The 57,671-nt window shown below is 38.2% G+C and carries 58 protein-coding genes, 10 tRNA genes and 1 riboswitch; of the genes, 51 read left to right on the top strand and 17 right to left on the bottom strand.

Annotated elements, in window-relative coordinates; translation table 11 throughout:
* The first annotated feature begins 109 nt into the window (after positions 1 to 109).
* The 10 genes from OWO01_RS05865 to OWO01_RS05820 all read left to right on the top strand — a co-directional run bounded on the left by OWO01_RS05865 (position 110) and on the right by OWO01_RS05820 (position 9,297).
* Positions 110 to 553, top strand: a complete 444-nt coding sequence (locus OWO01_RS05865) for a hypothetical protein (protein WP_268779499.1) — start codon at positions 110 to 112, stop codon at positions 551 to 553.
* Between the two features lie 78 nt (positions 554 to 631).
* Entirely contained in the window at positions 632 to 1,513 is an 882-nt protein-coding gene (locus OWO01_RS05860) for an ATP-binding cassette domain-containing protein (protein WP_268779498.1), read from the top strand.
* A complete protein-coding gene (locus OWO01_RS05855) occupies positions 1,513 to 2,433 on the top strand; it encodes a hypothetical protein (protein ID WP_268779497.1) in 921 nt (306 codons plus the stop codon). The genes OWO01_RS05860 and OWO01_RS05855 overlap by 1 nt, the downstream gene beginning before the upstream one ends.
* Positions 2,434 to 2,448: 15 nt before the next feature.
* Complete coding sequence (locus OWO01_RS05850) at positions 2,449 to 3,135, top strand: hypothetical protein (RefSeq protein WP_268779496.1); 687 nt, start codon at positions 2,449 to 2,451, stop codon at positions 3,133 to 3,135.
* Between the two features lie 501 nt (positions 3,136 to 3,636).
* Entirely contained in the window at positions 3,637 to 4,560 is a 924-nt protein-coding gene (gene murB, locus OWO01_RS05845; protein WP_268779495.1) for a UDP-N-acetylmuramate dehydrogenase, read from the top strand.
* 271 nt (positions 4,561 to 4,831) lie between these two features.
* Positions 4,832 to 4,979, top strand: a riboswitch (FMN riboswitch).
* Between the two features lie 152 nt (positions 4,980 to 5,131).
* Positions 5,132 to 6,217, top strand: coding sequence for a bifunctional diaminohydroxyphosphoribosylaminopyrimidine deaminase/5-amino-6-(5-phosphoribosylamino)uracil reductase RibD (ribD, locus tag OWO01_RS05840; RefSeq protein WP_268779494.1), 1,086 nt, complete (start codon positions 5,132 to 5,134; stop codon positions 6,215 to 6,217).
* A gap of 2 nt (positions 6,218 to 6,219) precedes the next feature.
* A complete protein-coding gene (ribE, locus tag OWO01_RS05835) occupies positions 6,220 to 6,873 on the top strand; it encodes a riboflavin synthase (RefSeq protein ID WP_268779493.1) in 654 nt (217 codons plus the stop codon).
* An 11-nt stretch (positions 6,874 to 6,884) separates the two neighbouring features.
* Positions 6,885 to 8,078: a bifunctional 3,4-dihydroxy-2-butanone-4-phosphate synthase/GTP cyclohydrolase II gene (locus OWO01_RS05830; protein ID WP_268779492.1), complete on the top strand. Its 1,194-nt coding sequence runs from the start codon at positions 6,885 to 6,887 to the stop codon at positions 8,076 to 8,078.
* A gap of 15 nt (positions 8,079 to 8,093) precedes the next feature.
* Entirely contained in the window at positions 8,094 to 8,561 is a 468-nt protein-coding gene (gene ribH / locus OWO01_RS05825; protein WP_268779491.1) for a 6,7-dimethyl-8-ribityllumazine synthase, read from the top strand.
* Positions 8,562 to 9,174: 613 nt separating this feature from the next.
* Entirely contained in the window at positions 9,175 to 9,297 is a 123-nt protein-coding gene (locus tag OWO01_RS05820) for a hypothetical protein (protein ID WP_268779490.1), read from the top strand.
* Positions 9,298 to 9,352: 55 nt separating this feature from the next.
* On the opposite strand, the gene OWO01_RS05815 is transcribed toward OWO01_RS05820, so the two are convergent.
* The 5 genes from OWO01_RS05815 to trhO form a co-directional block, all read right to left on the bottom strand.
* Positions 9,353 to 10,552 (bottom strand): Ger(x)C family spore germination protein, encoded by a 1,200-nt coding sequence (locus tag OWO01_RS05815; protein ID WP_268779489.1) that lies wholly within the window; start codon positions 10,550 to 10,552, stop codon positions 9,353 to 9,355.
* Between the two features lie 22 nt (positions 10,553 to 10,574).
* On the bottom strand, positions 10,575 to 11,669 hold the full coding sequence (locus tag OWO01_RS05810) for a GerAB/ArcD/ProY family transporter (protein ID WP_268779488.1): 1,095 nt from the start codon (positions 11,667 to 11,669) through the stop codon (positions 10,575 to 10,577).
* Positions 11,670 to 11,690: 21 nt separating this feature from the next.
* A complete protein-coding gene (locus OWO01_RS05805) occupies positions 11,691 to 13,235 on the bottom strand; it encodes a spore germination protein (protein WP_268779487.1) in 1,545 nt (514 codons plus the stop codon).
* A 370-nt stretch (positions 13,236 to 13,605) separates the two neighbouring features.
* Positions 13,606 to 14,085, bottom strand: coding sequence for a glutathione peroxidase (locus OWO01_RS05800; protein ID WP_268779486.1), 480 nt, complete (start codon positions 14,083 to 14,085; stop codon positions 13,606 to 13,608).
* A 145-nt stretch (positions 14,086 to 14,230) separates the two neighbouring features.
* Positions 14,231 to 15,196 carry an oxygen-dependent tRNA uridine(34) hydroxylase TrhO gene (trhO, locus tag OWO01_RS05795; RefSeq protein ID WP_268779485.1) on the bottom strand — a complete coding sequence of 322 codons (966 nt, stop codon included), beginning with the start codon at positions 15,194 to 15,196 and terminating at the stop codon, positions 14,231 to 14,233.
* A 197-nt stretch (positions 15,197 to 15,393) separates the two neighbouring features.
* On the opposite strand from trhO, the gene OWO01_RS05790 reads away from it, so the two are divergent.
* Positions 15,394 to 15,687, top strand: a complete 294-nt coding sequence (locus OWO01_RS05790; RefSeq protein ID WP_268779484.1) for a hypothetical protein — start codon at positions 15,394 to 15,396, stop codon at positions 15,685 to 15,687.
* A gap of 53 nt (positions 15,688 to 15,740) precedes the next feature.
* On the opposite strand, the gene OWO01_RS05785 is transcribed toward OWO01_RS05790, so the two are convergent.
* The gene (locus tag OWO01_RS05785; RefSeq protein ID WP_268779483.1) at positions 15,741 to 16,601 is read right to left on the bottom strand and encodes an NAD(P)-dependent oxidoreductase; all 861 of its coding nucleotides are present in this window, start codon (positions 16,599 to 16,601) and stop codon (positions 15,741 to 15,743) included.
* 95 nt (positions 16,602 to 16,696) lie between these two features.
* Here OWO01_RS05785 and OWO01_RS05780 point away from each other — a divergent pair, with 95 nt between their 5' ends.
* Both OWO01_RS05780 and OWO01_RS05775 read left to right on the top strand, forming a co-directional pair.
* Positions 16,697 to 17,146 (top strand): GNAT family N-acetyltransferase, encoded by a 450-nt coding sequence (locus OWO01_RS05780; RefSeq protein WP_268779482.1) that lies wholly within the window; start codon positions 16,697 to 16,699, stop codon positions 17,144 to 17,146.
* A 15-nt stretch (positions 17,147 to 17,161) separates the two neighbouring features.
* Entirely contained in the window at positions 17,162 to 17,611 is a 450-nt protein-coding gene (locus OWO01_RS05775; RefSeq protein WP_268779481.1) for a GNAT family N-acetyltransferase, read from the top strand.
* A 376-nt stretch (positions 17,612 to 17,987) separates the two neighbouring features.
* Here OWO01_RS05775 and OWO01_RS05770 read toward each other — a convergent pair whose 3' ends face one another.
* Positions 17,988 to 19,295: a S1C family serine protease gene (locus OWO01_RS05770; protein ID WP_268779480.1), complete on the bottom strand. Its 1,308-nt coding sequence runs from the start codon at positions 19,293 to 19,295 to the stop codon at positions 17,988 to 17,990.
* A 155-nt stretch (positions 19,296 to 19,450) separates the two neighbouring features.
* Here OWO01_RS05770 and OWO01_RS05765 point away from each other — a divergent pair, with 155 nt between their 5' ends.
* The 3 genes from OWO01_RS05765 to typA all read left to right on the top strand — a co-directional run bounded on the left by OWO01_RS05765 (position 19,451) and on the right by typA (position 23,374).
* Positions 19,451 to 20,143: a response regulator transcription factor gene (locus OWO01_RS05765; RefSeq protein ID WP_268779479.1), complete on the top strand. Its 693-nt coding sequence runs from the start codon at positions 19,451 to 19,453 to the stop codon at positions 20,141 to 20,143.
* The gene (locus tag OWO01_RS05760) at positions 20,140 to 21,459 is read left to right on the top strand and encodes a sensor histidine kinase (RefSeq protein WP_268779478.1); all 1,320 of its coding nucleotides are present in this window, start codon (positions 20,140 to 20,142) and stop codon (positions 21,457 to 21,459) included. The genes OWO01_RS05765 and OWO01_RS05760 overlap by 4 nt, the downstream gene beginning before the upstream one ends.
* A 94-nt stretch (positions 21,460 to 21,553) precedes the next feature.
* Entirely contained in the window at positions 21,554 to 23,374 is a 1,821-nt protein-coding gene (typA, locus tag OWO01_RS05755) for a translational GTPase TypA (protein ID WP_268779477.1), read from the top strand.
* 378 nt (positions 23,375 to 23,752) lie between these two features.
* On the opposite strand, the gene OWO01_RS05750 is transcribed toward typA, so the two are convergent.
* From OWO01_RS05750 to OWO01_RS05720, 7 genes are all read right to left on the bottom strand, one after another.
* Positions 23,753 to 25,096, bottom strand: coding sequence for an ABC transporter permease (locus OWO01_RS05750; RefSeq protein ID WP_268779476.1), 1,344 nt, complete (start codon positions 25,094 to 25,096; stop codon positions 23,753 to 23,755).
* Positions 25,093 to 25,785: an ABC transporter ATP-binding protein gene (locus OWO01_RS05745; protein WP_268779475.1), complete on the bottom strand. Its 693-nt coding sequence runs from the start codon at positions 25,783 to 25,785 to the stop codon at positions 25,093 to 25,095. Before OWO01_RS05745 ends, OWO01_RS05750 begins: the two co-directional genes overlap by 4 nt.
* Positions 25,786 to 26,017: 232 nt before the next feature.
* Positions 26,018 to 26,788 (bottom strand): ectoine/hydroxyectoine ABC transporter ATP-binding protein EhuA, encoded by a 771-nt coding sequence (gene ehuA, locus OWO01_RS05740; RefSeq protein WP_268779474.1) that lies wholly within the window; start codon positions 26,786 to 26,788, stop codon positions 26,018 to 26,020.
* The gene (gene ehuD / locus OWO01_RS05735) at positions 26,788 to 27,516 is read right to left on the bottom strand and encodes an ectoine/hydroxyectoine ABC transporter permease subunit EhuD (protein ID WP_268779473.1); all 729 of its coding nucleotides are present in this window, start codon (positions 27,514 to 27,516) and stop codon (positions 26,788 to 26,790) included. The genes ehuA and ehuD overlap by 1 nt, the downstream gene beginning before the upstream one ends.
* Complete coding sequence (locus OWO01_RS05730; protein ID WP_268779472.1) at positions 27,516 to 28,175, bottom strand: amino acid ABC transporter permease; 660 nt, start codon at positions 28,173 to 28,175, stop codon at positions 27,516 to 27,518. Before OWO01_RS05730 ends, ehuD begins: the two co-directional genes overlap by 1 nt.
* 173 nt (positions 28,176 to 28,348) lie before the next feature.
* On the bottom strand, positions 28,349 to 29,320 hold the full coding sequence (gene ehuB / locus OWO01_RS05725) for an ectoine/hydroxyectoine ABC transporter substrate-binding protein EhuB (protein WP_268779471.1): 972 nt from the start codon (positions 29,318 to 29,320) through the stop codon (positions 28,349 to 28,351).
* Positions 29,321 to 29,960: 640 nt separating this feature from the next.
* The gene (locus OWO01_RS05720) at positions 29,961 to 30,524 is read right to left on the bottom strand and encodes an HD domain-containing protein (RefSeq protein ID WP_268779470.1); all 564 of its coding nucleotides are present in this window, start codon (positions 30,522 to 30,524) and stop codon (positions 29,961 to 29,963) included.
* A 1,148-nt stretch (positions 30,525 to 31,672) separates the two neighbouring features.
* Here OWO01_RS05720 and OWO01_RS05715 point away from each other — a divergent pair.
* The 8 genes from OWO01_RS05715 to OWO01_RS05680 all read left to right on the top strand — a co-directional run bounded on the left by OWO01_RS05715 (position 31,673) and on the right by OWO01_RS05680 (position 37,782).
* Positions 31,673 to 32,494: a DUF368 domain-containing protein gene (locus tag OWO01_RS05715; RefSeq protein ID WP_268779469.1), complete on the top strand. Its 822-nt coding sequence runs from the start codon at positions 31,673 to 31,675 to the stop codon at positions 32,492 to 32,494.
* Between the two features lie 144 nt (positions 32,495 to 32,638).
* The gene (locus tag OWO01_RS05710; RefSeq protein WP_418936204.1) at positions 32,639 to 33,136 is read left to right on the top strand and encodes a GNAT family N-acetyltransferase; all 498 of its coding nucleotides are present in this window, start codon (positions 32,639 to 32,641) and stop codon (positions 33,134 to 33,136) included.
* 314 nt (positions 33,137 to 33,450) lie between these two features.
* On the top strand, positions 33,451 to 34,140 hold the full coding sequence (locus OWO01_RS05705; RefSeq protein WP_268779467.1) for an ABC transporter ATP-binding protein: 690 nt from the start codon (positions 33,451 to 33,453) through the stop codon (positions 34,138 to 34,140).
* On the top strand, positions 34,140 to 35,579 hold the full coding sequence (locus OWO01_RS05700) for a hypothetical protein (RefSeq protein ID WP_268779466.1): 1,440 nt from the start codon (positions 34,140 to 34,142) through the stop codon (positions 35,577 to 35,579). Before OWO01_RS05705 ends, OWO01_RS05700 begins: the two co-directional genes overlap by 1 nt.
* The gene (locus OWO01_RS05695) at positions 35,572 to 36,036 is read left to right on the top strand and encodes a MarR family winged helix-turn-helix transcriptional regulator (RefSeq protein WP_268779465.1); all 465 of its coding nucleotides are present in this window, start codon (positions 35,572 to 35,574) and stop codon (positions 36,034 to 36,036) included. Before OWO01_RS05700 ends, OWO01_RS05695 begins: the two co-directional genes overlap by 8 nt.
* Positions 36,037 to 36,264: 228 nt before the next feature.
* Entirely contained in the window at positions 36,265 to 36,528 is a 264-nt protein-coding gene (locus tag OWO01_RS05690; protein WP_268779464.1) for a glutaredoxin family protein, read from the top strand.
* 47 nt (positions 36,529 to 36,575) lie between these two features.
* Positions 36,576 to 36,989: a YppG family protein gene (locus OWO01_RS05685; protein WP_268779463.1), complete on the top strand. Its 414-nt coding sequence runs from the start codon at positions 36,576 to 36,578 to the stop codon at positions 36,987 to 36,989.
* A gap of 73 nt (positions 36,990 to 37,062) precedes the next feature.
* Positions 37,063 to 37,782 carry an alpha/beta hydrolase gene (locus OWO01_RS05680; RefSeq protein WP_268779462.1) on the top strand — a complete coding sequence of 240 codons (720 nt, stop codon included), beginning with the start codon at positions 37,063 to 37,065 and terminating at the stop codon, positions 37,780 to 37,782.
* A gap of 327 nt (positions 37,783 to 38,109) precedes the next feature.
* Here the strand turns inward: OWO01_RS05680 and OWO01_RS05675 are convergent, their stop codons facing one another.
* Positions 38,110 to 38,961, bottom strand: a complete 852-nt coding sequence (locus OWO01_RS05675) for a DegV family protein (protein ID WP_268779461.1) — start codon at positions 38,959 to 38,961, stop codon at positions 38,110 to 38,112.
* Positions 38,962 to 39,477: 516 nt separating this feature from the next.
* Between OWO01_RS05675 and cshA the strand changes: the two genes are divergently transcribed.
* A complete protein-coding gene (cshA, locus tag OWO01_RS05670) occupies positions 39,478 to 40,938 on the top strand; it encodes a degradosome RNA helicase CshA (protein ID WP_272506009.1) in 1,461 nt (486 codons plus the stop codon).
* Between the two features lie 248 nt (positions 40,939 to 41,186).
* Here cshA and OWO01_RS05665 read toward each other — a convergent pair whose 3' ends face one another.
* Positions 41,187 to 41,957, bottom strand: coding sequence for a rhomboid family intramembrane serine protease (locus tag OWO01_RS05665; RefSeq protein ID WP_268779460.1), 771 nt, complete (start codon positions 41,955 to 41,957; stop codon positions 41,187 to 41,189).
* A gap of 278 nt (positions 41,958 to 42,235) precedes the next feature.
* Between OWO01_RS05665 and acpS the strand changes: the two genes are divergently transcribed.
* The 15 genes from acpS (at position 42,236) to OWO01_RS05590 (ending at position 55,223) form a co-directional block, all read left to right on the top strand.
* Positions 42,236 to 42,613 carry a holo-ACP synthase gene (gene acpS / locus OWO01_RS05660; protein WP_268779459.1) on the top strand — a complete coding sequence of 126 codons (378 nt, stop codon included), beginning with the start codon at positions 42,236 to 42,238 and terminating at the stop codon, positions 42,611 to 42,613.
* Positions 42,614 to 42,660: 47 nt separating this feature from the next.
* Positions 42,661 to 44,181, top strand: a complete 1,521-nt coding sequence (locus OWO01_RS05655; RefSeq protein ID WP_268779458.1) for an NAD(P)H-hydrate dehydratase — start codon at positions 42,661 to 42,663, stop codon at positions 44,179 to 44,181.
* A gap of 211 nt (positions 44,182 to 44,392) precedes the next feature.
* Entirely contained in the window at positions 44,393 to 45,415 is a 1,023-nt protein-coding gene (locus OWO01_RS05650) for a LolA family protein (RefSeq protein WP_268779457.1), read from the top strand.
* Between the two features lie 327 nt (positions 45,416 to 45,742).
* A complete protein-coding gene (gene alr, locus OWO01_RS05645) occupies positions 45,743 to 46,858 on the top strand; it encodes an alanine racemase (RefSeq protein WP_268779456.1) in 1,116 nt (371 codons plus the stop codon).
* Positions 46,859 to 47,083: 225 nt separating this feature from the next.
* Complete coding sequence (locus OWO01_RS05640; RefSeq protein WP_268779551.1) at positions 47,084 to 47,290, top strand: antitoxin; 207 nt, start codon at positions 47,084 to 47,086, stop codon at positions 47,288 to 47,290.
* 5 nt (positions 47,291 to 47,295) lie between these two features.
* Complete coding sequence (locus tag OWO01_RS05635; protein ID WP_268779455.1) at positions 47,296 to 47,646, top strand: type II toxin-antitoxin system PemK/MazF family toxin; 351 nt, start codon at positions 47,296 to 47,298, stop codon at positions 47,644 to 47,646.
* Between the two features lie 407 nt (positions 47,647 to 48,053).
* Positions 48,054 to 48,923 (top strand): RsbT co-antagonist protein RsbRA, encoded by an 870-nt coding sequence (locus OWO01_RS05630; RefSeq protein ID WP_268779550.1) that lies wholly within the window; start codon positions 48,054 to 48,056, stop codon positions 48,921 to 48,923.
* 4 nt (positions 48,924 to 48,927) lie between these two features.
* The gene (locus tag OWO01_RS05625; RefSeq protein ID WP_268779454.1) at positions 48,928 to 49,284 is read left to right on the top strand and encodes an STAS domain-containing protein; all 357 of its coding nucleotides are present in this window, start codon (positions 48,928 to 48,930) and stop codon (positions 49,282 to 49,284) included.
* 2 nt (positions 49,285 to 49,286) lie between these two features.
* Complete coding sequence (locus OWO01_RS05620) at positions 49,287 to 49,688, top strand: anti-sigma regulatory factor (protein WP_268779453.1); 402 nt, start codon at positions 49,287 to 49,289, stop codon at positions 49,686 to 49,688.
* Between the two features lie 16 nt (positions 49,689 to 49,704).
* A complete protein-coding gene (locus OWO01_RS05615; RefSeq protein WP_268779452.1) occupies positions 49,705 to 50,712 on the top strand; it encodes a PP2C family protein-serine/threonine phosphatase in 1,008 nt (335 codons plus the stop codon).
* A gap of 54 nt (positions 50,713 to 50,766) precedes the next feature.
* Positions 50,767 to 51,102, top strand: a complete 336-nt coding sequence (locus tag OWO01_RS05610) for an STAS domain-containing protein (protein WP_268779451.1) — start codon at positions 50,767 to 50,769, stop codon at positions 51,100 to 51,102.
* Positions 51,102 to 51,578, top strand: coding sequence for an anti-sigma B factor RsbW (gene rsbW, locus OWO01_RS05605; protein WP_268779450.1), 477 nt, complete (start codon positions 51,102 to 51,104; stop codon positions 51,576 to 51,578). Before OWO01_RS05610 ends, rsbW begins: the two co-directional genes overlap by 1 nt.
* A complete protein-coding gene (sigB, locus tag OWO01_RS05600) occupies positions 51,550 to 52,341 on the top strand; it encodes an RNA polymerase sigma factor SigB (RefSeq protein ID WP_268779449.1) in 792 nt (263 codons plus the stop codon). Before rsbW ends, sigB begins: the two co-directional genes overlap by 29 nt.
* Entirely contained in the window at positions 52,341 to 52,937 is a 597-nt protein-coding gene (locus OWO01_RS05595; protein ID WP_268779448.1) for a PP2C family serine/threonine-protein phosphatase, read from the top strand. The genes sigB and OWO01_RS05595 overlap by 1 nt, the downstream gene beginning before the upstream one ends.
* 117 nt (positions 52,938 to 53,054) lie before the next feature.
* Positions 53,055 to 55,223, top strand: a complete 2,169-nt coding sequence (locus OWO01_RS05590; protein WP_268779447.1) for a Tex family protein — start codon at positions 53,055 to 53,057, stop codon at positions 55,221 to 55,223.
* A gap of 24 nt (positions 55,224 to 55,247) precedes the next feature.
* Here OWO01_RS05590 and cmpA read toward each other — a convergent pair whose 3' ends face one another.
* Complete coding sequence (gene cmpA / locus OWO01_RS05585; protein ID WP_268779446.1) at positions 55,248 to 55,367, bottom strand: cortex morphogenetic protein CmpA; 120 nt, start codon at positions 55,365 to 55,367, stop codon at positions 55,248 to 55,250.
* 116 nt (positions 55,368 to 55,483) lie between these two features.
* Here cmpA and OWO01_RS05580 point away from each other — a divergent pair, with 116 nt between their 5' ends.
* From OWO01_RS05580 to OWO01_RS05530, 11 genes are all read left to right on the top strand, one after another.
* Positions 55,484 to 55,942, top strand: coding sequence for a SprT family protein (locus OWO01_RS05580; protein WP_268779445.1), 459 nt, complete (start codon positions 55,484 to 55,486; stop codon positions 55,940 to 55,942).
* A 249-nt stretch (positions 55,943 to 56,191) separates the two neighbouring features.
* Positions 56,192 to 56,266: transfer RNA gene (locus OWO01_RS05575), tRNA-Asn, on the top strand.
* Between the two features lie 2 nt (positions 56,267 to 56,268).
* Positions 56,269 to 56,359: transfer RNA gene (locus tag OWO01_RS05570), tRNA-Ser, on the top strand.
* 29 nt (positions 56,360 to 56,388) lie between these two features.
* Positions 56,389 to 56,460: transfer RNA gene (locus OWO01_RS05565), tRNA-Glu, on the top strand.
* A 21-nt stretch (positions 56,461 to 56,481) separates the two neighbouring features.
* A tRNA-Asp gene (locus OWO01_RS05560) sits at positions 56,482 to 56,558 on the top strand.
* Between the two features lie 16 nt (positions 56,559 to 56,574).
* Positions 56,575 to 56,649: transfer RNA gene (locus tag OWO01_RS05555), tRNA-Gln, on the top strand.
* A 106-nt stretch (positions 56,650 to 56,755) separates the two neighbouring features.
* Positions 56,756 to 56,828: transfer RNA gene (locus tag OWO01_RS05550), tRNA-Lys, on the top strand.
* A 124-nt stretch (positions 56,829 to 56,952) separates the two neighbouring features.
* A tRNA-Leu gene (locus OWO01_RS05545) sits at positions 56,953 to 57,039 on the top strand.
* Between the two features lie 68 nt (positions 57,040 to 57,107).
* Positions 57,108 to 57,184 (top strand) — tRNA-Arg (locus OWO01_RS05540).
* Positions 57,185 to 57,402: 218 nt separating this feature from the next.
* Positions 57,403 to 57,476: transfer RNA gene (locus OWO01_RS05535), tRNA-Gly, on the top strand.
* Between the two features lie 9 nt (positions 57,477 to 57,485).
* A tRNA-Ile gene (locus OWO01_RS05530) sits at positions 57,486 to 57,562 on the top strand.
* Positions 57,563 to 57,671 lie beyond the last annotated feature (109 nt).

The raw sequence follows: 57,671 nt of genomic DNA, 5'->3' as shown, positions 1-57,671 counted from the left end.
ACTAGAGATTTTAAGGAAAGGTATTTACAATTATAAATTAAAATGGTATTATTTACATAATAACTAGACACGGCACCTTAGTTATAAAATAACAAGGAGGTGAATGTCTATGAGGAAAAAAACTATTTTATCTGTTATTCTAGTATTCTTCTTTATTTCAATCCCGAGTATTGCATTGGCTACTGAAAATAATAATACTGCTCCAATGATTGAACAGTCTGAAGATGAAGTAGGAGTACTAGGAACGGTTACAGGTAATGCTGGAAGTTCCTGGGTTAACTTGAATAGAACCACGTCAAAAAAGTCGCAAGCTTCATTTGGTTCTAGTTCAAAAAGTCATAGGATGGTTAGTGTAGCCTGGACTTTAACTTATTCTGATGGTAAGTCAAAGACTGGGATGAATTTTCCATTCAGCAAAAGTTGGAGCAATGAACATGTTCAAAGTCATAATAGTGCAGGAACAAAAACAGTAGTTTTATCTGGAGCAGCAGTAACACCTACAGGAAGAACTTTAGTTTTACTAAATCCTAGTTCGTCAGCATACATTTATTAAGAGTAAGGACACACTTTCTTTTTTTGGAAAGTGTGTTCTATTCATAATTAATATAATTACAAAAAGGAGCAGGTGTAAATGATTTCACTAGAAAAAATAAAAAAAGTTTATAAACACCGTCCTATACTTGTTCAACAAGAACCAATCACCATACAAAAAGGGGTGAATTGCGTCATTGGATTGAATGGAATGGGAAAAACGACATTACTGAAAATATTATTGGGTATTATTGAACCAGAGGAAGGTAATATTCGATATGAGAACCGTTCCATAGCTGAAAGTTTGAAGAAAATAGGTGTTATGTTTGATCAAGCTTTTTTTTATCCTGATTTAACTGGACTAGAAAATTTGCAATATTATAATGCATTTCAGGAGGAACCGATCGCTCATGAAAATTTAATTGAACTAGCAAAAGAATGGGGAGTGCCACTTGATAAGATCAAAGTAAAAGATTACTCGTTAGGAATGAAAAAAAGACTGACGGTGGCGTTTTCTCAACTTTCTAATCCGGATTTTTGGTTTCTAGATGAACCGTTTAATGGGATAGATTCAGAAGGAAAGCAACAATTGATTAATAAAATAAAAACCGAGAAAGCGGAAAATAAGACCATTCTGTTAATATCCCATGATTTTAATGTGAATATTAAGTTGGCAGACCATCTTTTCATTGTTCATAATCGTTCCATGTACTATCTAAAAGATTTCCCAATGCATGCTAATAATTTAGTTTATTCGTCCGCTTACATTTCCTTGGAAAACAATAAGGGTTTACCAGATACATTTGTTTCCAAACTATTAAGTTATGATGAAACGGATAGTGGTTTGGAAATAACCTATCTAAAAAGAAATGAGTCTGAAATAATTGAGTGGTTTTTAAAAGAAAAAATTATGGTCAAAAATGCGGAAGATAATATGTTGGCAATCGATCAACTTGTAAAATATATGGAGGAGCTGAGCTGATGCTAAAGGCAGAATGGTTACGTATATATCGAAAAAAATCTATCTATATACTATCTATAATTCCTTTTATTGGTGTGTGCTTTTGGATATTTGAGCGTTATCAAAATGCATCCGAGTTAAGTCAGTTAAGCCTAGACTCCGATATCGCAGGTGCAGGAGAAACGATTGAGAATTTGTTGCTAGCTTTACGTCCTGAATGGATATTTTCTCAAGCGATGGGTGAGGTTTTTTCTACTATTTATCTCTTTCCTTTTGTTATTATAGGGGTGATTTGGGTATATGATGATCTTAATCATGGTATCTTAACCCATGTTGCTACCGTTCATCAAAATAGATTTCGCTACTTTATGATCAAGATTTTTTCGCTATCATTATTCTTTTTGATGACTGTTTTTCTTTACTTCTTTGTTCTCGCTACTACTAGTTTCTTTTTGCCAGATACATTGAAAAGTGAGTGGCCCCAGATATTTTCTTTATGGAATCTTAGAGCTTTTTGTATCTTCACCTTCGTTTTACTATTTTGGAGCATAGTAGGTATGACCATAACCTATTTATCACAATCTGCAGTTGTTGGTTCTGGGATCTTAATGTTTTATTTATTATTTGAACGCGTCTTCACCACCGTTACTGCGTATAGCTTCCAGTCTGAATTGTTGATGAAAATGAATGAGTATCTTCCGTGGGCCAATATGAATAGCTTGATCATGTATGCTTCGCAAATTAAAACGGAAACCTCGCAAGGATTTTTTTCTAGTGTTGATCCTATTATGTTTGAGATGACTACATATATGGAGGGGATGTTAATACCTATGCCGATAGTGAAGCCTCTATATGTGCTTATGATCTTTTCTGTTTTATATAGTTTTGTTTTCGGAAGTGTTTTTTGGATGACTTTTCAATATAGAATCAAACATTCATAGAATGGTGGAATGTTCATGTCTAAGAAAAAATTTTTATTTTTTGGTTGTGTTATCTTGCTCATCGTTTTCCTTTTTGCTCGGAATGCGATACAGAATAGAAAACTTGCTAAACAGGTGGATGAATATCAAGAATGGTTTATGCTTTTTGTTGAAGAAAAGAATACTGAACCCGAAAAAGATGTGGTTATTGCCCGCGTAGGTGATGAGGAAATTACTAATTTTGATTTATGGTTTTTTAGTGCGATCAATCATATTTATATGGTGACAAATGGTTCTACTTCTTTAGCAGATTTTGAAGTAAACAATGAAGCTATTATTTCAGGATTTCATGATTTATTGTTGGATACCATTTATTACGAATACGCCATGATCCATGATATAGAGGTAGGTGTCGAGGATGCGTTTGAGGTTCAGAAGTCAATTGCAGAGGTTGAGCTTACATCTAAAGATCCGGCTATTCAAACGGTTTCTGGGCTAAAGTTAGATTATCCTAAATGGTTTAGTAGAAAAGCAAAAGGTTATTATGCGTTAAGAATGTTAGAAAATGAAATGATGGAAACGTCTGATTTAACGTCCGAGCAGATAGTCAAACAAGCGGAAGCCATATTATATCAAGCCTTTGAAGAAGTGAATGTATCAATAACCGAGGAGGCTCCAAGCATAGTAAAAGAAGCCCCGCTGATAGCTTTAATAAACAGTTAATAAGCACTCGTAAAATAAGCTAGCGTGTCGAATTTCTATTTGATTTGATACGCTTATTTGTACATCGGGTTTAATCTAGTGGGACGGTATTTATTAATGAAACAAAAATGCCGTTTCTAGAAATGCAAGAATGGAAGAAGTATTAACACAAGTAGATCTACTGGATCATAAAAAATAAAACGGTAGAAAATTTCTCGAGTGGTATGAAAAGAAGGTTATTTAGCGATTGCTTTGTTGCATGAGTCTACAGCAAGTGTTGATCCTGTGCTTCGAAAGGATATATGTAATCAGTTTAAAAAAAATGAAGGAAAGTCGAGTCACGAAACTTAGCATTCCTCATAAAAAAGCAATAAGCAATTTTGTATGGTTACGGCAAGTAACAATCGGCGACAAGACAAGACAAAATTTCTGTGAAACTGCATTGGCTTATCGATTGAACTCCTGCTATAATTTAGGTTGTGCGAGTTTATTTTTGCAACAACATAATAAAGGATGATGAAAATGACTACAGATCATTCTATTGTTCAATCGTTATCTGAAATTGTAGGTAAGGAAAATGTTTTAATAGATGAACAGATTAGAAATCATACGTATACACAGTTAGGCGGAACGGCTGATTATTTTGTGATGCCAGGTACGATTGAAGAAGTGCAGGCAACGGTAAAGTTTGCAAATGTAGAAAGCATTCCATTCACATTACTTGGGAACGGTTCGAATTTGATTGTTCGCGATGGTGGCATTCGTGGTATTGTGATGAACCTTAAACGCCTTTCAGCGATCAAGCGGGAATCGAATACTTTGATTGCGGAAAGTGGTGCGCGCATTATTGATGTTTCTTATCGAGCGCTAGCTGAATCACTTTCTGGTTTGGAATTTGCTTGTGGCATTCCTGGAACTGTTGGCGGTGCGCTTTACATGAATGCAGGTGCTTACGGTGGTGAGATTAAAGATTGTTTAGAAAAAGCAGTTGTTGTTGATATCCATGGTGATGTTCAAACACTACTTGCTTCGGAATTAGCATTAGATTATCGAACAAGTAATATCCCAGACAAAGGATATATTGTATTAGAGGCTTATTTCACCCTAAAGCCTGCTGCTGAAGTGGAGATCAAAATGGTGATGGATGATTTAACGGAAAAACGCGAATCTAAGCAACCGTTAGAATACCCATCTTGTGGTAGTGTGTTCAAACGTCCACCGGGTTATTTTGCTGGAAAATTGATTCAAGACAGCAATCTACAAGGGAAGGGAATTGGTGGAGCAGAAGTCTCGACTAAACATGCTGGTTTTATTGTGAACAAAAATAATGCCACGGCTTCCGATTATCTTGCTGTTATTGAAATGGTACAAAATAAGGTGAAAGAAAACTTCGGCGTGGAGTTAGAACGTGAAGTAAGAGTAATTGGTGAGGACGCAACGGAATAAATGAGATCTTTAAAACTGGTCAGATGTTGATCGGTTTTTCTTTTTGAAAATATCGGTGTAATGGACGTTTGCGCCCGTAGTGGTTTAAGCACCATTCTTTACCAAGTTAGCTGAGTCCGCGCCGTGCGGATAGCGACCATCTGTAATTAGATTTCCATATACACACGATAAATCGGTTCAAAGTACCAGATGAACTTCCTAGGTTTATCTGAAAAATGTTTACACGTGCATTTTTTCGCGGATTATGTTAGACTATGAGCAATTGAATAGGTAATTCCTTTGGGGCAGGGTGTAATTCCCGACCGACGGTGATAGGTAACCGCTTTACCTAAAGTCCGTGACCCGGAGCATGAGAATGCGAAGGTGGATTTGGTGCAATTCCAAAGCCGACAGTAAAGTCTGGATGAGAAAAGGAAGAAGAAACGTATATGTATTGTACGTTTTTTTAAGAATGAATAAGCATAGCTATGCTTGTTTTCTTTTGGATATCACAAAGCCCTAGGTTTCTTTAATCTAGGGCTTTTTTTCGTCGATTAGAAAAGGAAGATAGGGAACTGGAGGAGGTTGGAAGATGTCGAAAGAAAAGTATATGGAGCTAGCCATCACTTTAGCGAGGAGCACGATTGGCCAAACAAGTCCGAATCCATCAGTAGGTGCGGTTGTTGTAAAGGAAGGCCAAATCATTGGTATGGGAAGTCACTTGAAGGCCGGTAAGGAACATGCAGAAGTCTATGCACTCGACCAAGCTGGTGATCAGTCAGTAGGTGCTGATATTTACGTGACGTTAGAACCTTGTGCACACCACGGCAAAACCCCTCCATGTGCCAATTTATTGGTGGAACGAAAAGTAAAAAAAGCTTACATTGCTACAGTTGATCCTAATCCCAAGGTTGCAGGAAAAGGAATCGAAATACTACGGAACGCAGGGATTGAAGTGGAAGTTGGCTTGATGGAAGAAGAAGCAAGAAAGATAAACGAAATGTTTTTTTACTATATGAATCATAAACAACCCTTTGTCACGATGAAAGCGGCAATGACATTGGATGGGAAGATTGCAACAGCATCAGGTGACAGTAAGTGGATTACTTCCGAGCAGGCGCGGGCAGATGTACATCAAGAACGCGCGCGACATGATGCGATTTTAGTTGGAGCAAATACGGTCAAGCATGATAACCCACAATTAACAGTACGCTTGCCCCAAGGCGGGAAAAATCCGATTCGAGTTATTTTATCAACAAAATTGTCGATTCAGGCAGATCGTCATGTATTAAATCATGAAGCTCCAACTTGGATTGTCTGTGGACAACAAGCAGATGCAGAAGCTTTCCAAAAAAAATATCCACATATCAAAGTAATTCAGATGGATACAGATGAAATGGAGCTAGAAGAAGTTTTGAAAGCATTAGGCGAACATGGCATTCAATCTTTATACGTAGAAGGTGGTAGTCGTGTTCATCACAGTTTTCTAGAAAAGCAACTGTTTCAAGAATGTCATTGGTATATTGCACCCAAACTATTAGGAGGAGCGGACGCGATTCCTGTCATCGGTGGAAAGAGTCCAAGTAAAATGGCTGATGCGCTTGATGTAACGATTGATTCAATGGAACAAGTCGGTACAGACATAAAAATTATCGCTCGTCCAAAAGGAGGTAACTAGATATGTTTACAGGAATTGTTGAAGAAAAAGGAACCTTAAGAAAACTTGTGACCCAAGGATCAAGTATGCAAGTAACGATCGCTGCTGAAACGGTACTAACCGATGTTTCTATCGGTGATAGCATTTCAGTAAATGGGGTATGTTTAACGGTAACGAGTTTTAATCAAGAACAATTTACGGTCGATGTGATGCCGGAAACTTTTCGCACCTCTTCCTTGGCACAACTTTCCGTTGGCTCACAGGTCAATTTAGAACGTGCGATGGCGGCTAATGGGCGATTCGGTGGACACTTTGTTTCTGGCCATGTCGATACAGTAGGAAAAATTGCAAGCATATGGACTGAAGCAAACGCGCGTTATTTATCTATTTCGGTGGAGAATGAAGGGCATGCTTATTTGATGCCTAAGGGATCGATTACGGTTGATGGAACTTCTTTAACGATTTTCGATGTAACAAACGACGGATTTGTTATTTCGCTTATCCCTGAAACACAGCAGGCAACGATTTTAGGCACAAAGAATCAAGGAGATATTGTGAATCTTGAGTTCGATATGTTGGCAAAATATATGGAGCGCTTATTGGAAACAAAATTTCAAGCAAGTCAATCAAATGGATTAACAAAAGATAAGCTAGCAAGCTATGGCTTTTTTGATTAGGGGTGAACAAGATGTTAAATACAATTACAGATGCATTAACGGCATTAAAAGCAGGAAAAATCATTATTGTTGTTGATGATGAAGATCGTGAAAATGAAGGTGACTTTGTCATGTTAGCAGAGCATGCAACACCAGAAGCGATTAATTATATGGCAACAAAAGGAAAGGGTCTTATCTGTACACCAATAGAAAAATCCATTGCATCTCGTTTAGGGCTAGATAGCATGGTTACGAATAATACGGATGCGCACGGAACGGCTTTTACTGTAAGTGTCGATCATATCGATACACATACAGGAATTAGTGCGTACGAACGTTCGTTAACGATTGAGAAATTAATCGATGCGAAGTCAATCATGACAGATTTCAAACGTCCAGGTCATGTTTTTCCGTTGATCGCAGAAGATGCAGGGGTACTAGTGAGACCTGGACATACCGAAGCGGCAGTAGATTTGGCTCGTTTAGCTGGTTCTGCACCGGCCGGAGTGATTTGTGAGATTATGGCGGAAGATGGTACGATGGCTCGCTTACCAGAATTACAAGAGCTAGCAAAAGCAGAGGATATGCCGATTATTTCGATCCAAGATTTGATCAGTTATCGCAAACGTCATGACGATTTAGTCAAAAAAGAAGTGGAAATCAATTTGCCGACTAGCTATGGGGATTTTTCCTTGGTTGCATTTACAGAGAAATGGACAGGAAAAGAACATTTAGCCTTAGTAAAGGGAGAAATTACCGAAGAGGACACGCCTTTAGTACGAATTCACTCGGAATGTTTAACAGGGGATGTACTTGGTTCACACCGTTGTGACTGTGGCCCACAATTAGAACAAGCACTAGTAGAGATTGAAGCAGCTGGTAAGGGTGTCTTGGTTTACATGCGTCAAGAAGGCCGTGGCATCGGATTGCTAAATAAATTAAAAGCCTATAAATTACAAGAAGAAGGCTACGACACGGTAGAAGCAAATCACCAATTGGGCTTTCCAGATGACTTGCGCGATTATGCAGTAAGTGGACAAATGCTAAGACAAGTTGGTGTAGGGAAAATGATTTTATTAACCAACAACCCAAGAAAACTTGCAAGCATGACGGAATATGGATTACAAGTCGTGGAAAGAAGAGCGATTCAAATCCCTGCAAACAAAGCAAATGAAAAATATTTAGCAACAAAAAAATCAAAATTAGGTCACCTATTCAAGGACTAAGAGGAGAGATTAACGATGAAAAAAATATTTGAAGGTAATTTAGTTGGGACAGATGTAAAAGTAGGTATTGTTGTTGGTAGATTTAATGAGTTTATTACAAGCAAATTGTTGGGCGGAGCTGAAGATACGTTGCGTCGTCACGGTGTACAAGAAGAAAACATATCTGTTGCTTGGGTTCCTGGTGCGTTTGAAATTCCACTCGTAGCAAAGAAAATGGCCGCTTCCGGTAAATACGATGCAGTCATCACGTTAGGCACAGTTATTCGTGGTTCTACACCGCACTTTGATTATGTATGTTCTGAAGTAGCAAAAGGAGTAGGCAGTGTAACAATGGATACGGACATTCCAGTTATCTTTGGTGTGCTAACGACAGAGACAATTGAACAAGCAATCGAACGTGCTGGAACAAAAGCAGGTAACAAAGGGGCTGACGCAGCCTTATCAGCCATTGAAATGGTGAACTTATTACAAGAGATCAATTAATTATGGAGGCTGTCGGAACAATTTTCCCCGACAGCTTTTTTGGTGCTTAGGAAACGATAAAATTTTGAATGGAGGATAACTTTTCGGAAAAGATGTAGCCACGTCCAGCTCCGAGCGTCAAAAACTAGGCAACTTCAAGCAATCTACGATAAGTCATCATCGTTTAGTGAGCTTACCTTGATTCCTTTATCTCGATTGATTCGCTCCAGTTGCTACGTTTTTAACCGGTGCTCTGCGCTTTTGTTCATGTTTGGCGCGAGATATTGTGAGTGGGTGTTGCGTGTAGATATCGAGAATTTCTGAATCGGAAAAGTCGCGCGCAAATCGCGGAGAATGCACGCAAATTTGAAAAGATGCACGCAAATCACGGAGAATGCACGCAAATTTGAAAAGATGCACGCAAATCACGGAGAATGCACGCAAATTTGAAAAGATGCACGCAAATCGCGGAGAATGCACGCAAATTTGAAAAGATGCACGCAAATCGCGGAGAGTGAACGCAAAATCGAAAAGATGCACGCAAATCACGGAGAATGCACGCAAATTTGAAAAGATGCACGCAAATCGCGGAGAATGCACGCAAATTTGAAAAGATGCACGCAAATCGCGGAGAATGCACGCAAATTTGAAAAGATGCACGCAAATCGCGGAGAATGCACGCAAATTTGAAAAGATGCACGCAAATCGCGAAGAATGCACGCAAAATCGAAAAGATGCACGCGAATCGGGAAAGTAGCACGCAACCCCCGAAAATCGGCCCCAACTCTTAGACGTCGCCGTTCACAACTTCATTAATTTGCTTTGATCCCGATGCGATCCACTGTAATATCGTATACGACTTCTGTTTCCAAGTCCTTATAAATTTCGTGCCATCGATCTTCTGTTTTTACATGTTCGTCCCAATAACGAGGTAATCTTGCCCGTATATGTTCACCAAAACTGAAGATATCTGTACCATTTTTTTGTGTCAGTCTAATTAATTCTTCTGCATGAAGGGTAGCATTTTTTATTGCATTTTCCTTTATTTCCTGAATAGTCGCTGCGCTACCTAAGTCGATTTTTTCGTTTGATTTTTCTCTCACTTCTGTATCGACACTTATTTTTATCGTGATTTTAGGTTTGCCGTCGACCAACACTATATCTTTCTTGGCCTCTCTAGTTCGCGATTTAATGATTACTGCTCCATTTTCAATCGGTATCATAAGTGATGCGCCAGGCGGATATGAACCTTTGATCGCATTGTATAGAACAACTTGATACGGTGGGACTATGTCTACCATTACTTCTTGATCAAAAAAAGCCATGCCGCTAATACGGATATTATCTCCATGTACCTCGAGATAAGGGAGGATTGCGGATTGTCCTAAACTTGCGCACGCAACCCAAAAGTCTCCTATGTGAGTTTCTGGAAACTTTCCCATCTCTACTGCACTATCTAATGTGCTTGATAAATAAATTGCTGGAATCTGTTCAAGTTTTGGAGCAACACTCATAGTATTTGCTGCATCACCTTCTGCGACTGCTAACCATACCGTTCGGCGTATTTCAGACCTGCGATGAAAAAAATCGTTAATAGGCTTTAACCCCTCTTGAGCAATCTCCTTAGAAACGATTATCACTTGTAGATGGCCAAAGAAAATATCGTGAGCAATTTTTTGTTGCATACTTTGTACGGCATCACCAATGGTAATGCCATATCCTTCAACGATCCAAACATTATCTTCAGCAGAAGTATTTCCTTGTGCAGGTCCTAATGCAACCTGCCCAGGAACAGATAATTGAGCAGTTAGTTTAAATCTTTGATCATTCTCATTAAATTGAAAGTCTGGATGAGTTACGTCATCTAGTTTCATTTCTTCCTCAGTTGCTTTATCAATAGACAATCCTACAATCGTTGCCCGCTTTTCAACCTCCACTTGATCCCAACAGCCTGTTAAGAAAAAAGCGAGAGAACTAACCAGGATACAACATGCTAGAAAACGTAAGGTCATGTTGATTATCCCCCCTGTCTGTTTATTTTTTAAACATACTTATGATTACCAGTAATGTAGGATAACCTGCTGTAATTACCAGGCTAGTTTTTCCGATAATTGGCATCCAATCATACATTTGAACATTGTTCTCCGGAACGAGAGCAACGAATAAAAATACAGGCAAAAACCAGTAAGATAGCTTACGGTGATTGTTCATTTTAAAAGTATCGGCGAAGGTGTGAATAGAAATTAGAAATCCACTAAGTATCGTAGTGAACGCGGTAATTATCCAAAATACGATAAAAAAGATATCTAACCGTTGAAAAGGGGGCATCGGAAAACTAATAGATCGAGCTAAAGCTAATACTGGCCATACCTCCTCGTTAATTTGTTCTGCACCAAGCGCAGCGTAGGTAACGGTGGTAATGGACATAATCATAATAAAAACCCCGATCCAACCATATAAACTCCCTTTTAGCGCTTTTTTGGGATCTTGCATCTTTGGGAAAATAACCGTTAGTGTATAAAGACCTATTTGAAAAAACGGCAGTGCGATAATCGTCATACTGCTATCTAGCATTCCGGTTAGTGACGGCTCATTTCCTAATACAGGAAGTATCCGGAAAAAATCTCCCTCCGGAATTGCCATCGATATAAGGAAGAGTCCTGGCATTATTATAAAAGGTATATAATAAAAGTGAATGTACCCAAATTCTGATATGTTTTTTCGTGACGCTATAGCGACTATTGCTAACATGACAAAAAGGCTAACTTCTAAGGGCGTTTCACGTAATAAGGTTGTGGCCATCACTTCCCCAAACTCTCGGATTACCATAGAGGTTAGTAATACAAATAGTACGGTAATCATTAACCCGAAAATAAAACTAATATATTTTCCGACAATTTTATTGCCAAATTGGATAAGATTTTGTTCAGGGAAACGTCGGGCTACTAGAGATAGAATGACCAAAAAAATCAAGTAGAATATTAACGCTAAAAAAGTCGCGAAAACCCCACCTGAACCTACAATCTCTGCCCCCCAACGAGGTAGGGAGAGGACACTGATTCCGATTGTGCTATTAATGATTACACAAGCAAGTTGTACGGTAGTCACGGGTTCTCTTTGATTGGGCACAAATATCCTCTCCTATCATTATTACTTTTTCTGCGGTTTATTTTGTGAATTTAATCTTTCGGGTCTGTTATTCAACCAACGCAATGGCAATCTTAAAACGAAATCTTTCATATCACTCGAATTACCCGGAGAAAGAGGATGCATGTACGGCATACCGAATGATTGAAGAGACAAAAGGTGGTTAGAGATGACGATCCAGCTCATCATAAAGCCAAATAACCCCAATATCCCAGTCATGATTAGCATCGGAAATCGCAACATTCTTAAGGAAACGGCGATATTATAGCTTGGAGTTGCGAAAGAACCAATCGTAGTTAGTGCAACGATTACGACGGTTAAAGGGCTAACAAAACCGGCATCAACTGCTGCTTGCCCGATAACTAGAACTCCAACAATGCTTAAGGCTCCACCGATTTGTTTTGGCATTCGTATGGTAGCTTCTCTTAGTATTTCCATGGCTACTTCCATTAAAAGAACCTCAAATAACAACGGGAATGGTACACCTGTTCGCCCGCTTGTAATCGCTACGGCAAAACGGGTCGGAATCAATTCTGGATGGAATGATATTGCAGCAACATAAAGGGAAGGGATAATTAGTGAGATTACTAACGAAATTACCCGAATGATTCGAGTTAATGTACTCAACATGTAGCGATCATTATAATCCCCAGGGCCTTGGATAAATTGCCCGATTGTCGCAGGTGCAATTAACGCAAAAGGTGAACCATCCACAAGTATTGCAGCCCGCCCTTCTAAAACATTCCCAACAACAACGTCTGGTCGTTCAGTATGTTGAATTTGAGGGAAGGGTGATCTTGGATTATCTTGAATGTTTTCTTCTATATAACCAGTGTCCAAAATACGATCAATATCGATATTGTTTAGTCGTTCTTCAATTTCTGCTAATAGTGCTGGATCTACGATATCTTCCATGTATAAAAAAGCAACTTTGGTCTTTGTCCTTGTTCCGATCTCCATTGACTTAATCCGTAAGTCGGTGGAAGGTAGTCGATAGCGAACCAAGGAAAGGTTTGTGTTTAGACTTTCATTAAAACCGTCTCTTGGTCCTCGGATAACTTGTTCCGTTTCAGGTTGGGATATTGCTCTTTCGGCTATATCAAACGTATTTAGTAAAAAAGCACTCTCGAGGCCTTCCATGAAAACAACGGTACTTCCGCGAAGCAATTCTTCAATAATTTTCGTGAAATCTTTTTCTTCCGATCCCTCTGATTGGTACAGCGTCTCTTCGAAAATCAATCTGTTTAATTCTTTCACCGTAACCTTGTCAATTGATGTATCAGATTTGTGCATCAAGGGTTTCAGGATATCTTGATTAATTAGAATTCTGTCAACAATACTATCAAAATAAATAGCTACTGCTGATGACTGGCCAAAAATTTTAAAAGGACGGACAGTAAAATCTGTATCGTCTTTAAATAATGTTTTTAGTTTTTGAATATTTTTTTCTAATTGAGGATGGATAGGTTGTTGTTTTCGGTCTTCAATTGCTTTGCCAAAAGGTTTTTGTGTTGTGTTGGCTGTTGATTTGTTCTTTCGGTTAAACATGATCAAGACCTCCAAGGATTTTGCCGTATAAAGTGAAACTTCAATTAGTGGGGGTTTTTAGGTATTCCGCCACTGATTGTTAGCCCTAAAGGATGACCTAAGGCCTTTGAAGCATTCGGGGTTCTATCGTCCGTTACTTCAGTGTAAATAATGAATAAAATGATTATTCACTAGTATTGAACGGTATTTGGAGATTTATGCACAGATTGGAAGAAGGGATACTCATTTTTAAATAGAAACGGGACCGGGTGAATTTTCTTATCGTACATATGTGAAGTAGATTTTTTTCTAACGCGTTGATCGTTCCATCAACGTATAACAAAAAAACTGCCGATTCATCATCGACAGCTAGTTGTTTAAATAAAAAAAGCTAAGTTGTTAAGGCTTTCTGAATATCCGCTTCAATTTCTTCAGGTTCTGTAGTAGGAGCATATCGTTTGAGTACTTGTCCTTCTTGGTCAACAAGAAATTTTGTGAAATTCCATTTGATTTTACCACCAAAAACGCCAGATGCTTGATTGGTTAAATAGTCATACAACGGGTGAGCATCTTTTCCGTTCACTTTAATCTTGCTGAACATCGGAAAAGAGACCCCAAAGTCAAGCTGACACGTTTGTTGGATTTCTTCGTCCGTTCCTGGTTCCTGTTTCATAAATTGATTGCTTGGAAAACCTAGAATCTCAAGACCTTGATCTTTATACTGGTCATATAATTTTTGTAATCCATGAAACTGATTGTTTAGCCCGCACTTTGTTGCTGTGTTTACAATCAACAATACTTTTCCTTTGTAATCAGCTAGTGATTTTTCTTCTCCTGAAATGGTTTGTACTCGAAAATCATGGACAGTCATCATCAAACCTCCTTTTCTTAAAAATAGCAATCTCATCCGGGGAAGTCAAAAGATACTACTTGGAGTTTCGCTTACGAGGAATGTTAGATGTGGAAGTATAGTAAAAAAAACTTAGACCAACAAAATCGTTAGTCTAAGTTCATCATTAGATCGCGTGATCGGTTTGATTCTCTTCGATTTGAAGCAATCTTTCTTTCACTTCTGCTTCCGTTAATTCGTGTTCTTTCACATAAAGGTTACGCTCGGTTACACGACATTCGTGTGTACAACCTCGTAAATATTTATGTTCATTTTCTTCTGAACAGAGAATTTGTTTGTTGCATGCGGGATTGGCGCAGTTTATATAGCGCTCGCAAGGTTTACCGTCAAAATAGTCTTTTCCAACAACAACATGCTCGACTTGATTGATCGGAACACTGATACGCTCGTCAAATACGTACATTTTTCCGTCCCAAAGTTGTCCTTTTGCTTGAGGATCCTTGCTGTAAGTAGCGATTCCTCCATGCAATTGGTTCACATCTTCGAATCCCTGCTTCACTAACCAACCAGAGAATTTTTCACAACGAATTCCACCAGTACAGTAAGTTAGCACACGTTTTCCGTCAAACTTTTCTTTGTTTTCTTCTATCCATTCTGGTAATTCACGAAAACTATGAATGTCAGGACGAATCGCTCCACGGAAATGACCTAAATCATACTCATAGTCATTACGTGCATCGATAACAACAGTATCTTCCTCTTGCATTGCTTCATAGAAAGCTTGCGGTGATAAATAATTTCCCGTTGTTTCGAGTGGATTTACGTCTTCATCCAATCGCAAGGTAACTAGTTCTGGACGTGGGCGTACATGCATTTTTTTAAAAGCATGTCCATCTGCAGGATCGATTTTAAAGGGCATGTTAGCAAAACGTGGATCGTTGTGCATTGCTTCCATATAAGCCTCAGTAGCAGTAATCGTACCAGAAACAGTACCATTAATCCCTTCTTCTGCAACCAGAATTCTTCCTTTCAATCCTAACTCCTTACAGAAAGCCAAATGCTCTTTTGCATAGCCTTCCGGGTCATTCATATGAACATAGTTATAGTACAATAATACTTGATATTTTTCCATTCGATTAACCACCTATCGATTCGTATTTGCAAGATACGTGTGTAGGCGTGAGATAGTCTCTTGCAAGGACATATTATACAAAAAATACAACACTTTATCAACCTTTTGGTTATATATCTGAAAATTCAATCTAATATAAGTGTTATTTGCTATTCTCAAGGATTCATCGTATATTTTTCAAGAGGGGAAGTGATGAAATGGATGCAAAAGAACGGGAACAGCTAATTATTGAAAACTATCAAGCGCAAGAAAAAGGGATGATCCTTCTGTTTGCGCAATGGTGCATCAATCATAAATTAGATCCGGAAGCTTTGTATCAAGAGGCGTATCCTAATCAAGCAGACAATGAAGTGTTAGATGAAATGATGGAGCATACGGTATCGGAAAAAGAAGCAGATGAAATACAAGGGGAATTATTATTGGAAGTATTGCAAGCATACGGAAATGATGATCTTGCTTTTGTTGTTGCAAACCATATGGAAAAGAAATAAAAATGCGGCCCAGCTAATGTGAACCGCATTTTTTGGTTATAGAAAATGGAAAGCTACTGAAATAATTTAATAAGCGCTTGTGTGCCACTATTTTCTTCGCCTTCTTCGGCAAGTTGTTGATACAACTGAAGAGATAACTCCAACCCAGGCGTCATAAGTCCCATCTCTTGAGCGGTTTCTAAAGCGATTTTCATATCTTTAATAAAATGCTTTACATAGAACCCTGGTGCGTAATCATGTTGAATGATTCGAGGTGCTAAATTGGACAATGCCCAGCTTCCAGCAGCTCCGGTAGTAATACTTTCTAGTACTCGACTTGGATCTAAGCCTGCTTTTTGTGCATAAGCAATCGATTCAGATACACCAATCATTCCAGATGCAATCACAATTTGATTACACATTTTCGTATGTTGGCCAGCACCAGCTTCACCCTGATAAATGATTTTTTCACCGATGACTTCAAAAATAGGCAAAACAGCTTCAAAGCCTGTTTGATCTCCACCGACCATAATGGCGAGGCTTCCTTTTTGGGCGCCAATGTCACCACCTGAAACAGGAGCGTCTAGAGCCGTCAACTGTCTTTGTCTTGCTGTTTCAGCAATCTTTTTGGCCAATGTTGGTTTCGATGTTGTCATATCAATTAAATAACTTCCTGCCTTTGCATTTTCAATGATCCCATCTGAACCAAAATATACTTCTTCAACGTCACTTGGATAACCAACAATCGTAATCACGATATCAGAAACGTGAGCAAGACTTGCAACATGATCGTGCCATGTTGCTCCAGCTTGCAATAAGGTTTCTGCTTTTGCTTTCGTTCTTGTATAAATATGTACCTCATACCCTGCGTTGATCAGATTTTGCGCCATGCTCTTTCCCATCACGCCGGTGCCAATGAAACCAATTGTTTTCATATTCCTACCTCAGTCCCTTCGGATTTGTTATGATAATTTTAGCGCAATCACAAACAGAAGCAAAGAAACTTGTTTACATAAAGGGGGAGAATCGCTTGCTAGAATGGGTGTGTAAAACATTTTCTACAATAGATAAACACGATTGGTATGAGATTGCACAGTTACGAACGGAAGTGTTTATAGTGGAACAAAAATGTAACTATCAAGATTTTGATGGTTATGATCAGATGTCTCATCATGTATTTTTGCGAAAAGAAGGACAAATAGTTGCTTACATGCGATTAATACCTCGAGGTTATTTTTGCACAGAAGCATCGTTTGGTCGGGTGATTGTAAAAAAGGCAGAACGAGGACAGGCATATGCGAGAACATTAGTTGAAAAAGGAATTGACATAATGCAAAAAGAAATGAATGAACCAATCATTAAAATTCAAGCAGAAGCCTATTTACAAAAATTCTATCGTTCTTTTGGTTTTGTAGATGTTTCAGAACCGTACCTTAGTTATGATATTTTGCATGTGGATATGATCTTGGAACAAAAATAATGAGGGGGATAAATGATGGGATGGAAAATAAAAAGCTTTGACGAGCTATCTTTATCAGAATTATATCAAATTTTACAAATTAGAGTCTCTGTGTTTGTCGTGGAGCAAGATTGCCCGTATCAAGAAGTGGATGGTGTCGATCAAGCTTGTCAGCATCTGTTTTTAGAAAAAGATGGACAAATCGCTGCATATGCCAGATTGATCCCACAGGATGTATTATATGAAGATGTTTCGATCGGAAGGATCTTAGTACATAAAGATTATCGAAAAGCTGGATATGGTCACGAATTACTCGCAAAAGCAATCGAGATTATTTCAAACGAATGGGATGTTGAAAAAATTAAAATACATGCGCAAGTCTATTTACTCGATTTTTATCGCTCTTTTGGTTTTGTAGAAGTGACTGAACACTATCTAGAGGATGGAATTCCGCACGTAGACATGATAAGAGAAAAAACTCATTAATGCGTGTTCAACAGGAGAAGCCAATTTGCCAAGGATCACAGGAATGAGCCAACGAAGAGGCGTGTCCTTAATCATTTGGTGCATTTATGAACCCTTTCTATATAAATAGAAACACCAGCTAACCTGTTGAATTAGCTGGTGTCTTTTTTTGCTTGAAACAGCCGAGTTATTTTATTAAAAGAGGGGGGCGAATCAAATCGCGGCTAAGCTGACACGGCTGGTCCAAGTGCTACTGCAAAGAAAAAAGTATCTTTACAGCTGAAGCTTATATATGAAATTCACAAAAGGAAAATGGGGAGATCCTTTGTGAATGTTATCCTAATTGATAAACAGTCAATGGGGAACAGTACATTCCCCGTTGACTCGAAAAAATTTTTTATTCTCCTTGTAAAGTGAGATCGGTTTGTTGCTCTACACCATCACGATAATAGGTTATAGTAATCGTTTCACCGATATCTGTTTCTGTATACAGATAACGTCTCAAGTTCAACATCGAGGAGATAGATTCTCCGTTGATCTCAGTAACAACATCATAGCGTTGTAAGCCAGCTTCATCTGCACCAGAACCGGAGTGTACATCGGCAATGACAATGCCATCGGTAACATCGGTGTCGAGGTTTAATGTTTCTCGTAAGTTTCTTTCTGGTACTGTTGATAGATCCACAGCACTGATTCCTAGCAATGGTCGAGAAATTTGTCCATTTGCTTCTAATTGCTCGATGATCGGTAAAGCTTCATCAATAGGAATTGCGAATCCAATTCCTTCTACCGCATGGGTGGCAATTTTCATTGAATTAATACCAATTACTTCGCCTTGTTGATTGATTAATGCCCCACCACTGTTCCCGGGATTTATTGCTGCATCGGTTTGAATCACATCAATCGTCCAGTCGGCACTTCCATCACCACTACGATCCACCTCAAGAGAACGGTCTAGTCCACTAATAATTCCTTTTGTAACCGTTCCTGCAAATTCAAGTCCTAATGGATTTCCAATCGCAATCGCAGTTTCACCGATTACTAAATCAGAAGAAGAACCAAGTGTAGCCACTGTATCAACGTGTTCTGGATCGATCGCAAGAACTGCTAAATCGGTTAATTCGTCAGAACCTAATAACCTAGCACGAACTTGTTCGCCGTTAGCTAAGATTACTTCAATCTCTTCCGCATCTTCGATCACATGATGATTAGTAATTACATAAGCATTTTCTTCGTCTACTTTATAAATAACTCCAGAGCCAGAACCGGAAGCGGTATTATCGGACCATAAGTCAAAGGATCGTATATTGGAGATGCCAACCACAGCTCCTGAAACATCACTTAACATTTGAGTAGAAACATTATCATCTCCAGTAGCTGTCTGGATGATTTGTTGTGCGGTAGCTTCCATAGCCTCGCCACCATTTCCTTGATCTGTGTGATTCACATCAAGTGGAATAATTCCTGTGAAAAGTAACAGAAAACCGATCACTGCTACGGTAAGTCCTCCTGTTATCCCACTCAACCAGATCGACCATAAGTTTTGCGACTTTGGAGGTTGGTTGGTTTCTTTTATGTTATTTTCATCTGTAAAACTACTTTGTTCTACTTGTTCTTTAAAATCAGTTTGTTTATCTATATCCTGTTCAGTTAGATCTTGATCTTTTTGCTCGCTATCAATATCTCTATGATTATATTCAGACATTTATGACACCCCTTTATCTTTTCTGTACATTTTCTAGTATAAGCAGTAGTTTTGGCAACATTTCGGAATAATTATGAAAAAAGTATGGAACATAAAACACGGTGCATTTTTTCTTGAAATATGGGAAAATGAAAGGAGAAGAGGAGAGTGAATCAATGTCATATCACATTTTTATTGTAGAAGATGATCAGAATATTCGTGACATCGTTGCTGCGTATTTAAAGAAAAATGGTTATATCGTTTCTATGATTAATAATGCAGAAGAAGCCTGGGAGCAGACGCGAAACAATCAGCCTGATATGTGGATATTAGATATTATGCTCCCTGGTATGGACGGGTATGAACTATGCAAAAAGATCAGACAGGAGAGTGAAGTTCCAATCATTATCATCTCGGCGAAGGATGAAGAAGTGGACAAAATTCTCGGTTTAGAACTAGGAAGTGATGATTATTTAACGAAGCCGTTTAGTCCGAGAGAATTAGTCGCTCGTGTGAAGCGGTTATTTAAACGAGCAAAGTTGACCGATAGCCAATCAACTGATGAAGTCGAACATTATCAGGTTGGTAACTTAACGTTACAAGTAAGTGATCGACGTGTTTTTTGGTATGGGAAAGAAGTAGAAGTAACTGCAAAGGAGTTTGAGTTATTGCAAAGTTTGATGCAAAATAAAAATCGCGCCTTTTCTCGCGAGGAATTACTCACCTTAATATGGGGAGATGACTATTTTGGCAGTGACCGTGCTGTAGATGATTTGGTAAAGCGATTGCGAAAAAAACTAGAAGGCCTCCCAATCGAAACGGTTTGGGGTTATGGTTATCGTTTGAGAGATGACGAGGATATTTCATGAAATTACAAACACAACTCACGTTAGCCTTTACAACCTTACTGCTTATTATCATGTCGATTGCAGCAGTTATGGTTAACTCGTTACTGTTAAATGTCTTTATTCAAAATGAACGGGACCAATTACAAGAAAAAGGCGAAATGCTTACCCCTTTCTTGTTTAGTGACTCGATGCCACAAAATTTTTCCCAGTGGCTCAATGACGAGGAATTATATTTATTTATTTATGACCGAAATCGTGACCAACCGATTGTATGGTCTTCTACTTTATCGGTAGAGGTCATTCAATATTGGGCGAATCGTTATGATTTGACCGAATCGGAACAGCCACTTTGGCGAGCGGGAGATACGAGTTATGTGGTGTCGATTCTGCCGATTTATCCAAATTTATTGGAAAGGGAGCTTGTTTTAATTACGCCATTGGACGATTTGCAAGTCATTCAATCGAATTTGTTTAATCGTTTAATGATTATTTTTTTAATCGGGATTATCGTCATTATTCTATTAACCCACTTCTTAACGCATCGTTTAGTTACTCCATTGACGGAATTAAAGTATCAATTAAAGAAAATTGAAAAAAGAAAATTTGATGATGTCAAACGGATTAAGGCTAGCGGTGAAATTAAAGAGGTAGAGGAAAGTGTTATCGAAATGGCCAATGAACTGCAACGTTATATGCAGTCACAACAGCAATTCTTTCAAAATGCTAGCCATGAATTAAAAACCCCGCTCATGACGATTCAAGGTTATGCCGAGGGGATTAGAGATGGTATTTTCGTCGAGGAGGATTCAGAACGAGGTTTAGAAGTGATGGTAGATGAAATTAGCCGGCTAAAGAAAATTATCAATGAAATGATTCTTTTAGCTAAGCTCGATAGTGATGAAAATATTTATCAACCTGAACCATTATCGGTTCGTGAGTTAATCCAATTAACGATTGATCGTGCCTTGCCAATGGCAAGTGAGCGGGGAATATCGTTAGAACACGAAGTTACCGATGATGTGCTATTAGAAGTTGATCAAGAAAAGATGCTTCAAGCAATGATGAATATGGTCACAAATGGTATTAGACATGCTCATTCAAAAGTAAGTATTCAAGTGAAGCGAGTAAACAAACAAACGTTAATTCTGATTGAAGATGACGGTGAAGGAATTGACGAGGTGTTGATCCCACAATTATTCCAAAGGTTTATCAAAGGAAAGGGTGGGGAAACGGGTTTAGGTCTGGCCATTTCACGTGCTATTATCGAAAGATCTGGTGGATCTATTACGGTAGAACGCTCCCCATTAGGAGGAGCTCGATTTACTGTTGCTTTTTAGTTAGAAAAAAGCATGTACTTTTCCATATGAGGTATGCTATAATTACTCAGTTACAGCTTAAGGGATGTTTGCTAAAAAGAGGAGATGTACAAGCATGCAATTTAGAGAAGATATTCGTAACATCGCAATTATTGCCCACGTAGACCATGGGAAAACAACATTAGTTGATCAATTACTACGCTATTCCGGAACTTTTCGTGACAACGAACAAGTCGATGAGCGTGCCATGGATTCTAATGATATAGAAAAAGAACGTGGAATCACTATTTTGGCGAAAAATACTGCCATCAATTATAAAGATACACGTGTGAATATTTTGGATACCCCAGGACATGCCGATTTCGGTGGTGAAGTAGAGCGAATCATGCAAATGGTTGATGGTGTTTTGCTGGTTGTTGATGCGTATGAAGGTTGTATGCCTCAAACGCGTTTCGTTCTGAAAAAAGCACTCGAACAAAAGTTGACGCCAGTTGTAGTTTTAAACAAAATTGACCGTCCGAATGCTCGACCTGGAGAAGTTATTGATGAAGTGTTAGACTTATTCATCGAGCTTGGTGCTGACGATGACCAGTTAGAATTTCCGGTCGTATATGCATCTGCACTAAATGGTACGTCTGGTGAAGAGCCAGATCAACAAGAAGAATCAATGGAAGCTGTTTTCGCTTCTATTTTAAAAAATATTCCTGCACCAATAAATAATGAAGAAGATCCACTACAATTCCAAGTGACGTTACTGGATTATAATGATTACTTAGGTCGGATTGGAATTGGCCGTGTTAGCCGTGGATCGATTGCAGTAGGACAGCAAGTAGCTTTGATTAAAAAAGATGGCAAAGTGAAAAATTTCCGTGTTTCAAAAATGTTTGGTTTTATGGGCTTAAAGAAAGTTGAAATTACCGAAGCAAAAGCAGGAGATATCATCGCACTAGCGGGTATGGAAGATATCAATGTTGGTGAGACAGTTTGTCCCGTTGATCATCAAGAAGCGCTACCTGTATTAAGAATCGATGAGCCAACTTTACAAATGACTTTTGTTGTGAACAATAGTCCATTTGCCGGTAGAGAAGGTAAATATATTACTTCAAGAAAAATTGAAGAGCGCTTATTAACGCAACTAGAAACCGATGTAAGTTTACGGGTAGAACAAACCGCATCACCGGATGCTTGGATAGTATCTGGTCGTGGAGAATTACATTTATCTATTCTTGTTGAAAATATGCGTCGTGAAGGTTACGAACTTCAATTATCAAAACCACAAGTAATCATTAAAGAAATAGATGGTGTCCGTTGTGAACCAATGGAGCGCGTACAAGTGGATGTGCCTGAAGATCATACTGGTGCGGTTATGGAATCATTAGGTTCACGTAAAGGTGAAATGCTTGATATGGTGAACCAAGGGAATGGCCAAGTGCGTATGGAGTTTAAAGTTCCTTCACGAGGTTTAATTGGATATTCTACGGAGTTCATGACACAAACTCGTGGTTATGGAATTATCAATCATACGTTTGATAGCTATGAACCAGTTGTTCCTGGTCAAGTTGGTGGTCGCCGTCAAGGTGTTCTTGTTGCATTGGAAAATGGAAAAGCTTCGACTTACGGTATTATGAACTTAGAAGATCGTGGGATTATCTTTGTTGATCCAGGTACTGAAGTTTATGCTGGTATGATTGTTGGTGAACACAATCGTGATAATGACTTAACCGTGAATATTACAAAAGAAAAACATTTAACCAATGTTCGTTCAGCAACGAAAGATCAAACGTCAACGATTCGAAAAACACGTAAATTAACATTAGAAGAAGCAATCGAGTATTTAAACGATGACGAATATTGTGAAGTAACACCAGAAACCATTCGTCTACGTAAGAAACTGTTAAATAAAAACGAACGAGAAAAAGCAGCAAAGAAAAAATAAAGGTATTGATATGAAAAGCTAGGTCTCCTTATTGGAAACCTAGCTTTTTCTTTGCTTAGGAAGATTTTAGAATTGTGGATAACTTTTCGGAACAGATATAGCCACGTCTAGCTTCGAGCGCCAAAAACTAGGCAACTTCATGAAGCAATCTACGACAAGCCACCATCGGTTCGCAAGCTTACTATGATTGCTTTATCTCGATTGATTCGCTCCAATTGCTACGTTTTTAACCGGCGCTCTGCGCTTTAGTTCTTTAGATCATAGTGTGGCTATTGACTAGTGCTTGCTTGTTACCACCACCCGCCTAGATCCTCTATATCTTATTCTTCCAAAAGGAACGGGCAGGTTTGCTCTGTTTTTCTTATTTAAATAAGTCGATTAGATCTCCCGTCGCATTGCTTTTAATACATCAATTTTCGTTGCTTTTTTTGCTGGTCGTGACCCTGAAATGATCGTAACGATCAGACAAATTGTAACCGCAATGACAACGAGTGTCCAAGGAATTGCAGAGAACTTAAGTCCATCCGGTAACGGTTCTCCATAAACACCCTCAAGTATAAGTGGAATGATAAAATTGACCGAATAGCTGATGATATATGCAACGATTGTTCCAAATAGTGCTCCTAACAAACCGATATACGTACTTTCTAATAAGAAAATTTGTTTAATCGTTTTCGGGCTTGCACCAATGGCTTTCATAATTCCAATATCCGGTGCACGTTCGGTAACAGCCATCGTCATCGTATTATAAATACCTATTGATGCAATTAGCACAGCAATTGTACCGATGAAAATCAAACCAGCTTTTGCAATATTAAAGAGTATGTTAATCTCTTTTAATTGACTGGCAACAGAATAGACATAATAGCCTTCATCTTGCAGTTGCGTAGTTAACGCCTCTACATGCGGTAGAGAATGGGAGTAGAGATATACATCATCGTAACCAGTATAATACTGCTCATATTCGTCTTCTTCTGGGTATATATTCCCTTTTGTTGTCTCTGTATAACTTTCAATCGAAGCAAGCATCTCTTCTGTAATATAGACCGTCGTATCCTCTACCCATTCTCGGGCAGGTTGTTCGGTAATTCCAGTGATGACCGCTTCAAATACTTTTGACTCAAACTCATCATCTCCCATATATTTCTCTATGGTGAAGCTAACGGTTTGTCCAATAATATCCTCTGTATATCGAAGTTCATCGAGAATATTTCCGTTTTCATCATACACTTCAACATCTTCATCCGTTTCGATAGGACTTAAGTTTTGTAGAAAATGATAGCCAACTATAATTTCGTTAGCTGCTGATGGAAGCTCACCAGCTTCGAGTTGAATCCCTGCTTGTTCTTCGCCAAAAAATTCAGAGACTCGAGTATTTGCATGAATGTGATGGGTATCTACAATATATTCTGGTTGCTGGTTTAAATAGATTAAGGTACTTACTGCTCTCACATCATCTAATGATCTGAAATATTCCACATCCTCTTTGTTTATGTTTCGATATTGTCCATCCTCATCTTCTGTGCCGTATATACTAATCTCGTTGATCGCATCTTCCTCCATCACGTCCCTAAGAACGGTTTGATGTAAACCGAAGCCAACAGATGCAAGAACGATCAAAAAGGTACACGCCATAGCCGAAGCTAATACTGTCATGAATATTCTCATTTTACTTTTCTTCATATTTTGTCTTACAAAGCGAAATTTATCTTTACCAGTCATGATGCGCTCCCTCCTTGCACTAATCGACCATCTTGAATTTCTATGGAGCGATTACCAATATTGGCCACTTCTTTGTCATGGGTAATGATTAGGAAGGTTATGCCCATTTCTTGATTTAATTGCTGAATAAAGTTTAATAAGTCCGCTTCTGTCTCACTGTCTAAGCTCCCGGTTGGTTCATCGGCTAAAATGATCGGTGGATTTAAAACGAGTGCTCGAGCGATACTCACGCGTTGTTGTTGACCGCCAGATAATTCACTTGGATAATGAGTATGATATGCTTCTAGTCCGACTCGTTTCAATGTTTCGTCCGTAATTTTTTTCCGTTCTTTTTCGCTGAGCCCTTTAAGAATTAACGGTAATTCTACATTTTGAAAAGCAGTCATACTCGGAATCAGTTGGAAATTTTGAAAAATAAAACCGATGTTATCTAAGCGGAAATCAGCGAATTGCGTTTCGTTAAATTTGGTAACATTCGTATCAGTGATAAAAATATCACCAGCAATTGGGCGGATGAAGCCACTTATTAAGTTTAATAGTGTTGATTTCCCAGACCCACTTCTTCCGATAATTGTGACGATCTCTCCTTGCTTGATTTCAAAGGAAATATCGTGTAATACAGGGATTCTCGTTTGATTGCCCCTTTTTCCTAATTCAAAATGATGAGATAGGTTTTCTACAGTAATCATATTATTCCTCCATTCTTGTCTCCTCTTTATAGACGAAACATAGAGGAGAAAAGATGTACAGCAAATGAAAAAATTACGAGGAGAGAAATGGCTGTATTTTTGCAGAAACATAATTAATCCAGCAGTGAATAAGTACAATCTTACCGAGAATGCGGTCTTTGTTTAGATTAAATCGCAAAAAAAAGATAGCACTTGGCCTGATCCAAGTGCTACTTTTTTTGATTCGAAACGATTACCCTCTAAATCTACTAAGAAAGCCTTGTAAACGTTCGTTTGAAGAATGTTCAATCACGTCACTTGCAGAACCTTGCTCAGCGATGACACCTTCATCAAGGAAAAGTACTTTATCAGCGATATCTAGGGCAAAGTCCATTTCATGTGTAACTAATACCATCGCCATATCATCATTTTTTGCGATGTCACGAATAACTTCAAGCACTTCACCGACTAATTCGGGGTCTAGTGCTGATGTTACCTCATCAAACAGCATGATTTTCGGACGCATGACCAAAGCTCTTGCCATCGCAACACGTTGCTTTTGTCCACCAGAAAGTTGACTTGGATAATTGTTTAATTTATCGCCAAGTCCAACGCGCTCAAGCATCTGAATCGAACGTTCGCGCACTTCCTTTTTATCTTCTTTCTTTACGTTAATTGGTGCAGTCATACAATTCTCTAGTATTGTCATATGTGGAAAGAGATTGAAGTGTTGAAATACCATTCCGATATCCCCACGTACACTACGTAAGTGCTTTTCATTTGCTTCGACCATTTCACCGTTCTTTTCCATCTTCCAAAGGTTTGTACCATCTACGATAATATCGCCAGAAGTAGGATTTTCTAATGTCATTAACATCCGAATGATTGTTGTCTTTCCGGATCCACTTGGGCCGATAATAGCAACTTTCTCTGCAGGATAGATATCTAAATCTATTCCCTTTAACACTTCTACATCTCCAAAGGACTTGTGCACGTCTTCGTATCTAACAATGGGTTCAGCCATTATAGCATTGCTCCTTTATCAATTTCTTTGATTTCCTTGATCTTTGCGTTCTTATCAAAACGTGTATTCATTTTCACTTCTAATTTTCTAATTAACACAGCAGAAGGATAACTTAACACCAAGAAGATGATACCAACAATGGTTATCGCCTCTAAATAATTAAAGTGTTGAGAACCATAATTATTAGCCATATACATAATTCCTGCGGCTCCAACCGTAGAAGCCAAAGGAACCTCTTTAAACATGATAATAAAGTAATTCCCTATCATAGGAATCGTTGGTGGGAAGGCTTGTGGCAAAATAATTTTTGTCCATTTATCCCGTTTGGAAAAATTGAGTGCAGTTGCTGCTTCCCATTGGCCTTTACCTACACTTTCAATACCAGCACGATAAATTTCTCCTATATAGGTACTAAAGTGAATTCCTAGTCCAATTACTGCACTTGCGAATGAACTTAAGGTAATACCTATTACAGGTAGTACAGGTAAAGCTAAATAAATAAAGAACAGCTGAACTAACGGTGGCGTTGAACGGATAAATTCCATCATCCATGTGAAAAGCCAATTTAAAGGTTTATAAGGGATTCTTCGTAAAAATACCCATACAAAACCAAACAATAATGCAAGCAGGAAAGAACTAACGGTTAATCCTACAGTAATACTTAAACCTTCCATTACAACGGGAAGGGCATCAAAGAATGTTTCCCAACTCCATTCATTTCCATTCATTAACTAGCCACTCCCTTCTTTGCAATCTTTTCTCCTTTTCTTGTCAACCAAATCAATGGGAGAGCGAGAACGAAATAGAAGATTAAAATAATTAAATAAATAAGAGGGGCTTGTGACAAGTTCGTACTTCTCATGATATTACCATGATATAAGATATCCCCCATTCCAATTAAAGACACAAGTGATGTTCCTTTTAACATTTGAATTGTATAATTACCGAATTCAGGCAACATCATTCGTACAGCTTGTGGAAAAATAATTAAGCGCATCCGTTGAAAGCTCGACATGTTCAAAGCAGTTGCTGCTTCTGTTTGACCATCTGCTACAGATAAAATCGATCCTCGTACTACTTCAGATAAATAAGCGCCATAATTCATAGCAATCGCAATGACCCCGATTGACCAATTTGATCCAAGGTCAATGTTAAATAAAATTGGGATGGCATAATAAAACCAAAAAAGTTGCACGATCAGGGAGGTTCCGCGGAAGATTTCAATGTAAAGTCCAGTGAACTTTCGTAGGAAGATATTTTTAGACAAGCGACATAAGCCAGCGACAAAGGCGATAAAATAGGATAATAATGCAGCAGCTAAAAGAACCGAAATGGTTATGTTTAATCCTTTGGCGACTTGCGTAATAATGCTAATGATGTTATCCATTGTATTCCCTCCTTATAATATATATTGAAAAGACAGATAAAAAAATAATCTCTTACTTGCTATCGTTTGAAGTAGATACAGAAGAAGATTATTTTGCAGTAAAAAAATAGATCCAGTCCCCTAGGAGAGGAGCTGGACCCTATGGAGTTATAAATCATGTAAGTCTTATAAAATTATTCTTCTGCTGCCCGATCTGCTTCGATGATTTCCTCTGTTGTAATTTCTCCAGCTGGAACAAAGTTGGTTTGAGCACTGAATCCATTTGCTTCTAACAGCTCTTCCACTGTTCCATCTTCTAGCAACGTTTGTAGTGCTTCATTATAAGCTTCAAGAAGTTCAGTATCATCCAATCTAAATGCTGCAGCACCATAACTTGGCACACCGTGAATGTCTGGTTGTTCAAATGTTTCTACAATTTCTAAATCGTCTGTGTCAGCAGAGTCAAATGCCATCCGAACAGTCATTTCTGTACCAGTTGTTGCATCTGCACGACCTGCTTGGACAGCAGAAAATGTTGCAGGCACATCTGGAGCCGTTTCGATTTGGTCTTCGCTAACTCCTGATTCTAATAAGAAGTCATGTGCGGTAGCACCTTGCATAACAACGACAGTAATGTCAGGGTTGTTCGCAATATCTTCAAAACTATGAATATCATGTGGGTTTCCAGCTTCAACAACTAGACCTTCCCCATATTGCATTTCAGGTTCGCCGAAGTTAACATTTTCTGAACGATCCGCAGTAATTGCCATACCTGCTGTGATTGCATCAAAGTGACCAGCTTGTAGTCCTGGGATCAATTGTCCCCACTCAGATAATTGGCCATCTACATTGTCAATTCCAAGTTCATTAAATACTGCGATAGCAATATCAACTGCAGCACCTCTTAATTCGCCATTTTCTTCGTAAGCGTATGGTGCTTCATTAGAGAATCCGATGGTTACACCTGATTCTTGTAATTCTGCTATTCTACCTTGTTCATCAGAATCGTTTTCATCTGTTCCATTATCGTTAGGATCTGTTTGTTCTGTTTCGTTATCATTTGCACCGTTATCCCCAGTTGCGTCATTATCATTATCATCTGTTCCACACGCAGCTACTAGTAGTAACAAGGAAGCAAACAACAATACTTTAAGTAATTTTTTCAAGTTAAATACCCCTCCTAAAATTATTGTAAAACAAGTTAAATCTTTTTCTGTGTGATGACCTTTTTCTAAGTATCTATCATCTGTGATGTTGAAAAGAGGATAGGTAATCCATCATTTCCAACATGCATGTATATAATGTTATAGGTAGATCAAATTTGGTTCAAACTCGGTAAATTCAGAAAATTTACGATTTACCTCCATATTGAGCGATCTAATTAGTTAAGCTGAAATAGATAAAAACATATGGATATATCTTCGGAATTGCTAGCAAATACACAATATTTGCTAAAAAGCGGTATAGGATTGTAAGAGAAATGGATAATCGTATATCAAGTGAAAGAGAAATAGCGTTTTGGATTGGTGGTGCCTGTTATGATTTAGATGACAAGCTTGAATAAACTTTTTTAAGTGAATAAAAATATTCGTAACCTGAAATGAAAAAAGACTATCAGAAACCGTTGCATGACAGGGTTCTTGATAGTCTTTATATATAATGGATTTGTAATCTAAACTTTTTTAAAGTACTCAAAATAAAAGGATCAAAATCATTACTTTTGATCCTTTTATTTTGAACGGTATTCACTCTTTCCTCTTTAATAGAGTGTTAAATATGATGTTATTTCTGAAATGTTCAGAATAGTTATATACGCTCTTCCATAAATTGTTGGAGTAATTTTTCGTATAAGTGCATTAACGGGTGTAGCTCGTGGTGGGGGATTTGATAAACGACACTCTCATACATTTTTTGATAATACCATTGTTGATCTTTTTTCCCACGCTCAAAAGATCTCCACATAGAATTTCCATATATCATTTCACTATCTAACATGGATTGTAAATTATCAATTTTATCAGCACAGGTAACGAGCTTAGCATCCATAGGCGCATTTTTAATTTTTTCGATACTATGCTCTTTTCTTTCTTCCCAATCGGTTTTCTTGTCTAACTCTGTTACAAATTCGATCAAGTCTCTTACTTCTTTTCCAAATAAGTTCGTAATTCCGCCTATTGTCCCGTCCGTATCTTCCACAATATCATGTAGTAAGCCTGCGATGACCACATGCTCCGAACATTGATACTCTTTTAATAACATGGCAACGCGATAGGGGTGTGCGATATAGGGTGTTTTGTCTACTTTCCGTTTTTGACCATCATGTTTATTCGTTGCATAGGTAATAGCTCGCATTAAGTTTCCTGTAATCATTTTTTCACCTCTTCATGTATAATTAATTTACCTTCAGTATGGATCTGTAGTTAAAGGAAATTAGCATCCTATTTTACATTCTAAAGCAGTAGGTTAGTATGAAAGTAAAGTTTTCTAATTGATCTGTAAATGTTATCCTTACTATATACGATTTGTTTTTTACATTATACCTATATTTCATTCGATTAGGAAGTAAATAGCAAAATTCATTTTTAGGTGTTTTATCCCGGAGCAACCGTCCGTAAGACTTCCACTTCAAAACAATGAGAATATCAAGTTGTTTGCGTGGGAGTAACGGACGTTAGCCCCCCCGAATGGTTCAAGGGGCTTTAGGTCTCCTTTAGGGCTAACAATCAGTGGGGGGAATAGCTAAAAACCCCACTGATTGAAGTTTCACTTTATCTTTAAGTAGATGCAAAAGATTTTTTAGTATATAGTAAGGTCTGATGGTTGCTTTCCAACAAGTAAAACGACAGATGACCATTCATGGTATCTGTCGTTTTACTTGTTGGAAAAAGTTTCGCGCTACAGCTTGTCGCCATCAGCCCCTGATAAAATATAGCTTCTTATTATTTTTAAAAAGGACGGATGGTTTCTTATCAAGTCAAGATTGATTATATATTCAGATCGGTGAAATTGTTGTAGTCGCTTTAGAAAAACAGTTGTTAACGGTGATGTGGCAGTAGAAGTTACTTCCTCTTGTTTTTGACAAATATATGGACACCTAGGGCTAACAATCAGTAGGGAACCTAAAAACCTCTTCTGATTGAAGTTATGAGTTATAAGCCTAACAATGAAAGTATATGCAAAAAAGATAGTTGGAATGACGAGAAGATGAATAAAACTGCGAATTCACGAATAACCATACAGAAAGACAAGCCTTGTATATGAATGGAAGTAGTGGAGGTTTGTAAATAATAGTTAGGAAAAGTATCTATACCCAGTATGCAAAGGTTTTGGTATAATACAAAAAAGTACAACCAGTTTGTAAGAAAAATGTGTGTTCGAAGAGTTTGAGCAAGTCGGCACAAATGGGGGGCAGATTGTAAGTTTGCCCTCATTTTGTTGGTAGTATCAGACCAAAGAAGAAAAATGTTATTTATGATATACTGACTTTTCGAACATTCTACAAAAAGGGGAAAACATAGATGGAGTGGAAAAATATTTATCGTGGTTTGATGATGGGAGCATCTGACGTTGTTCCTGGTGTGAGTGGTGGGACAATTGCGCTTGTACTTGGAATTTATGATCAGTTGATTCAATCGATTAATGGTTTCTTTAGTAAAGAATGGAAAAAACACCTAGGTTTCTTAATTCCTCTTGGTGTAGGAGTTGTAGGGGCGATCTTATCCTTATCGAAAGTGATTGGTTGGTTATTTGATCATTATCCTGTACCGACTCAATTTACCTTTTTGGGTTTGATTCTTGGTGTTTTGCCCTATTTATTTAAAAAATCAGAAGCAAAAGTGAACTTTAAAGGGCTACATATTGGCTTATTGATGGTTGCCGCTGCTCTGGTTGCATCGTTAAATATATTGCCTGGAGATGCGACCTATATAATCCCTGAAATGAATTTTGCTACTTATGCTTATTTGTTTTTTACTGGTTTTGTTGCGAGTACAGCAATGATTTTACCTGGAATTAGTGGATCCTTACTATTAATTATTCTTGGTGCGTTCGGAACGATTATCCATGCAGTAAATGAATTAAATTTATCCATCTTAATTGTTGTAGCTTTAGGTATTGTAACGGGTATTGCTACGATGAGCAAAATCATAAAGTACTTTCTAGCGAATTTCGCTATAGGTACGTACGCGGTTGTCATTGGTTTAGTAATAGGATCGATTGTTGTGATCTTTCCTGGATGGCCAGCCACGGTAGAAGAAACGTTACTGAGTATCGCTACTTTTGCACTTGGTCTTTTTGTAGCCTACGTTCTTGGGCGAGTGGAGTATAAAGAAGTAAAATAAAAAAGAGGAAAGTGGACATGATCATCGATTGTGTCTTTTTTTCTTTGTTGAGTTGTCTCGAAGCAACAGTAGCGGTCACTAACGCTCTGAAGGGTTCAAAGGTCTTTCGATCATGCTATATGGATAACAATCAGTGGGGGGATTATGTTGATTAGACAAGCTACAAAAAAGGATATTGAAAATATTATGCCAATGATTAAACGGGTAGTAAGCGTAATGCGTAAACAAGGAAATGAACAGTGGGATCAATCGTATCCGAGTGCAGTTCATTATCAAAAAGATGTGGAAAGAGGAGAACTTTTTGTTTGTGAACAAGCAGATCAGATTGTTGGTGTTTGTACAATAAGTAGTAGAGGCCATGAAGAATACCCTTTAATTTCATGGTCCGCTCACGAAAAAAGTTGGACAATCAAGCGATTAGCCGTTGATCCGGAACAACAAGGTAAAGGGATTACAGATCAATTTTTTCGTTTTATTGAACTGCTAGCAAAACAAAAGGATATTTCCTATTTAAATACAGATACATTCGCTGATAATCGACATGCGCAACGTTTATTTAGTCGAAATGGTTTTGCTTTTGTAGAAGCCCGAAGAAATGAACAAGATCAGGCAGAGTTATATTATTATGAAAAACATCTATAATTGCTGTTTCCTTATCATGAACACACTTTATTCCGGAGCAACCATCCGTAAGACTCCCACTTCAAAACAACGAGAAAAGCAAGTAGTTTAAGTGGGAGTAACGGACGCTAGCACCCCGAATGGTTCAAGGGCCTTTAGGTCATCCTTTAGGGCTAACAATCAGTGAGGGAATAACTAAAAACCCACACTGATTGAAGTTTCACTTTATTTGGAAAAAAGCAGTTACGTAGATTCAGGTGTTCCTGTATAATAATTAGTAAGGGATATTATGGATTCCCCTGTCTAAAATCTTTCCAATAAGGAGGCAACGATATATGGACGGCTTTCAATTTTCACATGTTACTGTGTCCATTCAAAAAAAACATATCCTTGATGATATATCTTTTGAGTTGAAACCAGGTACGATTACGGCATTAATTGGTCATAATGGTGCAGGGAAATCTACGATCATGAAAACGATATTGGGTTTGCAGGAAAAAGATGAAGGGGCTATATCTTTGAACGGGGTTGGCCAAGAAGAAGACTTTATCCAGTTCAAACAACAACTGGCATACATACCGGAAGAGCCATTCTTATTATCAGAGTTAACAGCCATGCAACATTTCCAATTATACGGTGAAAGCTATCAGATTGATACGGAGAATTTGAAAGAAAAAATTGCGATGTATGCGTCGGAGCTAGAAATTACCGATAAGTTGGATGAATATCCAGAGTCTCTGTCAAAAGGGATGCGTCAAAAAGTACAAACGATTTGTGCACTCTTACCAGATGTATCGCTTTTATTAGTAGATGAACCATTTATGGGATTGGATGTCTACGGTTCGGATTTTCTAGAAAAAATTCTAAAACTAAAAAAACAAGAAAATACTGCTATCTTACTAACTTCACATCAACTAGATAGAATAAAGGGGTTCGCAGATCACTATATTATGTTACAACAAGGGAAAGTTGTAAATATTGGCTATATGGAAGACTTTGATGTGTTAAAGCGGAGGTTTGATTGATGAGCAAACTACCATCCACTCGTCAAGTCTATCAGAAGATTAAAAAGAGTCGGAAACAGAAAAAGAGAATGCTATATCGTCTTGCTTTTGGTGTCGCGTTCGATCGGACGATGTTAGTCTATTTAACTTTTTTCTTGGTGCTTGGTCTACTTTGGGTACACGATATCCTAAAACAAACAGAACCCATTTTTCTCGTTGCAGAAAATATTGCAACAGACTATTTTTTTCTTATCCTTATCGTTGCGTCGATGCGTTCCTTGTCGTTTAGTTTTACCCGGCCAGGTGTTCGGTTCTCTAGTGCGGAATTACTTTTGAGCATGTTACCATATGATAAGAAAAAGCTCTGGTATTATAACGCATTTGAGAAAAACAAACGATTTTCTCAAGTAATTGTAGCAACGGCAGCCCTTGTTTATTTGATTACTCCATTCACTTTCTTGTTTATTTTTTCTGTTACACTCTCACTCATTTTGATCGAATGCTTGATGACGATTCCACAGTGGGTGATTTATCAATTGCCCTGGTACATAAAGCTGATCATTACGCAAGCGCCTTTTGTTATTGGATTATGGGCTTTTGGCTTATCATTTTTTGTAGCGAACCCTATTTATTTAACTATGTCGATCTTTCTCTTTTTAGTCATAGTCAATTTTTTGCTATTCAAGCGTGTATTTCAACGTGTAAGGTGGCATGATGTAGTAAAAACAAACGATCAACTGATTTGGAATATCTTTTTTATTTCTAAAATGTCAAAGATTGAAATAAAACCACCAAAACGTCAAGGAGTTTACCATCATATGATTCGCAATAAGCGGTTGAAGCGTCCTTTTTCATGGACAAAGCCGCAATCGATATACCATCGAAATATCTTTCTCTTATTTACTGAGCAAAAAGAGCAGATGCTCCAAGGATTTTTTGGGGTTATTTTCATCCTCATTGCCTTGAGTTTTCATCATCCTTATCTCTTAGGCGTAGGTATCGCGTTAGGAACTATTTTATATGTTCAGATTGCAGTAAGTTTTTTTGTTGAGCTGTTTAAGGATAAACTAATCTTCAGTCTTCCATGGAGAATTGACCGATGGGAAAAGTATTTCGCGCGATGGGTTTTTGTTGGATCGATCCCTTTGTTTGTTGTTTTGATTGGTGTATTGTTGTTGTTTACCGATCAGTGGATCTGGATTCCATTTCTGCTTCTTAGCTATGTAATCGTTGGCAAATACTTTGTTCAGTTTGTCTTGAAATCAAGGGTTATTCTTATTACAAAACAATCAAAACCTATATCACAGGTGTTTTCTGTCATCGTTGTGCTCCTCTTTTTGTATCTGATGAATAGCACAACGAAACCAGCATTCAGCATATTAGTTATCTTATGTGAGATCATACGTTATACTTATGTTAATAGGACTTTATTAATAAAGGGAGAACAACATAATGGATAAACAAAAGCAGTTATATGAAAGAAAGAAACAAGATCCTTCGTTAAAATTATTTGTTGTATTATCAAAGGCTTATCGAGCTGTTACGGATCAAGTTGCTGCCGATATTCGAAAAAAAGGGCTGAATACAACCGATTTTGGTGTGCTAGAGTTACTCTATCATCGAGGCGAACAACCGTTGCAAAAAATAGGCGATAAAATATTATTAGCGAGCGGAAGTATTACGTATGTTGTGGATAAGTTAGAGAAAAAACAATATCTTAAACGGACGCAATGTGCGAATGACCGACGCATTACCTATGCATCGATCACAGAAAAAGGTATGGATCTATTAAATGAAGTTTTTCCAGACCATTGGCATCAGATTGAGTCGATTACCAATGGACTCAGTGAAGAGGAAAAAGTACAAGCAATTGAGTTATTAAAGAAATTAGGTACCTATGCTGATGAGTTGAAATAAGAAAAACAAGAAACCGAGAAGCGAAATACAAAGCTTCTCGGTTTTCTTCATTTACTCCCCACTTGTATCGTACCCTTCGGTTGAACTCAGTAAATGTACCAAGTTTCAACTTAAAAAGACTGGGTATATAGTAATAAGAGTATAAAAAAAGAGCCGGGCTCTGTTTGTATCATTTTAATTTAGTTTACGACCAACATGAATTCACATAGGTAGTAAGGGGGAGGCAAGATGAAAGCAAAAGAGATAATAGTATACGTAAGTAATGATTGTCAAGAATCAAGAAAGATTATGAATTTTTTGGAACAATTAGATGTGATGTATGAAAAAAGAAATATTAGCGAAAATAAAGCATACCTAACAGAATTGCAACGAAGAAATATTTATTCCACACCCGTCGTGATAATTGATGAGAATATAATTTTAGGTTTTCAAAAAAATAAAATAACAAATCTTTTACATTATGGGATGCTAGATAAGAACGAAATGGGATGAAAAGCATAAGATAATACTATAATAACAATAGTAAAAGAGGTGTTGATATGCCTAGTAAGAATATGCGCCAAATGCCTTTTCATCCTTATCAGTATCAATATAACCAACAACCATTCCAATCTAATTCGTTCCCATTTAATCAATCCGCAAATTATCCACCCGACTTCTTTGCGAATAAACCGTCACAGACTGGAACGCAGGTTCCGCATCCGCAACAATCAACGAATGCTCAACAATCAGGATGGAACCCGCAACAACAGGGGGGCGGTCCATCAGCACAGCAACAATTTGGGGGAAATCAGCCAAAACCATCGAAAGGGTTTATTAGTTATTTTCAAGACAAAGATGGCCAAATGGATTTAGACAAAATGTTAAATACGGCAAGTCAGGTAGCAAATACCTATCACCAATTTACCCCAATATTTAAGGGCATTAGTTCCTTTGTGAAAGGCGTTAAGTAATATCCTTGTCTTAGTAAAGGCAGGGATATTCTTTCCTATATTATCGTTAGAATAAAGTGCAGGAGGATTATTTATGATTGGCTGTTTGTGCATTCATGGATTTACAGGAGGACCTTACGAATTGGAGCCTCTAACAGATTATTTGCAACAAGAGACCGATTGGATTCTAGAAGTTCCTACTCTCCCTGGACATGGGTATGAGTTAACGCTAGAAGATCAGGATCATGAAGGTTGGATTAACGAAGCAGAGCGAGCATTTCTTTCGTTAAAAGAACGAGTGGATCACGTTTATATCATTGGCTTTTCCATGGGAGGAATGATCGCTGCTCACTTAGCGGCAAAATATGATGTTCATAAATTGGTGTTATTATCTCCATCGCGCAAGTATTTGAGTTTAAAGCAACTGACCGTAGAAGCTAGTCATATCGTAATGGATAAGGTTTCTGGTACGATAGAAGATAATTTCACCTACCAAAATTATAAACATAAAAAAGGAGCAATTCCGGTACGAGCCTACTTAGAATTTTTAAAATGTATGAAGGTGACCAGACCTTCTCTAAAGAAAATTACTTGTCCAGTTTTAGTGGCACAAGGAATACAAGATGGCGTTGTTCCATTTAAGGCAGCACATTATCTAGACAAAGAGATTCCAGTCGATATCGAAGTGATTTATTATTTGGATTCCAAACATCTTATTTGTTTAGGTGATGATAAAGATGTAGTAAGCGTTGCGGTGGAGAAGTTTTTATCCACGAATCAAGAAAAGCAAAACAGTTCTTCTGTGAATTATTGAAGAACTGTTTTTATCTAGGAAAATGCGTTAGCTTGGATAACTTTTCCGAACAGAGTATACCCTCGTCTAGCTCTGAACGTCAAAAACTAGGCAACTTCACGAAGCAATCTGCGATAAGTCATCATCGGTTCGCAAGCAAAAACGATTCCTTTATCCCGGAGCAACCGTCCGTAAGACTCCCACTTCAAAAACAAGGAGAATACCAAGTTGTTTAAGTGGAAGGACGCAAGCACCTCGAATGGTTCAAGGGCCTTTAGGTCATCCTTTAGGGCTAACAATCAGTGGGGGAATAGCTAAAAACCCCCACTGATTGAAGTTTCACTTTATTTAATCTCGGAAAAATGAGATAACGATTGCTTCTTCCCCGGCGTGGGCAGAAATAACAGGACCAGTTTCTGATAAAAACGTTTCTTTGAATGGATAGGTTGTAATAATATTCCCTAAGATTTCTTCGGCACGATTTCGTGCGTTTGCGTGGGTCATCGCAATTACTTTATCTTCAGCCGAATGAATATATTCACCGATCTGCTCTACAAATCGGCGAAGCACTTTTTTCTCACCGCGTACTTTTTCTAGAACTTCGATTTTCCCTTCACTGCTCGCATGTAATATAAGTTTGATATTTAATGTTTTTGCGATTGCTCCCTTCATCTTATCTAATCGACCACCACGGATCAGATTATCTAGCGATTTTAAGACGAATAGTGTCATGAGTTTTTCTACTCGACCTTGCAAGTGGGGTACAAGTTGTTCAAAAGAGTACCCATCAGCTAATTTCTTTCCAGCTTCATCAATTAATAAAATTAAGCCAGGAGAAGCAGACTTGCTATTAATGATTTCGATTTTACGGTTTGGTTCCTCTTCTAACAGCATTTTTTTACCCATAAGCGCGTGGTTATAAGCACTACTTACGCCTTCTGACACACTAAATAAGATAATCGGTTTGTTGTCGGGTACGGCTTTAAAAGCTTGATAATACTCATTAGGTCCAGATGCCGAAGAACTTGGAAAAACATTGCTTTCATTTAATTTAGTTAGAAACTGCTCGGTAGTAAGCGCTTCGCTAGCAAAATGTTCTTCCCCAAAGTGAACAAACAACGGAATAATGGTAACTTGTAGTTTTTCTTTTAGTTCTTTGGGGAGGTCCGCGCTGCTATCTGTCATTAGTTGTATTTGCATAATAATCACCTGTTTATTTAAGTTTTTTGTTTCTGAATGATATCGTTCCATTCAATAGTAAGTATTTATGTATACTTTTGCAAGGATGATGTAAAACTATGAAGAGAAGCGTTACTCTGGAATAATTTTCATGATGTAATTGGTAAAAATTCAAAAGATTGAGTGCTTAGGTAGAATTAATCAATAGAGTATGCTAAAATATAATAATCCATTGAATGCTCGCAACAAGCCTCTTCCTTGTGTGGAGGAAGGCTTTTTTTCACGTTAATAATTCAAGGATTGAAATCAAACCCTGCAAGAGACAAACGAAATAGGCAGGGACCTTATCGGGATGATCGCCCCGCTGCTATTGTCCAGCACTCGAATCAATACGCGGTGTGTAGACTCTAGTAATTAGGTGGTTTCAACCGCCATATATAAAAGAAAATAAGAACATCTTCCAATATAAAATTTATTTGTTAACGTGTCGTAACGTGCGCACGATGAGATTAGGAAAAAAAGGAGTATGAAAAGAAATTGACAACATTTCAATCATTAGGTATTTCACAACCGATCATGAAAGCTCTAGAAAAAATGGGCTTTGAGGAAGCTACACCAATTCAAGAACAGACGATTCCATTAGGGTTACAAGGAAAGGATGTTATTGGACAAGCACAAACAGGTACTGGTAAAACAGCAGCGTTTGGTATTCCGATGATCGAAAAAATCGAAAAAAGTCAACGTAAAATCCAAGGGTTGGTAGTCGCGCCAACAAGAGAGTTAGCGATTCAAGTTTCTGAAGAAATTCATCGCTTAGCTAAATTCAAAGGAATTCGCACATTACCAATTTATGGTGGACAACAAATGGATCGTCAAATTCGCGGTCTTAAAGATGGTCCGCACATTGTTGTAGCAACACCTGGTCGTTTATTGGATCACATCCGTCGCAAATCCATTAACATTAGCAATGTCCACACTGCTGTATTAGATGAAGCAGATGAAATGCTAAACATGGGATTCATTGAAGATATTCGCGATATTCTAAAGGCGATCCCTGAAGAACGTCAAACACTATTGTTCTCAGCGACCATGCCAAAAGAAATCAGAAATATTGCATCTACATTAATGAAAAACCCGGAAGAAGTAAAAGTAAAATCAAAAGAAATGACTGTATCAAATATTGAACAGCACTTTGTTGAAGTTCATGAAAAACAAAAATTTGATGCATTGACCAATTTATTAGACATTCATGTACCAGAACTAGCCATTATCTTTGGTCGTACGAAAAAACGTGTCGATGAATTAATGGATGGCTTGCAAGCGCGTGGTTTCCGTGCAGAAGGAATTCATGGTGATTTGACACAAGGAAAACGTATGAGTGTTCTAAATAAATTTAAAAATGGCCGCATTGAAATTCTCGTGGCAACAGATGTTGCTGCACGTGGTTTAGATATCTCTGGTGTATCTCATGTATATAACTTTGATGTTCCACAAGACCCAGAAAGCTATGTGCACCGTATTGGTCGTACAGGTCGTGCTGGGAAAACAGGGGTTGCAATTTCTTTTATCACACCAAGAGAAATGCCACATTTGAACTTAATTGAAAAAGTAACGAAAAGTAAAATGAGTCGCATGAAAGCACCAAGTTCAGATGAAGCTCGTCGTGGTCAACAACAAATCACAGTTGAAAAACTAGTGCGCGTAATAGAAAAGGGGCAATTAGAGGAGTATCGTGAGACAGCGTCCGAACTTCTTGATGAGCATGATTCTGTTACGATTGTTGCAGCAGCTCTAAAAATGCTTACAAAAGAACGTCGTCAAACACCAGTTACCTTGTCTTCGGTTCAACCATTAAGTGTAAAACGTTCGAAAAACAAAGGCGGAGATAACCGCAAAAATTATCGTGGTGGTGGCGATAACAAACGAAACTATAACCGTAGTAAAGGCAAACCACAAGGACGTAATCGTAAATTCCAAAATAAACGTGGTTCAAACTAATACAAAACAAAAAGAAGCTAGTATCGATTTGATACAGCTTCTTTTTTTTATGCAAGATTAAAAAAATCGCTCTATGGAAATATTTCAGGTGTTTTATCTTTAAGATAAATGCAAAAAGATTTTCTCGTATAACAGAGTAGGTTCTGATGGTTACTTATTGGAAAGTGTCACACTATAGCGAGACATGACAAGCTAATGCTTGTCACCATCAGCCCCTTATAAAATATAACTTCTTATTGTTTTTGCTTCTACAAAATCAACCCACCGAATAATCCTAGTAGCGCAAGAATTAAAATAATCCACCAAATAATTGAACTAATATTCTTGTTGATCCGAAATCTACGTCGTTTCCAACGGTTCGGATTAAAGTTCGGCTGGCCAGGGCGTATCTGTCTACGTTGCTGTCGCCACGGAGAGAACGGTCGTGCACGGGTTAATGCGATTGGTCCTAATGCAACCCCTCCAATAAAGCCAAAAACATGAGCACTTATCGCAATTCCTGGACGAATAAAGGTCATGATCAGACCTAGTACAGTGAAAATCAAAATGACTTGTTTACTAGCTGGGTCAATTAACTCTGGTCGTAAGAATACCATATAAATATATAGTCCAAGCAGACCGTATACTGCGCCCGATGCTCCTAAATAAGGAATCATCGAATTTGTATCGACTAGAAAACTAAACAAGTTCCCAATAATACCAGCCACCAGATAGATAGAAGCGAATTTCCATTTTCCGAGCATTTGCTCTAATGCAGGGCCAAACAAAACGAGTGAAAATGAATTGAACAGTACATGCATGAAATCAGCGGTGCTGTGAAGGAAAATAGGAGTAATCAACCGCCAATATTCCCCTTCAGTAATTAAAGGGTTGAAACCAACTCCCCACTGGAAAATCAGTTCGCCCAGAGGATTATCAAAAAAGGTAATCAACCAAATGATAAGTTGAATCCCGACAATTACTGTAACAACTGGATAAAATCGTGTGAAATCTTTAAATGATTCATTTCGAAAAAACATAGCTTTGCTCCTTTTTGTAAACGTATCTTACTCTCTATCATACTGTATTTCCTTATTATCTGCCAACTAATAGCGTTTTGCTGTTTCGTAATAAATAATTATAATATACTATAAGTGCGTGTTCCAAAAGTCGGTAAATTTTAAAGCAACAGGTTGAAGTGTCAAAGCTTCTCAGGTCCGGAAGAGCAAGCCAATGAAGAGAAGCTTTTGAATAGTCAAATCATCGCCATTTCACCGGCCTGTTTACTTAGATAATAAGAGAAGGTGATTACATACTTATGATTTTCGGAATAGGAATAGACATTATTGAATTAAAAAGAATTGAAATGTTGGTCGATGAAAAACCACGTTTTGTTGAGAAAATTTTAACGAAAAGAGAATCGATCGCTTACGAAGAAAAAAAAACAAAACGTAGAAAAATTGAATTTCTTGCAGGACGTTTTGCAGCAAAAGAAGCATTCGCCAAAGCTTTTGGAACAGGAATCGGGGCAGTGAAATTTCATGACCTTGAAATAATTCCTAGTCCTAAAGGGTCGCCGGTGCTCGATTATAAGCACCACCATGACTTTTCCATTTTTCTATCAATATCACATAGCCACGATTATGCTGTTGCACAAGTAATTCTTGAACAACCAAACAAAGGCTCGTCTGCATAAAAAGGAAGGTTGTCTCATATAGTTTAGTGCGGGTAGGAGGGAATAAAGTGAATATTGTTACCGCAAAAGAAATGTACGAAATCGACCGAATCGCGATTGAAGAAAAGGGTTTGAGTGGCACTATTTTGATGGAGAGTGCAGGTCGTGCAATAGCAGAGCTGTTAAGGAACCAACTCACCAAGGAGACAAAAATCGTTGTCCTTGTTGGAAGTGGAAATAATGGTGGTGATGGTTTTGTTTTAGCACGAACATTAGTTAACCTTGGTTATCAAGTAGAAACTATCCAAATGGTTGCAAATGAACGGATCCAAGGTGATGCGCGATTTCATAAAGAAATATTCCTTCAATATGGCTGTCCACTCACTTTGTTTGAAAAAATAGAAACAAGCAAAGAGGCTATCTTGACGGCTGATCTAATTGTAGATGCGTTGTTAGGAATTGGTGTTACCGGTAAGTTGCGAGCTCCGTATAACCAAATTATCCCGTTAGTCAATCAGGCAGAAAGTCGAATTGTCTCTATCGATCTACCAAGTGGTTTACCAGCTGAAACAAGTGAAACATTCGAAATGGCTGTCAAAGCAGATCAAACGTATATCGTGGAAGCGCCGAAGCTTAGTGCATTTATCGAACGATATGCTGAATATTATGGGAAATGGGAGACGGTATCGATTGGTCTTCCCAAGGATGGATTTGATCAGGTTAAGACGAGACGTACATGGGAAGGGACAGATGTTGTCACGACCTTACCTGCCCGAAACCGTTTTTCTCACAAAGGAAATCACGGAAAAGGCTTAGTAATCGGAGGTAGTGCACTAATGCCTGGTTCGATAGCGATGACAGCTAAAGCGGCTTTACGCGCAGGGGCTGGTTTACTTACTGTAGCAACCGTTCCAGAAGCAATTTCTTCTGTTGCAGCGCATATAACGGAAACGACTTTTCATTCATTGTCTGAGAAATCTGGTGTAATTACTGGGGGGACAGATCTTAATTATGCAGATTATGATGCGATCGTGATTGGTATGGGAATGGGAAGAACGTCTGATACACAACAATTCACGCAACGCGTGGTTGCGGAAGCAAACGTTCCACTCCTTATCGACGCGGATGGTCTGTATCATATTCGTAATGATTTGGACATGTTGAAAGCTCGGACAGCACCAACAGTTCTAACACCACATCCAGGTGAGATGGCGACGATATTAGGTTGCTCTGTGCAAGATGTGTTGGAGAATCCATTTGCCTGTGCTGAACGGTTTGCCAAAACCTATCAAGTACATCTTCTATTAAAAGGTGCCTATACAATTGTGACGGATCCGGTTGGTAATCAATTCGTTAATGTAACAGGTAACGAAGGCTTAGCGAAAGGTGGTAGCGGCGATTGTTTAGCTGGGGTTATTTTAGCAATGGTGATGCAAGAACAACCCTTAACGGCGGCAATTTCCAACAGCTGTTATATCCATGGAAAGGCAGCAGAATTATTAGTGGAAAACGAACATTCCACCTATGATCTCCTTGCAACCGATGTGATTGAAGCGATCCCACTCGTTTTTCGTACATTTTTTTCTTAAAGAGGTTGTTCAAAAAGTTACCAAATGATCAGCGACGGATCTCTAAGTTGGCTCGTTTTTCAGGTCCTCATGTAGGGAAAGCCTACATTCCGGTCCTCAAAACTTCGCTATCTTGATCTGCTAGCTTCTACTTCATCGACTTTTTGAACACGCACTTAAAGCGGTTCATTGATTCCCTTTTTCTCTGACTAGAGTAAAAGGAGCTGTAACGATGAAAATATTATTCAGGATGGGACTTGTCCTTTTAGCTATGTTAATGTTTGTTGGATGTGGTGAGAAAACGAAAGATGATATCGTAGGGAATTTAGAGGCGAATCTAACTGAATTAACTAGTTATCAGACACAAGCGAAAATGAAAATGCAAACTGGTGAGCAAGAACAAAGTTATGAAATCGATGTTGCTTACCAAGCAGAATCGTTTTATCGTGTGCTTTTGAAAAATGAACAAGATGAAGAAGGTAGTCAAATAATCTTGAAAAATGATGATGGAGTCTTTGTCCTTACTCCGGCATTAAATAAAAGTTTTCGCTTCCAAAGTGATTGGCCGTCGAATAATAGTCAACCATACTTATACCATTCTTTAGTCTCGGATATCTTTAATGACGATGAAGCCATCTTTACATCAACAGAAGACTATTATGTTTTTGAAACAAGAACAAACTATCAGAATAACAATACGTTACCATATCAAGAGATTTATTTAGATAAAGATCAATTAACGCCAGTTTTGGTAAAAGTGATGGATCAAGAAAAAAACACGGTTGTGGAAGTAGAATTCGCCGCTTTTGAACTTGATTTGGAATTTGAAGAAGGATTCTTTGAAGTAGAACACAACATGACAAGCGGTATCATCAGTACCCCTGTCATGTCAGAAGAGACGGATGATGATCCAGACGCATTTTCTGTTTTATATCCAGCTGAGTTATATGGAAGTGAGTTGGTAGAAAAAACAGAGTTTGAAACAGAGAATGGAACTCGTGTCGTTTTGACCTATCAAGGAGAAAGAGATTTTACGATCGTTCAAGAAAGACATGAAGTGTATCCGGCATCCATGATGAATCCAGAAGTGGTTGCTGGAGAACCTGTTAGTTTAGGCTTCACCATTGGGGCACAAACGGATCAAGCAATGACGTGGACGCATCAGGGGATTGATTTCTACTTAGCAAGCGAACAATTAACGAAAGAAGAAATGATTGACGTAGCAACTTCAATATCAGAGCAAGCTGTTAAATAATTGAATAAAGAAAAATCTAGTGATGTTGTTCAAAAAGTCACCAAACGATCAATGGCGTATTTCTTTGTTAGCTCGTTCCTCCAGTTCTCATGTAGAAAAAGCCTACACTGTGATCTTAGGAACTTCGCGACCTTAAGGTACTTGCTTTTCATTTACCGACTTTTTGAACACGTACTATCTAGCAGATACTTTGTTTTAGAAGGATCTGCTTTTATTTTTGTTACCGTGTTTTGAAAAAAGAGCGTTCCTTTTTTTGAAAAAGTTCTACTATTGACACGGTTCGTTAGACAGTCGATAATAGGGAGAAAAAAGGAGCGAACAAACGTAATGGAGCAGAAATCATATCGTCCTGCATGGATCGAAATAAATTTATCAGCAATACAAGCGAATATTCATCAGCTTAATCGTCGCCTTTCATCGACTACAAAGATCTTTGCGGTTGTCAAAGCAAATGGATATGGACATGGAGATATTCAAGTGGCAAAAGCGGCGATTGAAGCGGGAGCATCCGCTCTAGCTGTTGCTCTTATGGATGAGGCGGTTCGCTTACGAGAAGCAGGAATTACCGTACCAATACTTGTGCTAGGTTGGGTTTCACCTGAATATATACCTATTGCAATCAAACATAATATTATGCTAACGGTTTTTCAAAAAGAGTGGTTAACGGCTGCAAAGCAAATAGATTTCACTGGTGAATTAAAAATTCATATTAAACTCGATACTGGTATGGGTCGGCTTGGCATGAGAACAGAGCAAGAAATTTACGAGTTTATGAACGAGCTGGATCAAGAGCGTTTTCGGATAACGGGTTTGTTTACGCATTTTGCAACCGCTGATGAAGCCGAAGAATCCTATTATCGACAACAATCTGATCGTTTTGAACAACTCGCTCAAGTGGTGCGATCACAGTATGCGGAGCCGATTCAATTGCACACAGGAAATAGCGCTGCTTCTATTCGCTTCCCAGATCAAATGTTAGATTATGTTCGTTTTGGCATTGGCATGTATGGTTTATATCCATCATTGTATATGGAAAAAACACGTCCATTCCCTTTGCAACCAGCATTATCACTGCATGCCAAAATAATCCACGTAAAAAAAATAGCGCCAGGATCAAAGCTTAGTTATGGAGCTACGTACACTGCAGAAAAAGAGGAGTGGATAGGGACGATCCCGTTGGGGTATGCTGATGGTATTCAAAGGAAGTGGCAAGGATTGGATGTATTAATTGATGGAAAAAGAATGCCTTTGGTTGGCAGGATTTGTATGGATCAGTGTATGGTTAAGTTGGATCAGCCGTACCCAGTTGGCACACAAGTTACTTTTGTTGGAAAGCAAAAAAATGAACAAATTACTTTAGAAGAGATAGCACATCAGTTAGAAACGATTAATTACGAAATTGCTTGTCTATTTACTAATCGAATCCCTAGATATTATCATTGAGTATGAAATTCATACCAAATACGTGCACATTTACCTCGAAAAATCTAAAAATTTTTCAAAAATGCCTTTGCAAAGCCTATTTTTGAATGATAAGATAGTAGTGGATGAATAAATAGGCTTGTAAACGTGGTGGAGGTGTACGGTTTGTCAAAGGCAGAGGACGTGCAGTTGCAAGAAATTGTTGTTCGATTACCTAAAAACCTACTAAGTGAGGTGGATGGTTTAATGAAGCATGAAGACAGTGATTTAAGCGAGATTATCTACCAAGCAACAAAATCGTATGTACGAGATCGAAAAAAGAAACATATTAGCGACTCCATGCAAAGAGGTTATATGGAAATGGCTAAAATTAATCTAAACATTGCTTCGGAATCTTTTCTAGCTGAAGAGGAGGCAGAGAACACCTTTGAGCGCTTAGTGAGCGGGGTGTAATGAATTTGAAGGTAAAAAGAGGCGAGGTATATTTCGCCGATCTTTCTCCTGTGGTTGGTTCGGAACAGGGAGGCGTGCGCCCGGTATTAGTCATTCAGAATAATATTGGTAACCGTTTTAGTCCTACTGTGATCGTTGCTGCTATCACTGCACAAATTCAAAAAGCAAAACTGCCAACACATGTTGAGATCAAAGCGGAGAAATACGGGTTTGAACGTGATTCGGTGATCTTATTAGAGCAGATAAGAACGATTGACAAACAACGATTAACAGATAAGATTACGCAATTGGATAGTAATATGATGGAACAGATTAATCAAGCGTTAGAAATCAGCTTAGGTTTAGCAGATTTCTAAGCAAGAGAAACGAAGCACTTGTCCTGAAGCAGAAGGCAAGTGTTTTTTTGTTGTGCAACGAATAGCGTTGGTCAATATCAGATTTCTGCGCTAATTTAATAAAAAGCTAGTACTAGATGTTTGTGATCTATAACGTAGTACCCATAATCCATGAAGTAGTAAAACTTTTCACTAGATATCAGTGAAGTCAACCTACATATTTACAATATTCATGTTGAAATTACATGCAAGGAATAATAAAGGCGAAACAATAGCAGTATTTGGTTTCTTTAATTGCTTTTAGTAGAATTGAGTCGGGATTAATGGTAAATTATCTATAAGAAGAATTGGGTTTTAGGAAGACGTAATTGGAACAAATGTTGCTTGGTGAAGCAAAATTGAACAAAAAATGTCGTGGAGGGATCTTTTTGGACGGGACTTTACAAGAATTTGTTGTCAATAACAGTGATGTTATCATTAAAAATTGGTTGGAGGAAGTAACGGAAAAACGAAAGAGTGATTATACCTCTTCGATTTCAACAGAATTGTTTCAAAGTACAAACCGAGAATTTGTTAATGTTATTTTTTCGAGCTTAGACAAACAAGGGTTAACAACCGAATTGGATGATTTTTCAGAGCGTTTAATTAATTTGGGTTGGCCTTTATCTTATCTAACCGATGGATTGCAAACCTTTCGTAGGGTAACGATTGATTTTATTTTGAGCCAATCAGAGAAGATCGAAACCAATCATTTCACGAATGTTTTAGAGATGGTTGATAATTGGGTTGATCCTATCATTAACAGTTTAGTGAATGAATATTCTGGAAATTGGGAACACACCGTTTCTTTACAACGAGTAGCATTACAAGAGTTATCTGCACCACTCATACCAGTGATGAAAAATATTACGATTATGCCTTTGATTGGAACGATTGATACCGAACGTGCAAAATTAATTATGGAAAATTTGCTAGAAGGTACGATCAAACATAATGCAGAGGTTGTTTTAATTGATATTACTGGTGTTCCCGTTGTAGATACAATGGTTGCGCATCATATCATTCAAGCAGCAGAAGCTGTACGTTTAATTGGCTCAACATGTATTTTGGTGGGAATTCGACCGGAAATTGCACAAACAATTGTTAACCTGGGGATTGATTTAGGAAAGTTCCCGACAAAAAGTTCATTACGTAAAGGGTTTGAGAAGGCGTTAGAGCTTACGGGAAGGAAAATTACTCGTTCTAAAGAAAGAGATCAGACGATCGAAAAGATGATGAGTTCGTTAGAGGAAGGGTGATAGCATGAGAATACCGATTTTGAAATTGCATAACTACCTACTCATTTCTATCCAAATAGATTTAGATGACCAAACAGCAATTCAATTTCAGGAGGATTTGTTAAATAAAATTCATAAAAGTGGTGCGACGGGAGTGGTAATTGATCTTACATCCGTAGATATTATTGATTCTTTTATCGCAAAAGTACTAGGAGATGTAGTTTCTATGTCTGATCTAATGGGGGCGCGTGTGGTATTAACAGGCATTCAACCCGCGGTAGCGATGACATTAATTGATTTGGGCATTCATTTGCAAAACGTTACGACTGCCTTGGATTTAGAACAAGGATTAATTAAACTTCGCCAGGAATTGGAGGCATAATTATGGACTTCAAACCCTGCGTTAACATTAGAAAAGAATGGGATATTGTCGGCGCACGACAGTTAGGGAGAGAACAAGCAAAAGAAGTTGGGTTTGGAACAGTCGATCAAGCGCGGATTGCAACAGCTATTTCAGAACTAGCTCGAAATATCTATTTGTATGCAGGTAAGGGAAAGATCTGCTTTGAAGTCATTAATGAGTTTGATCATAAAGGTCTAAAGATTAGTGCGATTGATCAAGGCCCCGGAATTCGTGATTTAAACCAAGTGATGCAAGATGGTTATTCTACTTCAGGTGGGTTGGGAGCCGGTTTGCCGGGCGTTAAACGATTAATGGATCATTTTGAAATTACTACAGAAGTGGACGAAGGTACACAAATTCATACAATTAAGTGGCTCAGATAAGGTAGGGGGGGTTGATTTGGAAACTACTAAGCTTGATTTGTCTAACTATCGTGAATTATTAAAACAATACTTAGTGAAAAATGATGAAACAGCTCTCTATGAAGCGGAGCAATTCAGTAAATTGTCCGTGAAACAAAACATTTCGCCGGAAGAAATCATTCATGTACATATTGAAGCGTTGAAAGAATTATATCCTGATCTACCTAGGGAAATAAATGATTCCTTGAACTTTTTATTGGAAGCAATGATTTCATATGGTCTCGCATTACAAGAATTTCAATCCTTGAGAATCAAACAATCAGAATTAGAATCCGAAATTTCTGTTGCAGCTAGTATGCAGCAAACCCTGCTATCAACGGAAAAACCTGAAATTTCCGGTTTGGATATCGGTGGTATTAGTGTACCAGCGAATATTATGAATGGTGATTATTATCATTATGTCAAAACAAAGGATACACTGGGTATTGCGTTGGCTGATGTCATTGGGAAAGGGGTACCTGCAGCTTTGTCGATGTCCATGATTAGATATTCCATGGACAGCTTTCCTGAGAGTCATCGCGAGCCTAGTATGATTCTTGAGAATTTAAATCGAGTCGTTGAACGAAATGTTGACCCTAGTATGTTTATTACGATGTTTTATGGATCGTATAATCCGAAAGAGGAGACGTTCTCTTATGCTTCTGCCGGGCATGAGCCAGGTTTTTATTATCATGCGGAAAAAGACGAGTTCGAAGATATTGAAGCAAAAGGGCTTGTTTTAGGTGCGACATCTAATGCAACGTATCAACAATATTGTACCCATGTAAAAAAAGGGGATTGTATCATCCTATTAACGGATGGTGTTACGGAGTGTCGAGTAGGAGATCGTTTTGTCGAGCGTGAAGAAATTTTGGAAGTGATTAAGAAAAATATCCATTTGCCAGCACAAGAAGTGGTTGATCGTGTGTATCAACATTTTGCACGCTTGCAGGATTTTCATTTACGAGATGACTTTACAATGATTCTTCTTCGAAAAGAAGTTTAAGATAAACTATTTCAGGGAATGAAGTAAAACAATTGATAACCTGGAGGGGAAGAAATGAATATCAACTTAGATGTAGAAGTAATCGATGATGGCTTGTCTACGATAGTGGAATTGGTTGGAGAAATTGATGCGTATACCGCACCGGTTCTTAAAGAATCTCTACTACCATTAACAGAAGAAGCTGGTGCAAATATAATTGTTGATTTAGAAAAAGTAAATTATATGGATAGTACAGGACTTGGTGTCTTTATTAGCGCACTGAAATCTTCCAAAGAACATGAAAGTAAATTGAAATTAATTCACTTGCAAGAGAGAGTGTACCGGTTATTTAAAATCACAAGTTTAGATAGCATTATCACGATTGATACAACAGTACGGGGTGGAAATTGATGGAACTTTTTGATTTTGTAGAGATGAAGGTACCGGCAAAGCCGGAATATGTCGGAGTTGTTCGTTTGAGTGTCTCTGGTATTGCCAATCGAATGGGTTTTACATACGAAGAAATTGAAGACCTGAAGGTAGCAATTTCTGAGGCGATTACCAATGCAACAACACATGCTTATCGGGAAAGTGAACAAGGGGAAGTAACCATTGGTTTTGGAATTTATCAAAATCGTTTAGAGGTAATGGTAGCGGATCATGGAGGTAGCTTTGATTTAGCAAAAGTAAAAGATGGAATCGGCCCATACCGTCATACAGAACCAATTGAAAGTCTTCGAGAGGGTGGCTTTGGATTGTTTTTAATTGATGCTTTAATGGATAAGGTGGAGATTAAAAATGATTATGGAGTTATTGTATTAATGACCAAAAATCTCCCAGCAAATGAGGTGGGCTTAGATGGCGATCAAATCTCAACCACACAATAGGAGTGGGGATGAGGTTTACCAATGGATAGAGCACTTACAAGAACACCCACAAGATGAAGAAATTCAAGAGAAAATCGTCTTAACATATGAAGATCTTGTGCATTCTATTGCAAGGAAATATGCCAAGAATAATATGATCCATGAAGATCTTGTTCAAGTGGGGATGCTCGGATTATTAGCGGCGATTAGAAGATATGATCCAACATTAGGTAAATCATTCGAATCTTTTGCAATCCCTACAATTATTGGGGAGATTAAGCGATTTATCCGAGATAAAACGTGGAGTGTACATGTGCCACGTCGGATTAAAGAATTAGGTCCAAAAATTAAAAAAGCAACCGAGGAACTTACAAATGAACAACAACGTTCACCATCCGTTAACGAAATCGCCAACTACCTTGAAGTGTCAGAAGAAGAAGTGTTAGAAACGATGGAGATGGGGCAAAGTTATAAGGCGTTGTCCGTTGATAAAAAGATTGAGGCAGATTCTGATGGAAGCACTGTTTCTATTTTGGACTTAATAGGTAATGATGATCAAGGCTTTGAAAGGACGGATCTACGACTATTGCTAGAAAAAGTCTTTCCTATACTTACGGAGCGAGAACAAAAAATCTTACAATACACGTATTTTGAGAATAGAAGTCAAAAAGAAACGGGTGACCTATTAGATATATCACAAATGCATGTATCACGGATTCAGCGTAGAGCCCTTCGGAAGTTGAAAGAAGCACTACAAGCTGATGGTATTGGAGTCAATGATTAATGGACGGTATGAACCGGATGCATGTATCCGTTTATCAGAAACCAAAAATCGGGAATTATTATTGTGGAGACAGTTATTTTCACCAAGAATTTGAAGATTGTTTTGTCTGTGCTTTAGCCGATGGTTTGGGTAGTGGTGAGTCAGCGAAAGAGTCTTCAGAAGCAGTAATGGAGATAATTAAGCGCAACCCTATTGCGTCGATTGATGAATTGGTGAAGTTGTCCAATAAAGCGTTGGTCGGAAAGCGCGGGGTAGTGTTGGGGCTTTTGCGTTTGGATTTTACGAAACACTCCTATACCTTTGCTTCTATTGGCAACATTGGAATGATGACTGTTGGTCAAGGGGCAGTGAAAAAACGAAATATACCTAGTTCCGGTTATTTAGGTTCATTCGCCCGACCGTTGAAAGTGATTCAAGATAGCCTTGAAGATGATATGTTGTTCATCATGTTCTCTGATGGTGTCATCTCCAAAGATCTATCCTATCGTTTTTTTGAAAAAAAAGATGTCGAAAAGATTACGGATATCTTTTCCCGTTATGTTGACCACAATCGACCAGATGATACGACGTTAATGGTGATGAAATATAATGAGTAAAATGCCTCTTTGTTGATGATATAATCACAAAGAGGCATTTTTGGTTGATCTGGATAACCATTAGGAAAGTTAGTGTAATTTTGCTAAAATAGACAAGGATAGATTGGAGGAGTTAGGATGACAGAAATTAATAAGCAAGTCGTCATGGAATGGGTTGCGAAAGAACTTACGCTCGGAATGCCTACGGTAAAACAAGTAATTGGTTTATTGGACGAAGGTAACACAGTACCGTTTATTGCTCGATATCGAAAAGAAGCAACAGGTGGACTAGATGAGGTTCAAATCAAAACGATTGAGGACAAATGGCAATACGGACTAAATCTCGCGGAACGGAAACAAGAAGTGATCCGCCTTATTGATGAGCAGAAAAAATTAACACCAGAACTAAAAAAAGATATTGAACAGGCGGAGCAATTGCAACGAGTGGAAGATTTATATCGACCATATAAACAAAAACGTCGAACGAAAGCAACGATTGCTAAAGAAAAAGGTTTGGAACCTTTCGCGCAACAAATATGGAAACAAAGCTTGGATGATCTTAATCAAGCTGCTCAAGCTTTTTTATCGACAGAACATGAATTGAATACGATTGAAGATGTTTTGGCTGGAGCAAATGATATTATCGCGGAGTGGATTGCAGATGAAGCAGCTTATCGTACTTACATAAGAAAACAAACATTTAGCAATGGGAAAATTATTGCTAAGGATAAGGATAAAGCGGCAGATGAAAAAGGTGTCTTTGAAATGTATTATGCTTACGAAGAACCGGTCAAATCGATCGTGGCTCATCGTGTGTTAGCATTAAATCGTGGAGAAAAAGAAGGAATTATTAAACTATCGATTGAACCGCCGGTAGATAGTATTTATGAATATTTATCGAGACAAATTTTACGACCAAATGCTACTGAAGCCGTTCGATCGTTCTTGCAAGAGGCAATTGTTGATAGTTATAAGCGTCTTATTCAACCGTCAATTGAACGAGAAATTCGTAGCCATCTATCAGAGGCGGCTGAGGAGCAAGCGATTGAAATTTTTTCGAAGAATCTCAGTAATTTACTGTTGCAACCACCGCTAAAAGGGAAGATGATTTTAGGGGTTGATCCAGCTTTTCGAACAGGATGTAAATTAGCGGTGGTTGATGAAACAGGTCTGATGAAAGAAGTTGATGTCATTTATCCTACGGCCCCTAAAAAAGACATTGCAGGAGCAGAACGTAAAGTAATGGCTTTTATTGAAAAGTATGATGTCGAGTTGATTGCGATCGGTAATGGTACGGCATCACGAGAAACGGAACAATTTGTTGCTGACTTAATTGATAAACATCAGCTATCGACGCCTTATCTGATTGTAAATGAAGCGGGTGCAAGTGTGTATTCTGCCTCCAAACTAGCTCGTGAAGAATTTCCAGATCTTCAAGTGGAAGAAAGAAGTGCTGTTTCGATTGCACGACGAGTACAGGACCCATTAGCTGAGCTCGTAAAAATTGATCCAAAATCCATCGGAGTCGGACAATATCAACATGATGTTAGCCAGAAGAAGTTAAATGAATCCTTAAAGTTTGTGGTAGAAACTGCTGTAAACCAAGTTGGTGTGAATGTAAATACAGCATCTTCCTCGTTGCTGCAATATGTATCTGGTTTAAGTAAAACCGTTGCAAACAATGTTATTAAGCAGCGAGAGGAACTAGGGAAGTTCAACTCGCGCCGCCAATTAAAAGATATCCCGCGTTTAGGGAACAAGACTTATGAACAGAGTATTGGATTTCTCCGGATCAACGATGGTGAAGAACCGTTAGATCGTACGCCGATCCACCCGGAAAGTTATCAAGTTGCTAAACAATTATTACAAATGCTCGACTGTACAACAGCAGATTTAGGTACAGAAAAATTAAAAACTGCTTTAGTGAATCTCGATCTTTTAGAACTGAGTGAGAAATTAGCTATAGGAAAATTAACATTACAGGATATCATTAAGGCTTTAAGTAGTCCGGAGCGAGATCCTCGTGATGACTTGCCAAAACCTTTATTAAAGAAAAATGTCCTATCGATGGAAGATTTAAAACCAGGTCTAGAGTTAGAAGGTACTGTTCGAAATGTTGTAGACTTTGGTGTGTTTGTTGACATCGGTGTAAAGCAAGATGGGCTCGTTCATATTTCTAAAATGTCTAATCGTTTTGTAAAGCATCCAATGGATATTGCTGCTGTTGGTGACGTAGTAACAGTGTGGATTGATCACGTTGATCTTCAAAAAGAACGAATAGCATTAACGATGATTAAAGAAGAATAAGTATTTTTGAGAGGATATCAGACTTCATTTTTCTGGTATCTTCTTTTTTCGATAAAAAAACCAACATTGATTTAAGACAACAATTTGATGAATGTTCTTATTTTTAAAAGCAGTTTTCATTTGTTTTTTAAACCAACTAGGCAATGGAATTCCTCCTTATTTAATGTGTTACTATAGGGTATGTAAGAATGCGAAAAAAGGAAACGATACAAATTGATCATCAGGAAAAAATAGATGCTTGAGTGATTAGAGGGAGAAAAATGAATCAAACAGATTTAGAGCAGGTAGTAAATGAACTATCCACTACTTTTTTTGGCAAGCCATATGATGATAAGGTAGTCTTTAATAACAGATTACGTACAACTGGTGGCAGATACATACCTTCTAGAAGAACGATCGAAATTAATCCAAAATATCTAGCTGAGGTTGGCTTCGAGGAAATGTGTGGCATTATTAAGCATGAGTTATGTCATTATCACCTCCATATAGAAGGAAAAGGGTATAAGCATGCTGATGCTAGTTTTAAAGCGCTATTGAAAGAGACAGGTTCTCCTCGACATTGTCAGCCATTACCTTCTGAAGCGAGAAAAAAATATTATACTTATATCTGCAAGGTTTGTGGGCATAACTATTCAAGGAAACGTCAAATCGATCTTCAGAAATATCGTTGCGGAAAGTGTAGCGGTAGGTTGGTTAAGGGTAATTCAGGTGATGGGTAGTGACTAGATATAATTTGGTTGTCAATTTTTGCTTGACGAACGCCGTTGTTCATGTTAATTTGTTCTAGGTTATCTTTTAATTGTTTACAACAATGCTTGACCTAGACAGTCAATTGCTAGTAAAATATAAGAGTGCGATGTATGTACAATTATTTTTTGTGACAGTTAAAAAATATTCAGAAATAGTATTGACTCTGCTTTATGGATGTGGTATTATTTTTAACGTCGCTAATACATCGAATTGATTATTCCACAGTAGCTCAGTGGTAGAGCTATCGGCTGTTAACCGATCGGTCGTAGGTTCGAATCCTACCTGTGGAGCCAATGGAGAAGTACTCAAGTGGCTGAAGAGGCGCCCCTGCTAAGGGTGTAGGTCGTGTAAGCGGCGCGAGGGTTCAAATCCCTCCTTCTCCGCCATTTTTATTTTGCGATTGAATAGTGAACATGGCCCGTTGGTCAAGCGGTTAAGACACCGCCCTTTCACGGCGGTAACACGGGTTCGAATCCCGTACGGGTCACTTTAACAAAAATTATATTCTGGTCCGGTAGTTCAGTTGGTTAGAATGCCTGCCTGTCACGCAGGAGGTCGCGGGTTCGAGTCCCGTCCGGACCGCCATTATTATAAATTTTATTGGGCTATAGCCAAGCGGTAAGGCAACGGTTTTTGGTACCGTCATGCGCTGGTTCGAATCCAGCTAGCCCAGCCATTTTTTTCTTTAAGATTAAATAATATTGCATTCATTTAAACCTTTGAAACACACTTGGTTTCGAAGGGTTTTCTATTGATTAAAAGGAAACTTGGCAATGTAATTAGAGCCATTAGCTCAGTTGGTAGAGCATCTGACTTTTAATCAGAGGGTCGAAGGTTCGAATCCTTCATGGCTCATCAAAGGATGATGATTTCATCTGAAGTCCCATCTCCTATGAAAGTAGTTAAGGGAGCAAGACAACTTGATGCGTCATAACCCTTTTTAGGATACATTCTATTAAGTTAGTTCATTATCGCTTATGCGGTCGTGGCGGAATGGCAGACGCGCTAGGTTGAGGGCCTAGTGGGTGAATAACCCGTGGAGGTTCAAGTCCTCTCGACCGCACCAAAAAGTTTCAAAATGTTATTGACACAACATGGCTTTGTATGTTATATTTAAAGACGTCGCTTCATTGAGCGCCCGTAGCTCAATTGGATAGAGCGTTTGACTACGGATCAAGAGGTTAGGGGTTCGACTCCTCTCGGGCGCGCCATTCAAAAATGAGCTTCAATTGTAAGTTTCCTCTATTATTATATGATACTTTTTTATATTATATGCGGGTGTAGTTTAGTGGTAAAACCTCAGCCACGAGCATTGACTTCATCGAATAAACTTCGAGTTGTCCCGAAGCATATACATCCCTGAATACGCTAGTAGATGCAGGGACATATATTCGTAAATGAGGCATTAAGTGAATTTATTATTTTATATGCGGGTGTAGTTTAGTGGTAAAACCTCAGCCTTCCAAGCTGATGATGAGGGTTCGATTCCCTTCACCCGCTCCATTGAAAAATGGGCCTGTAGCTCAGCTGGTTAGAGCGCACGCCTGATAAGCGTGAGGTCGGTGGTTCGAGTCCACTCAGGCCCACCATTTGATCTTTGAAAACTGAACAAAACAACCAGTATGTTAAGTAATACAAAGCAAGAAAAAAGCTAGTGCTTTTTATTGAGTAAAGAATTACTCTTCATTTTATTGAGAG

The organism is Natronobacillus azotifigens (assembly GCF_026805325.1).
Classification (GTDB): domain Bacteria; phylum Bacillota; class Bacilli; order Bacillales; family Amphibacillaceae; genus Natronobacillus; species Natronobacillus azotifigens.
The sequence above is the reverse complement of the archived record's forward strand: the minus strand, read 5'-3'. Positions and strand labels throughout refer to the sequence as shown.

Bases quoted from the DNA above. Each gene is read 5' to 3' on its own strand.
- OWO01_RS05865 (WP_268779499.1), top strand. From the start codon at position 110: ATGAGGAAAAAAACTATTTTATCTGTTATTCTAGTATTCTTCTTTATT.
- OWO01_RS05860 (WP_268779498.1), top strand. From the start codon at position 632: ATGATTTCACTAGAAAAAATAAAAAAAGTTTATAAACACCGTCCTATA.
- OWO01_RS05855 (WP_268779497.1), top strand. From the start codon at position 1,513: ATGCTAAAGGCAGAATGGTTACGTATATATCGAAAAAAATCTATCTAT.
- OWO01_RS05850 (WP_268779496.1), top strand. From the start codon at position 2,449: ATGTCTAAGAAAAAATTTTTATTTTTTGGTTGTGTTATCTTGCTCATC.
- murB (WP_268779495.1), top strand. From the start codon at position 3,637: ATGACTACAGATCATTCTATTGTTCAATCGTTATCTGAAATTGTAGGT.
- ribD (WP_268779494.1), top strand. From the start codon at position 5,132: ATGTCGAAAGAAAAGTATATGGAGCTAGCCATCACTTTAGCGAGGAGC.
- ribE (WP_268779493.1), top strand. From the start codon at position 6,220: ATGTTTACAGGAATTGTTGAAGAAAAAGGAACCTTAAGAAAACTTGTG.
- OWO01_RS05830 (WP_268779492.1), top strand. From the start codon at position 6,885: ATGTTAAATACAATTACAGATGCATTAACGGCATTAAAAGCAGGAAAA.
- ribH (WP_268779491.1), top strand. From the start codon at position 8,094: ATGAAAAAAATATTTGAAGGTAATTTAGTTGGGACAGATGTAAAAGTA.
- OWO01_RS05820 (WP_268779490.1), top strand. From the start codon at position 9,175: ATGCACGCAAATTTGAAAAGATGCACGCAAATCGCGGAGAATGCACGC.
- OWO01_RS05815 (WP_268779489.1), bottom strand. From the start codon at position 10,552: ATGACCTTACGTTTTCTAGCATGTTGTATCCTGGTTAGTTCTCTCGCT.
- OWO01_RS05805 (WP_268779487.1), bottom strand. From the start codon at position 13,235: ATGTTTAACCGAAAGAACAAATCAACAGCCAACACAACACAAAAACCT.
- OWO01_RS05800 (WP_268779486.1), bottom strand. From the start codon at position 14,085: ATGACTGTCCATGATTTTCGAGTACAAACCATTTCAGGAGAAGAAAAA.
- trhO (WP_268779485.1), bottom strand. From the start codon at position 15,196: ATGGAAAAATATCAAGTATTATTGTACTATAACTATGTTCATATGAAT.
- OWO01_RS05790 (WP_268779484.1), top strand. From the start codon at position 15,394: ATGGATGCAAAAGAACGGGAACAGCTAATTATTGAAAACTATCAAGCG.
- OWO01_RS05785 (WP_268779483.1), bottom strand. From the start codon at position 16,601: ATGAAAACAATTGGTTTCATTGGCACCGGCGTGATGGGAAAGAGCATG.
- OWO01_RS05775 (WP_268779481.1), top strand. From the start codon at position 17,162: ATGGGATGGAAAATAAAAAGCTTTGACGAGCTATCTTTATCAGAATTA.
- OWO01_RS05770 (WP_268779480.1), bottom strand. From the start codon at position 19,295: ATGTCTGAATATAATCATAGAGATATTGATAGCGAGCAAAAAGATCAA.
- OWO01_RS05765 (WP_268779479.1), top strand. From the start codon at position 19,451: ATGTCATATCACATTTTTATTGTAGAAGATGATCAGAATATTCGTGAC.
- OWO01_RS05760 (WP_268779478.1), top strand. From the start codon at position 20,140: ATGAAATTACAAACACAACTCACGTTAGCCTTTACAACCTTACTGCTT.
- typA (WP_268779477.1), top strand. From the start codon at position 21,554: ATGCAATTTAGAGAAGATATTCGTAACATCGCAATTATTGCCCACGTA.
- OWO01_RS05750 (WP_268779476.1), bottom strand. From the start codon at position 25,096: ATGACTGGTAAAGATAAATTTCGCTTTGTAAGACAAAATATGAAGAAA.
- OWO01_RS05745 (WP_268779475.1), bottom strand. From the start codon at position 25,785: ATGATTACTGTAGAAAACCTATCTCATCATTTTGAATTAGGAAAAAGG.
- ehuA (WP_268779474.1), bottom strand. From the start codon at position 26,788: ATGGCTGAACCCATTGTTAGATACGAAGACGTGCACAAGTCCTTTGGA.
- ehuD (WP_268779473.1), bottom strand. From the start codon at position 27,516: ATGAATGGAAATGAATGGAGTTGGGAAACATTCTTTGATGCCCTTCCC.
- OWO01_RS05730 (WP_268779472.1), bottom strand. From the start codon at position 28,175: ATGGATAACATCATTAGCATTATTACGCAAGTCGCCAAAGGATTAAAC.
- OWO01_RS05720 (WP_268779470.1), bottom strand. From the start codon at position 30,524: ATGATTACAGGAAACTTAATGCGAGCTATTACCTATGCAACGAATAAA.
- OWO01_RS05715 (WP_268779469.1), top strand. From the start codon at position 31,673: ATGGAGTGGAAAAATATTTATCGTGGTTTGATGATGGGAGCATCTGAC.
- OWO01_RS05710 (WP_418936204.1), top strand. From the start codon at position 32,639: ATGTTGATTAGACAAGCTACAAAAAAGGATATTGAAAATATTATGCCA.
- OWO01_RS05705 (WP_268779467.1), top strand. From the start codon at position 33,451: ATGGACGGCTTTCAATTTTCACATGTTACTGTGTCCATTCAAAAAAAA.
- OWO01_RS05700 (WP_268779466.1), top strand. From the start codon at position 34,140: ATGAGCAAACTACCATCCACTCGTCAAGTCTATCAGAAGATTAAAAAG.
- OWO01_RS05695 (WP_268779465.1), top strand. From the start codon at position 35,572: ATGGATAAACAAAAGCAGTTATATGAAAGAAAGAAACAAGATCCTTCG.
- OWO01_RS05690 (WP_268779464.1), top strand. From the start codon at position 36,265: ATGAAAGCAAAAGAGATAATAGTATACGTAAGTAATGATTGTCAAGAA.
- OWO01_RS05685 (WP_268779463.1), top strand. From the start codon at position 36,576: ATGCCTAGTAAGAATATGCGCCAAATGCCTTTTCATCCTTATCAGTAT.
- OWO01_RS05680 (WP_268779462.1), top strand. From the start codon at position 37,063: ATGATTGGCTGTTTGTGCATTCATGGATTTACAGGAGGACCTTACGAA.
- OWO01_RS05675 (WP_268779461.1), bottom strand. From the start codon at position 38,961: ATGCAAATACAACTAATGACAGATAGCAGCGCGGACCTCCCCAAAGAA.
- OWO01_RS05665 (WP_268779460.1), bottom strand. From the start codon at position 41,957: ATGTTTTTTCGAAATGAATCATTTAAAGATTTCACACGATTTTATCCA.
- acpS (WP_268779459.1), top strand. From the start codon at position 42,236: ATGATTTTCGGAATAGGAATAGACATTATTGAATTAAAAAGAATTGAA.
- OWO01_RS05650 (WP_268779457.1), top strand. From the start codon at position 44,393: ATGAAAATATTATTCAGGATGGGACTTGTCCTTTTAGCTATGTTAATG.
- alr (WP_268779456.1), top strand. From the start codon at position 45,743: ATGGAGCAGAAATCATATCGTCCTGCATGGATCGAAATAAATTTATCA.
- OWO01_RS05640 (WP_268779551.1), top strand. From the start codon at position 47,084: ATGAAGCATGAAGACAGTGATTTAAGCGAGATTATCTACCAAGCAACA.
- OWO01_RS05625 (WP_268779454.1), top strand. From the start codon at position 48,928: ATGAGAATACCGATTTTGAAATTGCATAACTACCTACTCATTTCTATC.
- OWO01_RS05620 (WP_268779453.1), top strand. From the start codon at position 49,287: ATGGACTTCAAACCCTGCGTTAACATTAGAAAAGAATGGGATATTGTC.
- OWO01_RS05610 (WP_268779451.1), top strand. From the start codon at position 50,767: ATGAATATCAACTTAGATGTAGAAGTAATCGATGATGGCTTGTCTACG.
- rsbW (WP_268779450.1), top strand. From the start codon at position 51,102: ATGGAACTTTTTGATTTTGTAGAGATGAAGGTACCGGCAAAGCCGGAA.
- sigB (WP_268779449.1), top strand. From the start codon at position 51,550: ATGGCGATCAAATCTCAACCACACAATAGGAGTGGGGATGAGGTTTAC.
- OWO01_RS05595 (WP_268779448.1), top strand. From the start codon at position 52,341: ATGGACGGTATGAACCGGATGCATGTATCCGTTTATCAGAAACCAAAA.
- OWO01_RS05590 (WP_268779447.1), top strand. From the start codon at position 53,055: ATGACAGAAATTAATAAGCAAGTCGTCATGGAATGGGTTGCGAAAGAA.
- OWO01_RS05580 (WP_268779445.1), top strand. From the start codon at position 55,484: ATGAATCAAACAGATTTAGAGCAGGTAGTAAATGAACTATCCACTACT.